The organism is Microbispora sp. NPDC004025, from assembly GCF_053604425.1.
Genome location: NZ_JBSGHN010000006.1, coordinates 1 through 55975 on the forward strand (window position 1 = coordinate 1; position 55975 = coordinate 55975).

A 55975-nucleotide genomic window follows, 5' to 3' on the forward strand; every position below is an offset into this window, starting at 1 on the left:
TCTCTCCCCAGCTCCCGTGAGGCCCCGGGGCCGGGCCGCGCACACGCGCGACCCGGCCCTTCGCCATGTCCTCACCCCCACGCCGCCACCACGTCGCCGGCGTTCCAGGCCAGGCCGACGCCCTCCGCGTCGGGCCGGATTCCGGACAGCGACACCACCGCGAGGCCGCCCGTTTCCGGGTCGAAGCCCGGCACCTGAGTGGCATCGCGGCGCAAGGCGGCCAGATCGTGGCCGTCGAACGGAGTGCCGAGCCACTTGACGGAGCCCGCGAAGCGTGGTGATTTGATTACTGAACGTGAGTGGACTGGGGGAGGTGGGTATGCGCCGGTCGTTCAAATTCCTGCTGCGCCCCACCAGCAAGCAGGCCGCCTCGCTCGCCGCCTGCCTTGAGGATCACCGGCAGCTCTACAACGCCGCCCTTGAGCACCGGCGGACGGCCTACCGCAAGGCTGGTGTGACGGTCCGCTACGGTGACCAGTCTGGGGAGTTGAAGCACATTCGTGCTGATGACCCCGCCGGTCAGGGCCGGTGGTCGTTTTCCTCTCAGCAGGCCACCTTGCGCCGGTTGGACAAGGCGTTCGTGGCGTTCTTCAAGCGGGTCCTCGAGGGCCGTACGCCGGGGTTCCCGCGTTTCAAGGGGCGCGGCTGGTTCGACACGGTGGAGTGGCCCAGGGACGGCGACGGCTGCCGGTGGGACTGTCAGCCCGAACACCCATCGGCCACGTTCGTCCGTTTGCAGGGCATTGGGCACGTGCGGGTGCACCAGCACCGCCCGGTCCAGGGCCGGGTGAAGACGATCAGTATCAAGCGGGAGGGTGCCCGCTGGTATGTGGTGTTGTCGTGTGATGAGGTGCTCGCCGAGTCCCTGCCCGTGACGGGCGCGGCCGTGGGCCTGGACATGGGCGTGGCCTCGCTCGTCACCACCAGCGCCGGTGGCGCCCTGGCCAACCCGCGGCACCTGGCCGCGTCCGCTGGCCGTCTTACGGCGGCCCAGCAGGCTCTGGCTCGTAAGAAGCGCGGGTCCAAGCGGCGGCGCAAGGCCGTCGTGCAGGTGGCGGCGCTGCATGCCAAGGTCCGCCGTCAACGTCTTGATACCGCGCACAAGGCGGCGCTCACCCTGGTCCGCGACTATGACGTGATCGTGCATGAGGACCTGCGGATCGCCAACATGACCCGCTCGGCCTCGGGCACGGTCGAACGACCCGGGCGGAACGTCGCGGCCAAGGCCGGGCTGAACCGGAGCATCCTGGACACGGGTTGGGGGGTGTTCCTGCGTGTGCTCGCGCACAAGGCTGAAAGCGCCGGTCGCGAGCTGATCGCGGTTGATCCCCGCAACACCTCCCGCACCTGCGCCCGTTGCGGGTACTGCGCACGGGAGAACCGCCTCACTCAAGCCAAGTTCGCCTGTACGGCGTGCGGGCACACCGCGCACGCCGACGTGAACGCGGCCAAGAACATTCTCAGGGCAGGGCTTGCCCTTCGCGACGCTGCGCGAGCGGCTTAGCGAGAAGCCGTCCCTTTAGGGAGCGGAGGAGTCACCATGTGCAGATCGCTGGACCTGGACCCTGCCGGCGTCCCCTGATCGCCATAGCGGAGCCGGCGCCCGTCCGGCTCACCCGGTCGAGACGCTTGGTCAAGGCGGCCAGCTCTCTACGCCGACCGATGAAAGGAATCGCGCCCACCGTGCCCCTTATGTAGATGACATCTACGTAGATGCAATCTACAAGTTCACACGGGACGCGATCCGCTCGCGCGACGTTGAGCCTCCGCGTCTATTTCGACCAGTTGGAGTTGCTGACCCAGCTTCGCGGTTCGACGGGGCTTCCCACTGGCCGGCAGGGGGCCGCAGAGCAGGCCCGGGGCGCTACGAGGTGCGGCGGGGTGGGAGCAGGGCGTTGACGCGGTCGGAGTCGGGCCAGACGTAGGGAAGGTCGTCGGGATCGCCGGGGAACTTCGGGCCGTAGAAGTCCGGATCCTTGCGCAGCAGGGCCGAGCGGTGACTGAGGTGGAGGGCGGGGTCGCCGAGCCACGGCGGCAGTTCGCCCGCCTCCGCGAGGGCCGCCTGGGCGCGGGGTGCCTCGATGCCCCGGCACTCGAGCAGCTCTCTGCTCATCGTCCCGGCGCAGGTGTCGGCGCGGCCCAGGTCGCACCAGGCCGCGACGATCTCCAGGCCGTAGCGGACCAGCGCCTCCTCGTAGCCGGCCCACATGTGCGCCACCGGATGGTGCCGCCAGCCGTACCCGGGGATGGTCAGCGTCCGCAGGACCTGCAGGGCCTCGACCCGCTGCTTGCCGAGGCGGAGCGGGTCGAGGACGCGGGCGGTGGCCGCGAAGTCCGGGTACGGCAGGAACGTCTGCATGACGCCGGGGTCGTTACCCGGGTCCGCCGGAGATATCCCCGCACGCAGGGAGATCTCCGGCGGAGGAGGCGTCAGTCGAACAGCACGATCTGCCGGAGCACCTCGCCGCCGCGCAGGGCGGCGACGGCCTCGTTCAGGTCGCCGATCCTGATCCGGGAGCTGATCATGCTCTCCAGGTCGAGCTTGCCCGCCTTGTAGAGGTTCACGAAGCGCGGGAAGTCCCTGCGGACGTCGGCGTCGCCGTACAGCGAGCTGAGGATGTTCTTGCCCTCGAACAGCAGGGAGAAGGCGGTCAGCGGCACCTGGTCGTCCATGGCGCCCGCGCCGACGACGATGACGTCGCCGCCGCGCCGCGTCGCCTGCCAGGCCGTCATGATGGCGGCCGACTTGCCGACCACCTCGAAGCCGTGGTCGAAGCCCTGGCCGCCGGTCAACGTGCCGATGGCGTCCATGAGCTGGTCGGGGGTGCAGGCGTGGGTGGCGCCCACCTTCTTCGCGAGCGCGTGCTTGGACTCCAGCGGGTCGATCGCGAGGATCGTGGTCGCGCCGGAGACGCGGGCGCCCTGGATCACCGACAGGCCGACGCCGCCGCAGCCGACGACCGCCACGGTCGCGCCGGGGCGCACCTTCGCGGTGTTGAGCACCGCGCCGACGCCCGTCGTGATGCCGCAGCCGATCAGCGCCGCCGCCTCGTACGGCACGTCCGCGTCGACCTTGATCGCGCCCTGCCACGGCACGATGATCTCCTCGGCCCAGGTGCCGCAGCCGGCCATGCCGAACGCCGGGGTGTCGCCGCCGAACCGGAAGCGGGGCTCGGCGAAGCTCTTCATCATGTACGTCATGCAGAGGTTCGGCTGACCGACGTTGCAGCTCGGGCAGTCGCCGCAGGCGGGCGTCCAGTTGATGATGACGTGGTCGCCCGGCTGCACGGTGGTGACGCCGTCGCCCACCTCGACGACCTCGCCCGCACCCTCGTGACCGGGAATGATCGGGAGCGGCTGCGGAAGCATCCCGGTGAGCACCGAGAGATCGGAGTGGCAGACACCGGTGGCCCTGACCCGCACCCGGACGTCGCCCGGGCCCACCGGCGTCAGCGTGAAGTCGTCTCTGATGTCGAGCTTTTCGTCGCCGACCGCGTGCAGAAGCGCGCCGCGCATGGGGACCTCCTGGTCTTTCCGGGGGTGGAGTGCCGCGCGGTCACTCGTCGTCGAGCGACAGCGCGGCCTTGGGGCAGGACCGGACCGCGTGGCGGACCCGGTCGAGCAGTTCGGCGGGCGGCTCGGGCATCAGCACGTGGAGGTTGTCCTCGTCGTCGACCTCGAAGACCTCCGGCGCCAGGCCCATGCAGACGGCGTTGGCCTCGCACACGTCGTAATCGACCTTGATCTTCATGGCGCGTTCTCCTCCTGTGCGTCACGTCGCGCTGGAGTTCACACGCTATCGCCGAGTTTGCGGTGGTCCCAGGAGACGACGCGAACCGGCTCGACCACGTAGGCCACACGCTTGCGCGCGGTGTGCTCGACGTACTCCCGCATCCCGGGATCGTCGACGGGCCCTCCGGCCATGCGCCCCACGATGCCCAGGCCGGCCTCCAGGACGGCCGCCGGGTCGTCGATCAGCCGCGCCTTGCCGTAGACGAGCACGCCGCGCAGCTGCGCGTAGTCGTCCCCGGTCTCGATCAGGCAGCTCACCCGCGGGTCCCGCGCGATGTTGTGGGCCTTCTGCGACTTGGCGTACGTCCAGAACGTGACGTGGCCGTCGTCGAGCCCGTAGAACATCGTGACCAGATGAGGCGTGCCGTCGGGGTTGATGGTGGCGAGCTGGAGCTTGCCGGCGGCCCGCAGGAGCTCGGCGATCTCTTCATCGCTCATCGCGATGCGCGCGCGCTGATTCACGAAGCAAAGTAGAACATGTTCCATCAGGGCCGACAAGGGGCTGGCCGAACATCGTTCGGGTCGCCCGAGTAGGGTGCGCCTCATGCTGACTCCGATGCCCGACGACCTGCGCCGCGCCGCCGAGAAGGCGCGCGGTTTCATGCCGCCCGCCGAGGGCGAGGCGCTGTACGAGATCGCCTGCGCGTACGGCTCCCGCGGCCCGATCTGCGAGATCGGTACGTACTGCGGCAAGTCGGCGATCTACCTCGGTGCCGGGGCGCGGCGGGCGGGCACGGTGGTCTTCACGGTGGACCACCACAGGGGGTCGGAGGAGATCCAGCCGGGCTGGCCGCACCACGACCCCGAGCTGGTGGACCCGAGGACCGGGCGGATGGACTCGCTGCCGTTCTTCCGGGACACGATCGCCGCCGCCGGCCTGGAGGACGAGGTGGTCGCGATCGTGGGAGCCTCGGCGACGGTCGCCCGTCACTGGTCGACCCCGCTGGCCGTGCTGTTCATCGACGGCGCCCACTCGGAGGAGCCGGTGACGGCCGACTACGAGGGATGGGCGCCGCACGTGATGCGGGGCGGCGCGCTGGTCTTCCATGACATCTATCCCGACCCGGCCGAAGGCGGGCAGGCGCCGTACCGGGTCTACCTGCGCGCGCTGGAGTCGGGCGCGTTCCGCGAGGTCCGCGTGACCGGGTCCCTGCGCGTGCTGGAACGCCTCTGACGGCGTGCCCCGCCGGGCGTGCTCACTCGACGACCGCGGTGGCCTCGACCTCGACCAGATGCTCGGGCACGTCCAGCGCGGCGACGCCCACCAGCGTGGCCGGCGGCACCGGGGCGCTCCCCAGCTTCGCCGCCGCCCGCCCGATTCCCTCCAGCAGCAGGGGCATCTTGGCGGGAGTCCAGTCGACCACGTAGACGGTCAGTTTCGCCACGTCGGCGAAGGAAGCGCCGGCCCCGGCCAGAGCGGTGGCGACGTTGCGATAGCACTGCTCGACCTGGGCGGTGAGGTCGCCTTCGCCGATCGTGACCCCGTCGGCGTCCCAGGCGACCTGCCCGGCGACGAAGACCAGCTTCGACCCGGTCGCGACCGACACCTGCCGGTAGGCGTCGATCTCCGGCAGTCCTGCGGGGTTCAGCAGAGTGAGGGCCATGATGACCGCCTTCTCAGTAGTCTCTTGTGGTTACTGAAGAACTGTAGGAGAGTGGCCGCTGACAAGGAAGAACGCACTTTTCAGTGACAGGGGAACCTCATGGTGACCAAGCAGTTCAGCGGCTCGCCGGAGGAAGCGGACCTGACGCGCGCGGACTCTCTGGCGCGGGAGATCTTCTCGGACATCGCCAACAAGTGGGCGTTGCTGATCATCGAATCGATCGGTGATCGCACCCGGCGCTTCAGCGAGTTGCGCGACGAGATCGAGGGCATCAGCCACAAGATGCTCACGCAGAACCTGCGCATGCTGGAGCGCAACGGCCTGGTCGAGCGGACCGTGCACCCCACCGTGCCGCCGCGGGTCGACTACACCCTCACCGAGCCGGGCCGGGCGCTGCGGGCGGTCGTCGACGGGATGTGCGACTGGACCCACCGGTACCTCGGTGACATCGAGGCCTCCCGCGGCCGCTTCGCCGGCTGAAGGCCGCGCGCGGCCGGCTCGTCAGGCGCGGGCGCGCTCGCAGCCGCACTCGCCGGTGATGCGGGCCTGCCGGCCGCCGGCGTCGCGGAAGATCCCCGAGCCGGGGGTCGCGCGGGAGAGGGCGTCCGCGGCGAGCACCACCGCGGCGGCGGTGTAGCCCGACCGCTCGTTGGGGAAGTGCCGCTCGTTCACGAACTGCCATCCGGTCCAGTAGGAACCGTCCGCGTGGCGCAGGTGCTGCATGTCGGCGAACACCGCCAGCGCGCGCTCCCGCAGCCCGGCGGCGTCGAGCGCGAGCACCAGTTCGCACGACTCCGCGCCGGTCACCCAGGGCTGGTCGGAGACGCAGCGCGCGCCGAGGCCGGGCACGACGAAGGTGTCCCACTCCAGGTCGAGGCGCCGGGCCGCCGCCGGGCCGCGTACGGCGCCGCCGAGCACGGGGTAGTACCAGTCCATCGAGAACCGGCTCTTGTCGGCGAACGCCTCCGGGTGGCCGGCGATCACGTGGCCTAACTGGTCGGCGGCGAGCTCCCAGTCGGGCTGCGGGTCGCCCAGCCGTTCGGCGAGCAGCGCCCCGCACCGCAGGCCCTGGTGGATCGACGAGGACCCGGTGAGCAGGGCGTACTCCGCCGGACGGCCCTCGGCGTCGCGCTGCCAGAGCACCTCGCCGCGCGCGGTCTGCAGGCCGATGACGAAGTCGAGGGCCCGGGTCACCACCGGCCACATCGACCGGGCGAAGTCCTCGTCGCCGGTCACCAGCAGGTCGTGCCAGACTCCCACCGCGATGTACGCCGCGTGGTTGGACTCCCCGGCCGCCTCGGCGGGCTCGCCGTCGCGCACCTTCATCGGCCAGGAGCCGTCCGGGCGCTGGTGCCGTACGAGCCAGTCGTAGCCCTTGCGGGCTTCGGCGCGCAGCCCGGCGACGGTCAGCGCCATCAGGCACTCGATGTGGTTCCACGCGTCGATGTGGCCCTCGGGCCAGGGCACGCCGCCCTGGTCGTCCTGGATCGCGGCGATGCTCTCGGCCGTACGGACGACCTGCTCGGCGGTGATGATCCCCGGAACGTCCGGCAGCCGCCTCATGCGGGCTTCCGGACGTAGACCACCACGCTCTTGCCGATCAGGGGGTTGAGCACGGCCTCGGCCAGCCGGGTGGCGAGGGGGCGCTTCATGATGTCCCAGACGAGAAGCTCGTGGTAGGCCTTGGCCAGCGGGTGCTCGTCGTCGTTCACCCCGACGGCGCACTTGATCCACCAGTACGGCGAGTGCAGGCCGTGGGCGTAGTGGTGGCCGCCGACCTCAAGGCCGGAGGCCTTCAGCTTCGCCTGGAGCTCCGCCAACGTATAAATCCGGATATGTCCGCCGGGGGCCGTGTGGTAGTCCTCCGACAGGGCCCAGCAGATCCGCTCGGGCAGGAAGCTCGGCACCGTGATCGCGGCCCTGCCGCCCGGCTTCAGCACGCGTACGATCTCGCGCATCGCGGCCATGTCGTCGGGGATGTGCTCCAGCACCTCCGCGGCGATCACGCGGTCGAACGACGCGTCGGGGAACGGCATGTCGAGGGCGTCGCCGACCACGGTGTCGCCGGTCGCGCCCGCCGGCACCTCGCCCTCCTTGTCCATGGCCGCGAACATGACCGCCACGCTCTCCATCTCGGCGGCGTCCATGTCGAAGGCGACCACGTCGGCGCCCCGGCGCAGCACCTCGAAGGCGTGCCGGCCACCACCGGCCCCGAGGTCGAGGACACGGTCGCCCGGTCCGACGGGCAGCCGGTTGAAGTCGACGGTCAGCACTCGCTGCCTGCCTTTCGTCAGTTCTGGGGAGTCACCGCGAGGGGGTGTGGGCGGCGATGGCCTCGTGGTAGGCCTCGACCGTGCGGCGCGCGACCACCGGCCACGCGTAGCGCTCCATGACGCGCTCGTAGCCGCGCCGGCCGAACTCGGCGCGCTCCTCGGGGGAGTCGAGCAGGCGGCGCAGCACGGCGGCCAGCTCCTCGGGGTCGCCCGGCGTCACCTGTACGGCCGCGTCGCCGACCACCTCGGGCAGGGCGCCCGTGCGCGAGGCGACCAGCGGCGTGCCGCACGCCATGTGCTCGACGGCCGGCAGCGAGAACCCCTCGTACAGCGAGGGGACCACCGCGACCTCGGAGGTGGCGATCAGCTCGGCCAGCTCCTCGTCGGGGATGCCGTGCACGAACCGTACGCGGTCGTGCAGCGACAGCTCGTTGACGAGCTGCTCGGTCGGTCCGCCCGGCGTCGGCCTGCTGACCACGGTGAGGTTCACGTCCCGCTCCGTGGCGAGCTTGGCGACCGCCCGCAGCAGGGTCGCCACGCCCTTCATGGGAGAGTCGGCGCTGGCGACGGCGACGATCGAGTCGTCCCGCTTCGGCAGTTCCGGCCGGGGGTGGAAGAACCGCGTGTCGACCCCGAGCGGGATCAGCCGCATGTTGGACTGCGGCACGTCGAAGTCGCGGTGGATGTCGGCCAGCGACGACTCGCTGACCGTCAGGATCGGACTGAGCCGGGGCGCCACGATGCTCTGCATGCGCACGAAGCCGTACCAGCGGCGCATCGACAGCCGCTTCCAGCCCTTGGCCGCCTTCAGCTCGATCCGCCGGTCCACGCTGATCGGGTGGTGGATCGTGCCGACCACGGGGAGCAGCTTCTTGATGCCGAGCAGGCCGTAGCCCAGCGTCTGGTTGTCCTGGACGACGTCGAAGTCGCGCCGCCGCCTCTTCAGCTCCCGGTAGGCCCGCAGGCTGAAGGTCAGCGGCTCGGGGAATCCGGCCGTCCACATCGTGGCGACCTCGAGCGCGTCGATCCAGTCGCGGTATTCGTCGAGCTTGGGCGTGCGGAACGGGTCCTCGTCGCGGTAGAGGTCCAGGCTCGGCACCTTGTTGAGGATCACGCCGTCGTCCAGCTCCGGGTACGGCTGGCCCGAGAAGACCTCGACGTGGTGGCCCAGAGCGACGAGCTCGCGGCTTATGTGGCGCAGGTACACCCCCTGGCCGCCACAGGTGGGCTTGCTGCGGTAGGACAGCAGCGCGACTCGCAGCCTCTCCGCCAAAGGGCACCCCTTTCCAGCCGGTTTCCCGCCGTGCCCCCGTGGGGCTGCTGCCAGGAACACTACCATTTGACCTTAGATGGGGTAGGTGAGGTGGAAAGGGTCCTCGATCGACTGTCACCCTGCCCGACCTGGGGTGTTAGCTTACCCGAACGAGATTCGGTGTAACACGTTCTAGCGATGTATATGTAGGCACGGCCGGGCAGGGCGGTACATTCGCCTCTCATAGGCCAAGTTGGGCGCTACGAGGAGGATCCGTTGGCCAGGCGTGCGCTGATCACCGGCATCACCGGTCAGGACGGCTCCTATCTCGCGGAACACCTGCTGAGCGAGGGATACGAGGTCTGGGGCCTGGTCCGGGGGCAGGCCAACCCCCGCGTCCCGCGGGTGCGCCGGCTCCTGCAGGACGTGCGGCTGGTCCGCGGCGACCTGCTCGACCAGGGGTCGCTGATCTCCGCCGTGGAGAAGGTGCAGCCGGACGAGGTCTACAACCTGGGCGCGATCTCGTTCGTGCCGATGTCGTGGGAGCAGGCCGAGCTGACCGGCGAGGTGACCGGCATGGGCGTGCTCCGCGTGCTCGAGGCCATCCGCGTCTGCTCGGGCATCACCGCCTCGCGGGGCTCGGCCGCCGGGCAGATCCGCTTCTACCAGGCGTCGTCCTCCGAGATGTTCGGCCAGGTCAGGGAGACGCCGCAGACCGAGCGCACCCCCTTCCACCCCAGGTCGCCGTACGGCGTGGCCAAGGCGTACGGGCACTTCCTCACGCAGAACTACCGCGAGTCGTACGGGATGTTCGCGGTGTCGGGGATCCTGTTCAACCACGAGTCGCCCCGGCGGGGAGCCGAGTTCGTCACCCGCAAGGTCTCGCTCGGCGTCGCGCGGATCAAGCTCGGCATGGCCGCGGAGCTACGCCTGGGCAACCTGGAGGCGCGCCGCGACTGGGGCTTCGCCGGCGATTTCGTCCGCGCCATGCACATGATGCTGTCGGCCGCCGAGCCCGAGGACTACGTCATCGGCACCGGGCGCACCCACTCCGTGCGCGAGCTGGCCGAGGCGGCGTTCGCCGCCGCCGATCTGGACTGGGAGCGGTACGTCGTCTGCGACGCGGCCCTGCACCGCCCGGCGGAGGTCGACCTGCTGTGCGCGGACCCGAAGAAGGCCCGCACACAGCTCGGCTGGGAGCCGACGGTGTCGTTCGAGGAGCTCGTGGGGATGATGGTCGAGGCCGACCTGCGCCTGCTCGCCGACGGCGGCGACCCCGAGCAGGACTCCTCCTGGGCCTGACATCCCCATGAGGCGCGGGCTCAGGAGAGGTCCGTGTAGGTCACCGCGCAGGGCACGCCGTTGAGGGTGAAGTCGGTCGGCTTGTCGTTGACCCCGCTGTAGGTGCCCTGGAAGCCGACGGAGGCGCTCGCGCCCGGAGCGATGCTCTTCAGGTAAGCGGGGTTGGCGGCCTGGACGCTCGGGGGTGTCTGCGTCCAGGTCGCGCTCCAGCTGGTCGTGATCTTCTGGGTGCCGGAGAACAGGAACTGCAGGATCCAGGGGCTGAAGGGGGTGGAGCCGGTGTTGGCGATCGTCAACAGGGCGGTGAAGCCCGTGGCCCAGTCGACGCTGGCGTAGGTCACCTCGCACGCGTAACCGGGCGGGGGCGACAGGGCCGCGGCGTGAGCCGGGGCGACCGTCAGCCCGGCCAGCAGGAGACCGGCCGCTGCGACACGGGACGACGTTCGAGAAAAGCCCATAAATCCCCCTTTGGGATGCAACTCGCGATGCGGAGGGTTTTGCGGCGGGAAGGGCGGGTTCCAGCGCATCGTGTGCCGCCCAGCACCCGCCGTCAAGGTCCCTGTGCGCGCGTGAAGAGCGCGTCCACTCGGTGCGCGAACTGTCGAGGCGGCCATGCGCAAAATTGACATAAAACCTACCAAGTGTGCATGCTTTCTCCTATGCGGCAATCCGACGTGGCCGGGTCTCCTGGCGTGGTGTTCCCCGGGGCGGAGGCGTCGGCGCGGCGCGGGCACGAGCGGGCCGTGCTCGGCCTGCTGCGCGCGCACGGCCCGCTCAACCGGGGTGAGCTCAGCCGGCGGTGCGGCCTGTCGCGCACGACCCTGCACGAGGCTCTCAGCGGGCTGCTGGCCACGGGCGCGGTGATCGAGGCGGCGCCGGACGACGCGCCACGGGGCAGGGGCCGCCCCGCCGGGAAACTCGCCCTCAACCCCGCGGTGGGCCAGGCCGTCGGCATCGACTTCGCCCGCCGCGCGGTGCACGTCGCGGCCGTGGACGTGACTTACGAGGTCCTGGGCACGGCGGGGGAGGCGCACGCGCCCGGCCTGCCGTGGCCGGACCGGGTGGCGCTCGCCGAGCGGCTCGTCCGCAGGGTCGTCGGCGGCGAGCTGTGGCGCAGGACGCTCAGGGGCGTCGGCGTGGGCCTCGTGGGCCCGGTGGCCAGGGCGGCCGGCGAGCCGCCGGCAGGCGTCGAGTCACTGCTCCGGGAGCGCTTCGGCGGCCCGGTGCTGCCGGACAACAACACCAGGCTCGCGGCGCTCGCCGAGTCGACGTGGGGCGCGGCCGCCGGCGCCCAGGACGTGCTCTATCTGCGGCTGTCGTACGGGGTCGGCGGCGGGGTGGTGGCCGGAGGGACGCTGCACCGCGGTGCCGACGGGGTGTCCGGGGAGATCGGGCACATCCCGGTGGACCCGGCGGGAAGGCGCTGCGAGTGCGGCGGCACGGGCTGCCTGGAGACCGTCGCCTCGATCAGGGCGGTGCTCGACGCGTACCGTGCCCGCGGCGGCCGCGGCGACGGCCTGCCCGCGCTGGCGGCCGCCGCGGAGGCGGGCGACCCGCTCGTCCTGGGCCTGCTGCGCGATGTCGGCGTCCAGATCGGGCGGGTGCTCGCCGCGTTGTCCAACGCGATCGGGCCCAGGGTGATCGTCGTCGGCGGGGAACTGGCCGAGCTCGGCGCTCCGCTCCTGGGGCCCGTCCAGGAGGCCCTGCACGCGGGCGCGGTGCCGATCTCGCGCCACAGGCTGACCCTGCGCCGGGCGGCGCTCGGCGACGTCGCGGGCGCCCTCGGCGGCGTCGCGCTGGCGATGGGGGACTCTCCGCTGCTGTCGCGCTACGCGGCCGCGGAGCCGGAGACCGGCCCCGCGGGCCCGCGCGCCGGAGGCTACGAGGCGGTTCCGGCCGGGCGACGCCTTGCGCTGACCGGCTGACCACGCCGCCGGCGGCTGTGCGCCCCGTCAGCCGAGGGCGACGGGGAGGGTCTTGATGCCGTTGATGAAGTAGGACCTCAGCCGCTTGGCCTCGCCGGTCTGCCGGATGCCGGGCAGGCGCTGGGCCAGCACCTCGAACAGCACCCGAAGCTCCAGCTTGGCCAGGTGGTTGCCGAGGCAGAAGTGCGCTCCGCCGCCGCCGAAGCCGATCTGGGGGTTGGGGTCGCGGCCGATGTCGAACTCGTCGGGCCGCTCGAAGACGTCGGCGTCCCGGTTCGCCGACGCGTAGAAGACCACCACCTTGTCGCCCTCGGCGATCTTCTGGCCGCGGATCTCGGTGTCCGCGGTGGCCGTACGCCGGAACAGGTTGACGGGGGACACCCAGCGGACGATCTCGTCGGCGGCCGTCCTGGCGAGGGAGGGGTCGTCCACCAGGCGCTTCCACTGGTCCGGGTGCTCGAAGAGGGTCAGCATGCCGCCGGACGCCGCGTTCCTGGTGGTCTCGTTGCCCGCCACGATGAGCAGCAGGACGAACAGGTCGAACTCGTCCTCGGTCAGCGTCTGCCCGTCCTCGTCGGGCTGCAGCAGCTTGGTGACGATGTCGTCGCGGGGGTTCTGCCTGCGTGCCTCGGCCAGGGTGTGGGCGTACGAGTAGACCTCCAGGGCGGCGGCCTGCCCCTCCTCCGGGCTGGTGGCGTAGTCGGGGTCGTCGCTGCCGATCATGCGGTTGGACCACTCGAAGATCTTGTCCCGGTCCTCGACCGGCGCGCCGAGCAGCTCGCAGATCACGTACAGCGGGAGCGGCGCGGCGATGTCCCGCACGAAGTCGACCTCGGGCTTGCGCTGGACCTCGTCCATCAGCGCGTGGCAGATGTCGCGGATGTGATCCTCCAGCCGCCCGATCTGGCGCGGGGTGAAACCGCGGTTGACCAGCGAGCGGCGCCGGGTGTGGTCGGGCGGGTCCTGGTTGAGCATCATCAGGCGCTGGAGCTCGCGTTGCTCCTCGGGCATCTCGTCGAACAGCGCCAGCTTGCGGGCCGAGGAGAACAGATCGGAATGGCGGGAGACGTGGACGACGTCCGCGTGCTTGGTGATCGCCCAGAATCCGGGCCAGTCGTCCTGCCCCTCGTGCCAGTAGACGGGCGCGTCGTCCCTGAGCCGGCGGAGCTGCTCGTGCGGCACCCCGCTCCGCGCGTAACGGTCCTTGTCGACGAGGTTGATTTCCATGCATCCACCTAATCGGGTTCGGCTGCCCTTGGTAAGAGGGATGATCGCCCTGTCGGCGCGGTGCGTGCGGTCGGCGCTTGCTCGATCGAGAACCGATCTGAAACGTGTTCTATTACGCGTGCGACGGCCCGTCAAGGGACCCGGAGGTGACGGAGCGCTGCCGCCGTCCCGTCCTAGTCCTCCTGGCCGCCCCACCGGCCGGTGCCGGTGGGGCGTTCCCGCAGCCGTCTGATGGTCTCCGCCAGCTCGGCACGGGTGTGGATGCCGAGCTTGCGGTAGATGCGCGCGAGGTGGGTGTCCACGGTCCGCTTGCTGATGGACAGCTCCGTCGCGACCTGGAGGTTGCTCATGCCGCGCAGGACCAGGTCGGTGACCCGCATCTCCCCGGCCGTCAGCGGTGAGGGACCACCGGCATGCCCGCCGCGGGGCCGTCCGCCGGCACCGGTGAGGTTGCGCTCGGCGAGCGCGGCGAGTCGTACGGCGCCGCGGTCGTCGGCGAGCGCGTACGCCTCGCTGAGCGTGTCGTGGGCCCGGCGCGCCTCCCCGGCGGCCTGCAGGGCGATGCCCATGCGCACCATCGCGCGCAGGCGCTCCATGCCGGCGTCGGCCCCGTCGAGCACGGTCAGCGCCTCGGTGAGCAGGTCGAGGCGGCGATCACCCTCGGCGGTCGTGCTCATGGTGCTCAGCGCGCGGCCGATGCCGTAGGGGGCTCCCCAGGCCCGGGCCAGCTCCAGCTCCTCCTCGGCCAGGCGGCGGGCGGTCACGCGCTGGCCGAGCCGCAGGTAGGCCAGCGCCGCCTGGCCGCGCCAGCCCCCGCAGGCGGGGTTGACCACCCCGGCCGACAGCAGCTGCCGCCCGGCCTCCAGCAGGGCCCGCAGCCCCTCGTGTACGTCGCCCCTGGCGATCGAGACCCGGCCCTGGGCCTCCAGCAGTGCTCCGTGCAGGAAGGGATGCACCGGCTCGCGCGCGGCGACCTCGTCGAACAGCGCGTGCGCGACGTCGAGCTCGTCGCGCTCGAGAAGCACGCGGGCCGCGCAGGACACGGCGGCGGCCTGCAGTCCGGTGGCGTGCGACCCCCGCGCGAAGAGGATGGCCTCGCGCGCGTGCGCCAGCGACGCGCTCAGCTCCCCCCTGCGGTAGGCGACGTCCGACAGCAGCGTGACGGCGAGGGCCTGCCCGGTCATCGAGGCGTGCGCCCGCGCGTCGGCGGCCACCTGCTCCGACCAGTACGCCGCCTCGTCCACGCGGCCCGCCCACAGCAGCGCGACGACCAGCGTCGGCGGGATCGGCCCGCCCCCGTCGAGACAGCGCCGGGCCAGGGTCAGCGTGCGCTCGCGGTGCTTTCCCCTGGCCGCGCCGGACAGTGCGGCGGTGGCGAGGTAGTCCTGTGCTCCGGCGCTCGTGCCGGCGCCGAGGTGCCGCATCGCCGCGCGTGAGCCGTACGACTGGCCGGTGAGCAGTGCCTGCGCGCTGAGCCTCAGCAGCACCTCGCGGCGGTCGGGGAGCCGGCCGTCCGGGTCGTCGTCGAGACCGCGGGCGATGTCGCAGAAGGCCGACGCGGCCTCCGGGGAGTTGAGCGTCAGCAGGGTGGTGGCGAAGGGCGCCAGGGAGTCGGCCCGCTCGCCGATGCCGTCGGCGAGTGCGGTCACGGTGCGGAAGTGCCGCAGGCAGGCGGGGATGTCGAGGTGCGCCTCGACGGCGCCCAGCTCGGCGGTCACCTGGAGGATGGTCTGGTCCTTGGCCGTGGCGAGTGCCCGGTGGAGGTAGCGGGTCGCGTCCTCCCAGGCGTTCTCGGAGACCGCCTCCCGCGCGGCCTCGCGCAGCACCGACACGGCCCACGGGTCGCCGGTGGGACTGGCCGACAGCAGGTGCCGCGCCGACCGTTTGGGCGGCGAGCCGAGGCGGTGCAGCAGCGAGGCCGCCCGCCGGTGCAACTCGTCGCGCGCGCGGGGATCCATCCGCGCGAGGATCGTCGACTGGATGAGGTCGTGCGTGAACCGCTGCGGCGGGCTGCCCTCCAGCAGCCCCGCCCCCGCGAGTGCCTGTCCCGCCTCCTCGGCCGCGACCGCGCCGTACCCGGCCAGCATCGCCGCCGTCTCCAGCCCGGCGTACGGCGCGATGATGGCCAGGCTCTGCAGGAGGGTGAGGAGGGACGGATACCTGCCGCCGAGCCATTCGAGGACGGTCTCCGACAGGGCGATGGCGCCGATCCGCTGCACCCTGGGCAGTTCCGAGCGTTCCGGCAGGACGTCGGCGGCGGCCAGCCGTGCCGCCGTCTCCAGCAGGAGCAGCGGGTTGCCCTTGGTGAGGCGGTGACAGGCGCTCACGATCTCGTCGTCCACGGAGGCGCCCAGCACCGACCCGACGAGCGTGGCGGCGCATTTCCGGCAGAGCGCGGAGGGCCTCAGTGATCGCGCGTAGGGCAGCGTCATGATGTCCCGGACCGTCTCGCCGGCGCCGCGGTCGTTCGCGTCGCAGGTCAGGATCATCGCGATGGGCAGGCCGTCGAGCCGCCTGGCGATGTAGGAGCACCACTGCGCCGACTGAGGGTCGGCATGGTTGAGGTCGTCGACCGCGATGATGAGCGGCTGCCCCGCGGTCAGCGAGCGGGTGGCCCGGTAGAGGTCGTCGAGCAGCGTGGCGGGCACGCCCGGCGCGCTTCCGTCGTACGACACGGCCGCCATCGCCGGTGCGTGGACGTTGGCGTCGAGGACGGCGGCGGGGGCGCCGAGGTCGGCCCGTCCCGAGCCGCTCATCATCGGATCGAACAACTGCCGGACGATGCCGAACGCGAAGGAGCGCTCGTCGGCGTGACCCCGGGCGCTGAGGACCACCCCACCCGGCCTGCGTGCGAGCGCCGCGTGCAGCAGCCGGGTCTTCCCGATTCCCCGGGTGCCCTGAATCACCAGTACGGCCGGCCGCCCAGCGGAAAGCCCGGCCAGTACGTCGTCGACGACCTCTAGCTCCTTGTCGCGGTGCAGTAGTACCGGCCGCCCTGAGGCCATCCCTACCCCCGGACCACATGCTTATTTTTCTCGACACACGGATCATGCCGGACAGGGTCGGCCTTCTGTCAATACGTGAAATCCAGCCGAGTAAACACACTATCGCCGACAAGTAGCGGTTGATTACCGTCATGATTTCCGGTCCGATGACTGGGGTGAAACGCCCATTCGTAGCCGGAACCCGTACACCGGCGGGTATTCGGGCGGCCGAATTCCGCGGCGGGCCGGCGGCCGGTGCCGTCGGAGCCCGTGGGGCATACGTATTCCGCCGCGCGGCCGGCGCTACGCATCGCCGTACGCACCGGTCCGCATTTCCAGGTGTGCGGGCGCTGCGTACGTATATATCCGTATGGCGATTACGTCTTTACTTCTTCCCGAATTCAATGGAATTCTCCGCGTATCGGCTAATCGCCCAGTGAATGGCGGGGGCATGGAACGGCCACGGCTCAAGGCGCACTTCAGCACCGAAGTCCTCGACGACGCGAAAGTCTTCCTTCTGGCGGAAGGCCAGCACTATCTCGTACGCGGCGCGGGCTCGGGCCGCGTCCTCCCCTATCTCGACGGCCGGCACACGATGATGGACATCGTCCAGGCGCTGGCCGGCGAACTGTCACCGGCCCAGGCGGTCCTCGCCATCCGGCGCTATGAGGCCGCCGGACACCTGGTCGAGGGCCGGCCGGCCCTGACCGACCCGGTGCTCGCCTTCTGGGACGCGCAGGGCATCGACCCCACGGCCGTCGTCACGGCCCTGGAGCAGACCTCCGTCCGCGTGTTCGCGGGCACGGGCGTCGACCCCGGACCGGTCGAGGCGCTGCTGCGCGAGCACGGGCTGTGCACGGATCCGGACGGCGACGGCATGGTCGTGGCGGTGGTCGACGACTACCTGGACCCGGGCTTGGAGGAACTCAACGCCGAGTGCCTGGCGGCCGGGCGGCCCTGGGTGCTTGTCCGGCCGGCCGGCACCGTGGCCTGGCTCGGGCCGCTGTTCCAGCCGGGGGACACGGGCTGCTGGGCCTGCATGTCCCAGCGGCTCGCGGGCAACCGGCAGGTCGAGCGTTACCTGGCGGGCAAGCGGGGCGACGGGCGGCCGGGCCATCCGGTGCGCGAGGCCCTGCCGGGCGGCGTGGCCGCGGTGGGCGGGCTGCTCGCGGCCGAGCTCGTGCGGACCGTCGCCACCGGCAACCCCTCGACGCTGCAGGGCACGATGATCACGATCGACCTGCGCACGCTCACCACCGCCGAGCACCAGATGGTCCGGCTGCCGCAGTGCCCGGTGTGCGGCGATCCCTCGCTGATCGGCGAGCGCGAGCCGAAGGTGGCGCTGGCCTCGCGGACCGCCAGGCACGTGACCGACGGCGGCTATCGGGTCGAGCAGCCCTCGGCGACGTACGCCCGGCTCGAGCGGCACATCAGCCCCTATCTCGGCGCGGTCACCCGGCTGCGCCCGTGGGCCGACGAGGACAACGGCGTGACCTACAGCTTCACCGCAGGTCACAACTTCGCGATGCTCGGCGACAACATGGACCTGCTGCGCCGCAACCTGCGCGGGCAGAGCGGAGGCAAGGGCCGGACCGAGATCCAGGCCAAGGTCAGCGCGCTGTGCGAGGCGATCGAGCGCTACTCGGGCGTGTGGCGCGGCGAGGAGCCGGTGCTCAAGGCGGCCTACGCCGACATCGAGGGCGGCCTCGCGGTCCACCCGGACGACCTGCTGCTGTTCTCGGACAAGCAGTACGGCGACCGGTCGGCCTGGAACAGCGACCCCTCGCACCGGCTGCACCTGGTGCCCGAGAGGTTCCGCACCGACCTGCCGCTGGACTGGTCGCGGGCCTGGTCGCTGACCGCCGACGAGGAGCGGCTGATCCCGGCCGGGTACGCCTGGTACGGCCACCCCGACCTGGAACGCCATTTCTACTGCGTCGGCGACTCCAACGGCAGCGCCTCGGGCAACACGCTGGAGGAGGCGATCCTGCAGGGGTTCTGCGAGGTGGTGGAGCGGGACGCGGTCGCGCTGTGGTGGTACAACCGGGCCCGCAGGCCCGCCTTCGACCTCGACTCGCTCAACGAGCCGTACGTCGACACGCTGCGCGAGTTCTACGCCGAGATGGGCCGCAGCCTGTGGCTGCTCGACCTGACCACCGACCTCGGCGTGCCGGCCTTCGCCGGCGTCTCCCACCGGCTCGACCACCCGGTGCAGGACATCATCGTGGGGTTCGGCGCCCACCTCGATCCCCGGATCGCCGCGCTGCGGACGCTGACCGAGGTCAACCAGTTCCTCCCCTCCGTACGCCGCAGGGACGAGAACGGCGAGACGATCTATCACGACGACGACATCGCCACGCTCCGCTGGTGGAAGGACACCACCATCGAGAGCGACCCCTGGCTGCTGCCCGATCCCGCGCAGCGTCCCCGCACGCTCGCGGACCACCTGGTGCCGCAGGACGCCGACCTCGCGGCCGACGTCGAGACCTGCGTCGCCCGGGCCGCCGCCTGCGGGCTGGAGATGATCGTGCTCGACCAGACCCGGCCGGACCTGGAGCTCAACGTGGCCCGGGTGCTGGTTCCCGGGATGCGCCACTTCTGGCGCCGGCTCGGCCCGGGCCGCCTGTACGACGTCCCGGTGGCCCTCGGCTGGCGGACGCAGCCGGCCACGGAGGAGGAACTCAACCCCACGAGCGTCTTCTTCTGACCCGATAGGGGGAGCGATGCACACCGTTGAGGTGCGGCTGCGCCGCGACGCCGGCCTGTCGGAACCGGAGACGCCGGGGGCGGTCACTTTGACCACGCCGTTCGGCCCGGCCGCGCTGCGGGGCCTGCCCGCGGGCGTGGTCGCCGCGCTGCGCGCCCTCGCGGACGGCGGCGCGAGCGAGGAGGAGCTGTCCGGGATCGTCGCCGGGCACGACGGCGAGGGCGGGCTGCTGCGCTGGCACCTGCTGCTGCGCAAGCTGTCGGCCGGGGCGCTGCTGGAGCGGGCCGTCGTCCTGGTGCCGTCCGGCGGGAAGGTGGTGCCGTCCGGCGGGGAGGCGGCGCCGTCCGGCGGGAAGGCGACGCCGTCCGGCGGGAAGGCGACGCCGTCCGGTGGTGAGCCGGTGGCCGTGCTGCGCCCCTACGGCGGCGGCCCCCTGCGCCCGGCCGCGCCGCTCGCCGCGGACACCCGCGTGCGCCTGTCGAGGTTCGCCGTCGCGGCGCCGGAGGACGGCAGGCTCGTGGTGCGCGCGCCCCGCAGTCCCCTCGGGGTCGAGCTCGCCCCGGCCGCCGCCCCGCTGCTCGGCCTGCTCGCGGACTGGACGACCCCGGCCGCGCTCGTCTGCCCCGGCCTGCCGGCCGGGACCACGGCGGCGGTAGTCGGCCTGTTCGCCGACGCCGGGCTGCTGGTACGGCCGACGCCGGAGGGGGAGGACCCCGAGCGCGGCGCCGCACCGCTGGCCCAATGGTCGCCGGCCGACCTGTGGCTGCACACCCGCACCCGGGAACCACGCACGACCGGGCGTTACGGCGGCACCTATCCCCTGAAGGGCGTGTGGGATCCGCTGCCGGTGGCGCCGCCCGCCTTCCCCGGTGCCCGGATCGCCCTGGAGCCTCCGGACCTGGACGCGATCGCGAAGACCGATCCCGGTCTCACCGAGGTGCTGGAGGGCCGCCGCTCGATCCGCGAGCACGACGCCGCCGCCCCGATCACCCGGGACCGCCTGGGCGAGCTGCTCTACCGCACGATGCGCCAGCGGCGCACGTTCACCGGTGAGGACGGCCAGGAGCTGGCCGACCGGCCCTATCCGTCCGGAGGCGCCGTCCACGAGCTGGAGGTCTACCCCCTCGTCGTCTCCTGCGAGGGACTGGAGCCCGGGCTGTGGCACTATGCCGCCCACGCGCACGCGCTGGAACGGGTGGCCGATCCCGGCCCGGCGACCCGCACCCTGCTCGACCGGGCCAGGTCGGCGGCCATGATGACCGAGGACCCCCAGGTCCTGCTGATCGTGACGGCCCGCTTCGGCCGGGTGATGTGGAAGTACGAGACCATCGCGTACTCGCTGATCCTCAAGCACGTCGGCGTGCTGTACCAGACCTTCTACCTGGTGGCCACGGCCATGGGCCTGGCGGTCTGCGGGCTCGGCGGCGGGGACGCGGCGGAGTTCGCCGCGGCCAGCGGCCTCGACCCGCACGCGGAGGGCAGCGTGGGCGAGCTCGTGCTCGGCAGCAGGCCGGATGCCGCGGCGGGGACGCCGCCGGAATGGCCGACGGGGGTGCCGGCGTGAAGTTCCGGTACAAGGCCCTGCAGCGGATGCGGGAGCCCGACGAGCTCGACTCCCCGACCCTGCTCGCCTCTCCGCGCGGCTGGATCGCCACGTTCGTCGTGCTGATCGTGGTCGTCGCCGCGGGGGCGTGGTCGTTCGTCGGCCGGTTGCCGGTCACCGTCACCGCCAAGGGGCTGCTGACCCGCCCGGCGGGCACCGCCGAGTTGCAGAGCCCCTACACCGGGACCGTGCGGACCATGATGGTGAGCCCCGGCCTGCGGGTGACGCGTGGTCAGGCGGTGGCGGAGGTCCAGCGGGCCGACGGCACCGTGCGCACCGTGAGCAGCCCGTTCACCGGGGAGGTCGTCACCACGTCGGCGAGGGCGGGCGCGATGGTCCGCGAGGGCGACGGGCTGCTCGCCATGGAGCGGACCGACGATCCCCACGACCGCCTGGTCGCGATGCTGTTCGTGCCGGGCGACCACGCGCTCGGCATCGCCCCCGGCCGTACGGTCGACCTCGCGGTCGCCGACGCCCCGCCCGGTGTGTTCGGGCTGCTGCGCGGCACGGTGACCTCGATCAGCCCCTACCCCCTGATGGCGGAGGGCGTCGCCGGCCTCGTCGGCGGGGACCTCGCGGCCCGCGGCTACGTCACCGCCCAGCCGCCCCGCCTGGTGGTCGTCGACCTCCTCCCCGACGCGGCGACCCCCTCCGGCTACTCCTGGACGACCGAGACCGGTCCCCCGACGAGGCTGCGGTCGCAGGTCACGGTGACGGGCACGGTCACGCTCAGCAGCCAGACTCCCTTCAACCTGCTCCTCGGACGCTGAGAAGGAGACGGATGAGCCAGGTCACGGCGCCCCGCGCCGACGCCCAGCCGCCCCGCGCCCCACGCGGGCGCACTCGTGCCCGAAGGGGCGGCAGGCGCGGGAGCACCCCGACCGTCATCCAGATGGAGGCCGTCGAGTGCGGGGCGGCCGCCCTCGCCATGGTCCTCGGCCACTACGGCAGATTCGTGCCGCTGGAGGAGCTGCGGGCCGCCTGCGCGGTGTCCCGCGACGGCGCGAAGGCGTCGAGCGTGATCGCCGCCGCACGCAAGTACGGGCTGGAGGCCAAGGGCTTCCAGATGGAGCTGGACGACCTGCGTGACGTCGTCAAACCGGCGATCATCTTCTGGGCGTTCCAGCACTTCATGGTCGTCGAGGGCATCCGCACCCGGTTCGGCAGGCAGGCGGTGGCGGTCAACGACCCCGCGAGCGGACCTCGCCTGCTCGACTGGGACGAGTTCGACTCGGGGTTCACCGGCATCGTGCTGACCTTCGAGCCCGGGCCCGGGTTCCGGCCCGGCGGCCGCCCCACCCGGGTCGCCGAGGCGCTGCTGTCGCGCCGCATGTCCTCCGGCCGGGCGCTGCCGCTGGTACTGCTGGCGAGCCTGCTGCTGGTCGTGCCCGGGATCGTCGCGCCGGCCTTCAGCCGGGTGTTCATCGACAGCATCCTCACCGGCCGCAATCCCGGCTTCATCCTGCCGCTGCTGCTGGCGATGTCGATGACCGCCCTGGCGATGTTCGTGCTGACCTCGGTTCAGCGGCACTATCTGCTGCGGATGGAGATACGGATGGGGCTGGTCAGCTCCGCCCGTTTCTTCCGGCATCTGCTGCGCCTGCCGGTGGAGTTCTTCCTGCAACGCAGGCCCGCCGAGGTCGCCAGGCGGGTGTCGGCCAACGACTCGGTCGCCGAGATCCTGTCCAGGGATCTGGCGATCACCGTCGTCAACCTCGTCCTGGTGCTCTTCTACGCGGTCGTCCTGATCCGGTACGACCTGCTGCTCGGCCTCATCGGCGTGGGCATGGCGCTGCTCAACATCGTGGTCCTGCGGCAGGTGTCGAGGGCCAGGACCGACGCGGTCGCCGCCCTGAGGGCCGACCTCGGCAACCTCACCTCGGCCACCTTCAACACGCTGCAGCTCGTGGAGACCGTCAAGGCCACCGGCGCCGAGCCCGGCGCGTTCCAGAGATGGGCGGGTTTCCTGGCCAAGGCCGTGACCGCCCGGCAGCGGCTGGGCGTGCCCAGCGCGGTCATCACGGTCGTGCCGCCGCTGCTCGCCGGGGTCAACAGCGGGCTCATCCTGCTCGTCGGCGGCCTGCGGGTGGTGGACGGCGCGGTCAGCGTCGGCCTGCTGGTGGCCTTCCAGAGCCTGCTCGGCTCGCTGTCGCGGCCGGTCACCCAGCTCACCAACCTCGGCGGGCGCCTCCAGGACATCTCGGCCGACATCACGCGCCTGTACGACGTGGAACGCCACCCCCGCGCGCCCGTCTTCGACCGCGAGGACAGGCCCCTGGGCAGCCGCCTCGACGGGTCGATCACCTTCGAGGAGGTGACGTTCGGCTACAACCCGTTGGCCAAGCCCGTGATCAGGCAGGTGTCGTTCTCGGTGGTGCCCGGCCGCCGGGTGGCGATCGTGGGGAGCTCGGGAAGCGGCAAGTCGACGATCGGCAAACTCGCGGCGGGGCTGTACGGGCCGGCGTCGGGCCGGGTGCTGCTCGACGGGCGTGACCGCCAGGAGATCTCGCGGACCGAGCTGGCGGCCTCGATCGCGTACGTGGACCAGGACATCTCGCTGTTCGAGGGCACGGTGCGCGACAACCTCACGCTGTGGAGCGACGACGTCTCCGACGAGGTCGTCACCGCCGCGCTGCACGACGCGGCCATCTTCGACGTGATCTCCGCCCGCCCCGGCGGGCTCAACAGCGGGGTGCGCGAGGGCGGGCGCAACTTCAGCGGCGGACAGCGCCAGCGGATGGAGCTGGCCAGGGCGCTGGCCGCGCAGCCGACCCTGCTCGTCCTCGACGAGGCCACCAGCGCGCTGGACCCGGAGACCGAGCGGGTGATCGCCGACAACCTGCGCCGCCGGGGATGCGCCTGCCTGATCATCGCTCATCGGCTGTCGACCGTGCGGGACGCCGACGAGATCCTCGTGCTGCACGAGGGCGAGGTGGTGGAGCGCGGCGTGCACGAGGACCTGGTGCGACTCGGCGGGCACTACGCGCGGCTGATCGAGAACGCCCGGACGGGCGGCGAGGGAGCGGACCAGTGAGCGTCTCGACCGTGGCGGAATCCCCGGCGTTCTCGTCGTTCTTCACCGACGCGGCCACGCCCGTGGACTACTCGGCCGACCGGCTGCTCGTGCTCGCCGACCTGCGCGAGGTGCTGCTGGTCGAGCACGGCGCGGTCGACCTGTTCGCCGTACGCCTGGAGAACGGCAGGCCGGTCGGCAGATGGAACTACCTGTGCCGGGTGCGGCAGGGCGCTTTGCTGCTCGGCTCGCCCCGGGGACCCAGGCACAGCATCGTCGGGCGGCCGGTGCTCGGCACCCGCGTGTCGCGCCTGCCGCTCGCCCGGCTGGAGGGCCTGTCGGCGCGGCGCGTCCACGGCCCGTCCGAGTCGGGCAAGGCGGTCCGCGCGCTGCCCACCCGCGACTACGGCCTGGCGGTGCGCGAGTTCGTGCGGGGCCTGGACGCCGGGGTGGTGGCGCTCGCCACGTCGATTCGCGACACGCTGCCCCCGCGCGACTTCGTCCCGCTGGTGCCGCACGAGCCCGTCGTCGTCCGCGAGGGCGAGGCCGTCCGTTCGGTCGACGGCGTCCAGTGGATCACCGTCGAGGACGGCGTGATCGAGATGCCCGAGGGCGTCGCCGGTCAGCTCAGCGCGGGCAGCGAGGTCTGCGTCACCGAGCGGGACTGGCTCGTGGCGCTCGGCCCGGCCCGGCTGCGCGCCCGGTCGACCCTCGACCTGCTCGGCGAGGGCGTGCTGTGGCACCGGTGGGTCGAGTACACCACCCGCTTCCTCTACATGATCGACCGGCGGGTCGAACGCCGGAACTCCGCCGAGCTGAAGGTGCTGACGAGCCGGGCCGAGCGGGGCGGGGACGTGCTGCGCGCCACCGCCCGCGGGTTCGACACGCTGGTGCGCGACACCGAGGCGCGGGTCCGCCTCGCCGACGTGGCGGGGGATCCGCCCGCACTGGCCGCCGCACGCCTGGTGGCCTCGCACGCCGGCTTCTCGGTGACCGCGCCCCCGCCGGGAGGGACGCACGGCGGCCGGATCGACCCGCTCCAGGCCATCGCGCTCGCCTCCGGCGTGCGCACCCGCAGGATCAGGCTGGACGACCGCTGGTGGCGGCGGGACATCGGGCCGATGGTGGGCTACCGCGCCGCCGACGGGGCGCCGGTGGCGCTGCTGCCCATCGGGTCGCGCTACGTCATGGCCGCGCCGGGGGAGGACCGCGTCATCCCGGTCACGGCGGAGGCGGCCGGCACTCTGACCCGGCACGCCGACGTGCTGTACGAGCCGCTGCCGCCCACAGTCACCGGCGTGGGCGGGCTGCTGCGGTTCGGGCTCGCCAAGAACCGCAAGGACCTGTGGACGCTGCTCAGCCTGGGCACGCTGGTGGCCTTCATCGGCCTGCTGGTGCCCGCCATGACCGGCCTCGTGCTCGGCACGTACGTGGCCAGGGCCGAGCGCGAGATGATCGTGCAGGGCGCGCTGCTGGTGATCGCGGGCTCGCTCGTGGCGGCCGCGCTGTCGGTGGTGCAGAACTTCGCCGCGCTGCGTATCGAGGGCAGGTCGTCGGCCCGGCTGCAGGCGGGCGCGTGGATGCGGCTGCTGTCGCTGCCGGCGACGTTCTTCACCGGCTTCTCCACCGCCGAGCTGGGCACCACGGTCCTCGGCGTCAGCGCGGTGCAGGAGACGTTGTCCGGCGTCATGACGACGGCGGCCCTCGGCCTGTTCGCCGGCCTGGCCAACCTCGCGCTCGTCTACTTCTACGACGTGGGGCTGGCGCTGATCGCGACGGCGCTCGTGCTGGCCGGAGTGCTCGTGTGCGCGGTCGCCGGCGGTTTCGAGGTGCGCCTGCAGCGCCGGCTCTACACCCACGAGCAGCGGCTGTCGTCACGGGTCTTCCAGCTTCTGACGGCGGTGCCGAAGCTGCGGGTGGCGGCGGCCGAGGACCGGGCCTTCGGGGTCTGGTCGTCGGAGTTCCTCAGGGCGCGCAGCGTCGGCGTGTCCGCTCGACGGGTGCAGAACTTCGTCACGACCTTCAACGCCGGTTTCCCGCTGGTCGCATCGGTCGTCGTCTTCGCCGTGGTGGCCGGGCCGATGCTCGGGCAGGTGCCGGTTCCCGCGTTCCTGGCGTTCTTCGCCGCGTTCAACCTGCTGCTGGCCTCGGTGCTGCAGTTCACCGGCGCGGCGATCACGGCGATGAACGTGGTGCCCATGCTGGAGCGGCTGCGGCCGATCCTGGCGGCCGAGCCGGAGGAGCACACGGGCAAGGCCGATCCGGGCGAGCTGTCGGGCCGGATCGAGCTGTCGCGGGTGTCGTTCCGGTACGGCGAGGACGGGCCGCTCGTCCTGGACGAGGTGGACGTGTCGATCGAGCCCGGTGAGTTCGTCGCGATCGTCGGCCCGACCGGCAGCGGCAAGTCGACGATCCTGCGGCTGCTGCTGGGCTTCGAGTCGCCGAGCTCGGGAACCGTGCTGTACGACGGCCAGGACCTGCACGAGCTGGACATCGGCGCGGTGCGCCGCCAGTGCGGGGTGGTCCTGCAGAACAGCGCGCTGCTGGCCGGCGACATCAAGACCAACATCATCGGCAGCACCGATCACACGGTCGACGACGCGTGGGACGCCGCCGGCATGGCGGGCATCGCCGACGACATCGCGAGCATGCCGATGGGCATGCACACGGTGTTGTCGGAGGGCACCAACACGCTGTCGGGCGGGCAGCGGCAGCGCATCATGATCGCGCGCGCTCTCGTCTCGCACCCTCGCATCGTGCTCTTCGACGAGGCGACCAGCGCGCTGGACAACCCCACCCAGAAGATCGTCACGGAGAGCACCCGCCAGCTCAACGCCACCCGGGTCGTGATCGCCCACCGGCTCTCGACGATCAGGGACGCCGACAGGATCGTGGTGCTCGATCGCGGGCGCGTCGTCCAGCAGGGCAGGTACCACGAGCTGCTGGAGGACGCCGGCGGGTTGTTCGCCCGGCTGGCCCGCCGGCAGATCTGACGGTCGCCGAACGTGCGCCGCCGGCGGACCGGGGTCCGCCGGCGGTGTCCTGTGCCCAGTAGAGGTGCTCAGTAGCGGGGCCCGGTAGGGGTGCTCAGTAGCGGGGCTTGCGGCTCATCGCGATGGCGACGATGAGGAACACCACGCCGAGCCCGCCGTACACGAAGGCGTGGGTGGTGGCGGGCGGCTTCACGCTGGCGTTGGCGACGGCCAGCCCGAGGCCCACGAGGGCGCTGATGTAGCAGAAGATCGCCAGGAAGATCTTCCAGAAGGGGCTCATGACGTACTCCGTTCGGATTCGGCGGGACCACCCGGTGCGGTCCCGGCGACGACGAGGCCGAGCAGCATGACCCAGGCGTCGGGGTCGGCGCGGAAACGCCGCCACCGGTCGGCCGCCAGGGCGAGCTCGGGCAGGGACAGGGCCCCGGAGGCGACCAGCGGCGCCAGCCGCTCCGGCCCCATGTGGGGGGCGAACGCCTCGGTGGGGCGGTCGTCGTTGGTGGTGGCGAACGGCCGCAGCACCACATCGCGGAAGCCCGCGCGGCGCAGGATCCGGGTGAGCTTGCGGCCGATCAGCCGGTCGCCTCCGGCCTGGCGCTGCGCCCCGGCCATGCGCCCGTGGACGCCGGCCAGTTCCGGGTACATCGGGTCGGCCAGGCCCCACAGCATGCTGTCCACCTCGATGACGACCAGCCGTCCGCCCGGACGCAGCACCCGCAGGGCCTCGGCCACCACCGCCGCGGGGTCGGCCACGTGCTGCAGGACGTACCGGAGCAGGACGGTGCCGACCGCGCCGTCCGCCAGCGGCAGCCGCACGGCGTCGCAGCCCATCAGGGGGACCCGGGCGTCCGCCGCGTGCGCCAGCAGCGCGGTGTCGATGTCGGCGGCCACGATGGGCAGGTCCGGCAGCGCGGCCCGCAGTCGCCGGGTGACGGCGCCCGAGCCCGCGCCGAGCTCCAGCAGCGGCGCGGGGACGCCGACGTCGCGCAGGACCCGCAGCTCCTCGTCGAAGGAGAGCTCCGCCTGGGCCTCCAGCCGCGCCAGCTCGCCGGACAGGCCCCCGGCGGTCGTCGTGGCCGGGTCGTAGGAGCCGGCGCTCACCCCGCTCGCCCCGCTCATCGGGGCCTCGGGACCATCAGCATGCCGTGCCGGGGGCGCAGCGTCACGAGGGCCTCGGGCTCGACGGGGAAGCCGGGGACGAGCTCCGGGCGCACGCCGCGCAGCAGCACGGCGAGCACGAGGGTGGCCTCGACCATCGCGAAGTGGCGTCCCACGCACACCCGCGGGCCGCCGCCGAAGGGGAGGTACTGGTGCCCCGCGTGGGTGTGCTCGGCCGTGAACCGGTCCGGTGCGTACGTCTCCGGGTCGTGCCAGTACCGCGGATCCCGGTGGAGTACGTACGGGCTGACGCACACGAGCGTGCCGGGCGGTATCGGGTAGCCGCCGACGACGTCGGCCTCGACCGAGCGCCGGGAGATGAGCCACACGGGCGGGTAGAGCCGCATGGCCTCCTTGATCGCCCGCTGGCAGGCCGCCAGCCGGGGCAGGTCGGCCGCGGTGGCGGTCCGGTCTCCGCCCAGCACCTCGTCCACCTCCGCGCGGACCGCCCGCGCGGCGTCGGGGTGACGGTCGAGGAGATAGAGCGTCCAGGTCAGGGCCTTGGCCGTGGTCTCGTGCCCGGCCATGACGATCGTCAGCACCTGGTCGCGCAGGTCGGTCGCGGTCATCGCGTGCCCCGAGGCCAGCATCGCGCCGAGCAGGTCGTCGCCCTCCTGGCCGGTGGCCCGCCGGGCGGCCACGATCGCCCGCGTGACACCGTCGAGGAACGCCTTTGCCCGGCGGAACCCCTCCCTGCCGCCGCCCTCGGACGAGGGATCGAAGTGGCCGATGAAGCGGTTGACCTCGTCCACCGCTCGCCCGAAGCCGTCCCCGACGCCCGCGATGTCGGCGCCGAGCATGGCCCGTGCGAGGACGGTGAGCGTGAGGGCGGTCAGGTCGTGGTCGACCCGGACCGCCGTGCCCTCCTCGCCGGCCCGCCGCCACCGCTCGGTCAGGGCGGCCGCGGCGTCGGTCATGATCTGGTCGAACCGCTCGACCTCGGCCGGGCGGAAGGCCGGGGCGATCATCTTGCGCTGCCGGGCCCACTCCTCGCCGCCGCTGGTCAGCAGGCCGTTGCCGAGCAGAGGACGCAGCATGTCGTCGTCGGGCGTGCGGTCCTTGGTGTAGTTGGCGCCGTTGTCCTTCAGCACGTGCCGGGCCAGGTCGGGCCGGTGCAGCATGTAGACCGGCCCGGTCTCCGTCTCGTGCCTGGTCACGTCGCCGTAGGCGGCCATCTCGGTGACGAAGCGCAGCGGGGCCTCGCGCATCGCGCGCAGACTCTGGGCGCCCTGCGGCCCCGGCGGAAGGGATACGTATCGATTATGCGTACCGGCCATGCCCACCCCCATTTTCGGTAATACGTATTCTCCGGGGAATTGCGCATGCGATTCGCGGTCAATACGTACCGGGTGATATTTCCTGATCGGAGCATAGTCTCCGTCGTGCACGGCCTCAATACTTATGTCCCGGCGCGAAAATTAAGTCTGTGCGGGACTTCCCGGTCGTGTAAGACTCCATTTTGAAAGCGGCGGGACACATCGCCGCGAAAAAGCCGGGAGGCTGGTTATGTCTTTGGACCCGAGGCAGCGCGCGGAATTCGTGAACGCGTACACCCGCGTTCTGATCACGGCGTGGTCGAGTGAGGAATACTCGGCGCGGCTGGACTCCGACCCCCGCTCGGCCCTGGCCGAGTCCGGTCTGGAGCTGCCCGCGGGAGCCGAGGTCGTGCTCGTCCGCAACATCCCCGAAGGTCACCACGACAGCAACATCGACGTACAGGTCGCGCTGTGGGAGCGGGGTCTCGAGACGGGCCGCTTCGAGCTGCACATCCCCGAGACGCCGCAGGTCGACATGGCCGAGCTGAACGAGGGCGACCTCGACTCCATCGCGGCCGGCGTGTCCTCGCCCGACTCGATCGACATCAACTGCTGCTGCTGCCCCTGCTGCTGCTGCACCTGACATCCACGACCCACTCGGAGGACCAGGCCATGTCCACGGTCGCCGACCAGGCGAATCCCGTCCACGTGCGCTCCCTGCGCAAGCGGTACGGTCCGGTGAACGCGGTCGAGGAGGTGGACCTCGACGTGCGGAGCGGCGAGGTGTTCGCCCTCCTCGGGCCGAACGGCGCCGGTAAGACCACCACGGTGGAGATCCTGGTGGGCGTTCGCCGGCGGACCTCCGGCGACGTGCGCGTCCTCGGCCGCGACCCGGCCGAGGACGCGCCCGAGTGGCGCGCCAGGATCGGCGTCGTCCCCCAGACGACGGGGGCGTACACCGACCTGACCGTACGCGAGGTGGTCGAGCACTTCGCGTCGTTCTATTCCGCGCCGCTGCCGGTGGCCGAGGTGATCGACATGGTCGGCCTCGGCAAGCAGGCGCGCAAGCAGGCGCAGACGCTGTCCGGCGGCCAGGCGCGGCGGCTCGACGTCGCGGTCGGCGTCGTCGGAGACCCTGATCTGATCTTCCTGGACGAGCCGACGACGGGGCTCGACCCCGTCGCCCGCCGGGAGGCGTGGGACCTCGTCCGCTACTTCACCGGCCGGGGCAAGACCACCGTGCTGACCACTCACTACCTGGACGAGGTCGAGGCGCTGGCGCAGCGCGCCGCCGTCATCGTCAACGGCCGGGTCGTCGAGTCGGGCCCGGTGACGGAGCTGGGCGGCCGGCGCGCGACGCCCGCGGCGGTGAGCTTCGCCAGGACGGACGGGCTCGGTGCGGGCCTGCCCGCGCTGCCGGACGACGCCGTGGTGGAGGAGGCGGAGGGCCTGGTCGTCGTGCGTACGCACCATCCCACCGAGGCCATGGCCGCGCTGCTGCCCTGGGCGGCCGCCTGCGGCGTCCGCGAACTGCCGGACCTGCGCATCCACCGGCCGTCGCTGGAGGAGATCTACCTGGACCTCATCCGGAGCAACCAGGAAGGCGGTGTCGTGTGATGAGCGCTCCCAACGCGGCCCTCACCCAAGAAGGCGGCGCGGTGGTGCTCGATCCCGTCCGCTCCGCCGTGTGGCGGGCGGCCGTCTCGCGGTCGTCGGTCGAGCTCAAGTCGTTCTTCCGCAACCGGCAGTCGCTGGTCTTCACCCTGCTGCTGCCCGTCGTGCTGCTGGTCGTCCTCGGCTCCATCTTTTCGGGGACCGTGCCCGGCACCCACACCGACTTCAAGCAGATGTTCATCGCGGGCATCATCGCCTGCGGCGTGATGAGCGTCAGCTTCAACGGGCTCGCCATCAGCATCGCGATCGAGCGCGACACCGGGATGATCCGCAGGCTGGCCTCCAGCCCGATGCCGAAGTCCGCCTACTTCGTCGGCAAGGTGGCGAGGGTGGCCGTGACCGGCACCCTGGAGACGCTGCTGCTGCTGGCCGTCGGCGTGCTGGCGTTCGGGCTGCCGCTGCCCTCGACCGCCGCCCGCTGGGAGACGCTCGTGTGGGTGCTGCTGCTCGGGGCCGTGGCCTGCACGCTGCTGGCCGTGGCCTTCAGCTCGGTCATCCCCAACGCCCGCTCGGCGTCGGCCATCGTCACGCTGCCGTTCCTGGTGCTGCAGTTCATCTCGGGGGTGTTCTTCCCCTACAGCCAGCTGCCGTCGTGGATGCAGACGGTCGCGGCGCTGTTCCCGCTCAAGTGGATGACCCAGGGGTTGCGCTCGGTGTTCCTGCCGGGCGACTTCGCTCGTGTCGAGCCCGCGGGCGTGTGGGAGCTCGACCGGGTCGCGCTGGTGCTGGCCGCGTGGTGCCTGGCCGGGCTCGCGCTGAGCTTCCTGACCTTCCGCTGGCGTGGGCCGAACGTCCGCTGACCGCCCCTCGGATCAGGAGAGCCGGATCCGGAACTCGCCCAGCCGCCGCGGCACGAGCACGGGCGCCCAGGCCGGCGGGTCTCCGTCCGCGCGGATCGCGGGGAAGCGCCCGGCCAGGCCGCGCAGCAGCAGCGCGCCCGCCTGCCGGACGAGGGGCGCGCCCAGACAGAAATGGGTGCCGGCGCCGAAGGCGAGGTGGGGATTGGGAGACCGGGTCAGCACCAGGTCGCCGGGGCGGTCGAAGACGTCCGGGTCCCGGTTGGCCGCCGCGACCACCGCGAGCACCCGCGCCCCGGCGGGGATCACCGCGTCCCCGAAGGACACCTCGGCGGTCGTCACCCTCGCCGTGAAGGGAATCGGGGCCTCCAGCCGCAGCAGCTCGTCGACCGCCGTACGGGCCAGGTCGTCGCCGCCGTCGCGCAGGGCGGCCAGCGCCTCGGGACGGGGCAGCAGCCAGAACAGCGCGTTGCCCACCATCTCGGCCAGCGGGCGCCAGCCGCCGACGACGGCCAGCGAGAGGATGCCCAGCATCTCCGGCCGGGTCAGCCGCTCGTCCGCGGCCAGCCGCGCGATCGACCCGCCGGGCTCGCGCGCCACGTGCGCGTCGAGGAAACGGGTCAGCTCGCCCATGGCCGCGCGGCCCTCCCGCGCGGCCTGGGGCCCCGCCAGCGGGTCGAGGTTGACCGAGGCCCGCCGCGCCAGGTCCGCGAAGGCCGCCTCGTCCTCGCGCGGCAGCAGCAGCGTCCGGGCCAGCACGCCGGTCGCGAACGGCTCGCCGAGGTCCCGGGTGACCTCGGCCGCGCCCGCGAGCCGGTCGAGCAGGCCGTCGACGACGGCGGCGATGTCGCCGTCGAGCTCGCGCACCGCGGCGGGTCCGAGCAGAGCCATGCCGGGGGCGCGCAGCCGGTTGTGGTCAGGGGGGTCGGTGGTCAGCATCGAGGCGGGCAGGTCGTCGTCCCGCACCCGCTCGCGCTGGCCCAGGGCCGCCGAGAACCGGGGATCCTTGAGCGCGCTCGCGCAGTGCTCGTGGGCCGTCAGCAGCCACATCCGGGACGTCACGTCGAAGTGGACCGGGTCGTTGGCCCGCAGCCAGTCGTACGCGGGGTACGGGTCGGACCTGCCGGCCGGCGAGAACGGATGGGCCAGACCGGCGGGAAGCCGGCGGAGAGCTGTCATCGGCGGTCCCTCGGGGCTGAGGACACAAGATCACGGCATCGCCACGCTACTACAGGGCGGCCGTCATCGGGATCAATGCGAGCAACTGCTGACCGATCGGGCATACGGGAGGCTGCGATGCGGGTCGATGTAGTGGTCGTCGGCGCGGGGGTGAGCGGGCTGGCCGCGGCGCGGCGATTGAGTGACGCCGGGCTGGCCGTCGCCGTGGTCGAGGCCAGGGACCGCGTCGGAGGACGGGTGCGCACGCACCGGCCGGGCGACGGCGAGCCGGCCCTCGAGCTCGGCGCCCAGGTGGTCCACGGCGACCGCAATCCGGCCTGGGACGTGCTGGAACCGGACGCGGCCGAGCCGGTCAGCCCGGGCCGGGCGCTCGTCGCGACGGCGGGCCGGGTGCTGCCGCTCGGCGTGCTCGCCCGGCTGGGCGACCCGCCGTGGGCCGTGGAGCAGAGCCTGCTGGAAGGCCTGCCGGACGGGCAGGGGGAGGACGTGCCCGCGGCCGGGCGGCTCACCCGCGACGACCAGGCCGAGTGGCTGCGGCAGAACTGGGCGGCCGACCCGGAGTCGCTCAGCACGGCGGGCATGGCGGCGGGACGCCGCGCCGACGACGTCGGCGAGGGCCGCTTCGCCGTCCGCGGAGGCTTCGACCGGCTGCCCGGCACACTGGCCCGCGGGCTCGACGTGCACTGCGCAAGCCCGGTCAGGAGCATCACCTGGTCGCGCGGCCGGGTGGAGGCACGCCTCGACGGAGGCGCGGTGACGGCCGCGGCGGCCGTGGTGACCGTGCCCCCGCCCGTCGTCGCCGGCGGGGCTCTCGCGATCGCGGACCTGCCGGCCCGCAAGTGCGCGGCGGCCGAGTCGCTGCGCCTCGGCGACGCGTGGTGCGGGGTGCTCACGCTCTCCCGGCCCGCCCCGGAGTCGGCCGTCGTGTTCGACGCCGAGGGCGGCCTGGGATTCGTGACCTCCGTCGCAGGCAGCACACGGGTCCTGGTGGTGGCCAAGGCCGGAGCCGCCGCGCGGGCCCGCGCGGCGGCGCGCGAGGGACCTCCTCCGCTGGGCCGGGTGCTGCCCTGGGCCGGGGACGCGCGGCCCGAGCATCTCGAGGCGGCCGACTGGGGCGCGGACGCCTGGGCGACGGGGGCGTTCACCTATCCCCGCGTCGGCGCCCTGTGGGCGCGGGCGGCGTGGGCGGAACCGGTGAGCGGAACGGTGTTCTTCGCGGGCGAGGCCACGGCGGCCGGCGTCCCGATGGTGCAGGCGGCGATGGCCAGTGGAAGGCGCGCGGCCGGAGAGGTCCTGGAGGCGGTAGGGCGATGAGCGTTGCGGTGCACACGGGCTGGTATCTGCTGGCGTTCGAGGAGGAGCTGGCCGAGGGACTGACGCCCCTGCGGCTGGGCGGGCGCAGGCTGCTCGCCGTACGGGACGGGTCGGGTGTCCGCGTGTTCGACGGGCTGTGCCCGCACCGGGGGGCGGCGCTCGGTCACGGCGGCAAGCTGGACGGCGACTGCGTCATCTGCCCCTTCCACGGCAAGCGGGTGGCGCTCGGGGACACGGCCAGGCGCTGGTCGGTCGCCGAGTACGACGTCGAGCGGGCGGGCGCGGCGGTGTTCGTGCGGCTGTCCGCCGACGACGACCGGGGCTTCCAGCGGACCATCAAGGAGGTGGCGGACGGCAACCTGGTCGTGGGCGCGGTGATCCAGCCGGTGGCGGTCCCCTCGGAGTACGTGGTGGAGAACGCCTTCGACGCGGAGCACTTCCACCAGGTCCACCTCGTGCCGCGCGTGATCGGCATGCGCGTCGCGCCCGGCCCCGACGGCGAGCTGGCGATCGAGGGGGAGTTTCGCACCAAGGCCCCGCCGTGGGAGCGGGAGCGCCGCCTCGACTTCGCCTCCCGGTTCTATGCCCGGGCCTTCAGCCCCAGCCTCGTGGTGACGGAACTGGGCACCGCGGACGCGCCGTACACGATCATCACGGGCGCCGTGCCGACCCCCGAGGGCTGCGTCGGGCGCGTCGCCATCGCGCTGCCGCCGGAGCGGGCCGGGGCGCTCGACGCGCTGGTCCACGGCGCGCGGTACGCCTTCGAGCAGGACCGCGTCGTCTGGGACCATCTCGATCCCGGCGCGCCGCAGCGGTACGACGCCGGCGACCGGCCCGTGCTAGCCTTCCGCCGGTTCTGCGCCACCTTCGGCGCCGTCGCGCCCCCCGGAGCCTCCGCCACGACCGGGACGGGAGGAGCGGCGTGATGCGGGTGCACGCGAGCGGCGGCGGCCCGGCGGTGCTGTGGATCCACGGCTACACGATGGACTCCTCCACCTGGCGCGACCTGTGGGCGCTGCTGCCCGGCAGACGGCATGTCGGCGTGGACCTGCCCGGTCACGGCGGGTCGGGTCCGATGCCGCCGGGGACGACGCTGCCGGGCCTGGCCGCCGAGCTCGCGGCCGTCGCGCGGGCGGAGGGGGCGCACGACGTCGTCGCCCTGTCCTTCGGGTCGCTGGCCGGGATCCAGCTCGCCATCGACGCCCCCGACGTCGTACGACGTCTCGTGGTCGGCGCGCCCACCATCGCCGGCGCCCCCAGCGAGGCGGGGACGGCCCCACGCTACCGCGAGCTGATGGCCCTGCGGCGGATCGGCGCCGACGGCGCCACTCTGGCGGACGTGTGGATGTCCTCGCCGCCCGACATCTTCCGGGGCACCCAGGCGCATCCCCGGCTGCGGGCGAGCCTGCGGTCGGTAATCGCCAGGCACGGCTGGGACGAGCTGCGCACGGGCGCGATGGCGGCCTTCCACCGGCACACGCACACCGACCAGGCGCTCGGCGCGATCCGGGCCGACACGCTGGTCCTCGTGGGCGACGCCGAGATGCCGACGTTCGCGGCCAACGCCGAGCGGCTGGGCGCGGTCGTGCCCCGGTGCCGGGTGGCGCGGATGTCCGACGCGGGACACCTGTGCATGATCGAGCGCCCGGAGGCCGCCGCGCGGCTCATCCGGCCCCACCTGGAAAGGAGCCGAGACGGTGCCGAGGCGTGAGACGTACGCGCAGGGCGCGCCCTGCTGGGTGGACTACATGGCGGCCGACCCCGAGGGCGCCCGCGACTTCTACGCGGGCCTGTTCCGCTGGACGTTCGACGAGCCCGAGGAGTACGGCTACCGCCTGGCGCGGCGGGGCGGGGAGGTCGTCGGCGGGTTCGGCCGGGTGCCGCAGGGGCGGGGGATGACGGCCGCCTGGAACACCTACCTGGCGGCGAAGGACGCCGAGGCGGTGGCCGGGCGGGTGGCGGCCCTGGGCGGCACCGTGGTGTTCGGACCGCTCGGCGCCGGCGCGAACGGGCGGTTCCTGTTCGCGGTCGATCCGGCGGGCGCGTCGGTCGGTTTCTGGCAGGGCCACTGGGCGGAGGGCATCGTGCTGGTCGACGAGTCCGGCGCGACCTGCGGCCACGAGCTGTGGACGGCCGACCCCGCCGCCGCCCGCGTCTTCTACGCCGGGCTCTTCGGCCAGGAGACGCCGCCCGGGCGGGATGTGCGGGGGATGCCGCCCGGGCAGGAGGTGCGCGGGACGCCGCACGGGGCGTCGCCGCAGTGGGTGTCCTACTTCCTCGTGGACGACGTGCCCTCGGCGGCATCGGCCGCCGAACGGGCGGGCGGCAGCGTGGCCGGGCAGGGGCACGACGGCCGCGAGGCGGTGCTGCGCGACCCCTGGGGCGCGCTGTTCGGCGTCAGGGACGGCCGCCCACGCTGAGGGACGGCCGCCCCAGGCTGAGGGACGGCCGGCCCCGCTCAGGGACGGCCGGCCCCGCTCCGCGGGCGGAACCAGATGAAGAAGGCGGCCACGAGGAGCGCCCCCACGACCACGACGACCGCGCCCACGGTCTTGTCGATCATCAGTGACACGACGACCGCGATCGCGTACACCAGCGGCACGATGAGGCGGATGTTGCGCAGTCCCATGACGGCTCCCCGAGGGAAAAGAATTCGGCGAACGCATCATCGGGCATTTCCGGTGGGCCGTCCAGCGTGATTCCGGTTGTTACGCATCCGGATCGCGGGGACGTACGTATGCGTATTTCCGCCGTCGTCAGATATGCAGGCCGGGCCGCAGCACGAGCAGATAGAACGCGACCACCGCGGCATAGGCGAGAAACGCCCACACGGGCAGCCGCCAGTCGGTTTCCGCCCTCTCCCGTCGTTCGTACGGCCGGCCCGCATTGGGCGTCATGAATCCGACCAGCGCCATTCCCGGCCCCCAGCAGCCGAGTATGCCGTAGAAGACCACCTCGAAATCGCCGCCGAGAGCGGCGGGAACCAGCAGCACCAGGCCCAGGAAGTAGGGGACCCACAGGCGGGTCACGGCCGCCTTGCGGTCGCGCGGGGTGTCCAGCGGCACGCTCGCGGGCAGCGAGTCGAGGTACATCCGGCTGAGCGGCCGGGTGACCAGATAGAGCAGAGCCATCCCGGCCGCGGCGACGAGGAACTGGACGGCGACGGGCACGTGGTAGAGCCGGGCCAGGACGCCGGTGTCGCCCGGTGCGAGCAACGGCATGACCACCAGGTAGCCCAGGAACGCGGCGACGCCGGTCATCGCCAGCCACATCAGCAGCAGCCGGGGATAGGAGGGCCCGCGGCGGCGGTACAGCGCCCAGCAGACGAGCCCGGTGACGAGGCTGCCGACCGGGCCCGCGGCGGCCACCAGAGCCTCCTGCGCCCGTTCCGCCGAGGGCACGTGCACCTCGACGAACTGGCCGATGGCAGGATGGAACCCGAGTGCGCGGGCGGCCAGCGCGTGCGACCCTTCGTGCAGGAACACCTCGACCAGTTGTGCCGTGGCGTACGACAGGGCGAGCGGCCCCCAGGCGGCGCGGAGGGAGGCGGTGCGCGGTGCGGCGGCGTCCCGCCGGGCCGCCGGGATCTCGGGGGTGCGCGTCACCCTGTCATGGAAGCAGAACCCGGGCACCCGGTCCAGGCGCTTTCCCGTGATTGGAATTTTATTCCAATAAGGCTGGAACTTGTTCTAGTGCTATGTCCGTCTGACTCCGCTGTCTTACCTGCGGTTATCGACGTCGTGTCACCGGGCGGATGCGAAGTCTCACCGGCGGGTAAAGGGAACTAGAAACCCGCCAGGAGGCGCTCGGCGGCGATCTCGATGCGGTGCTGGATCTGTTCGTAGGTGCGCCGTCCACGCAGCATCTCCAGCAACTCCTGCACCCAGACGCCGGCCAGGGAGCCGGTGAGCGCGAGCTGGTCGTCCGCGGGGATGTCCACCGTGCGGCCGTCGGTGGCGACGCGGAGCAGCAGGCTGGCCATCCGGTCGCCGAACGGCGCCTCCACCTCGGCCATGATCAGGGAGCGGATGAGTGCGTCGGCGAGTTCCGGCTCGCGCATCAGGCCCCGCGTGGCCCGCATCAGCACGTCGACGGCGCGGCCGGCGGGGTGCGCGGCGGTCGGCGGACGCCTTTCCATGCTGGATTCCAGTAGGTCGATCTCCTCGCCGACCACCGCCACGACCAGGTCCATCTTCGAGGGGAAGTAGCGGTAGAGCGTTCCCAGGGCGACGCCGGCGCGCTCGGCGACCGTGCGCATCTGCATCGCCTCGACGCCTCCGCGGGAGGCGAGGGCGGCCGCGGCCTGGACGATGCGCCGGCGCCGTTGGTGCTGGCTCCGGGTGCGGACCCCGGGAGTCGCCGGGGCCGGATGGCCGCCCGCGCCGGAGGCGCCTTCGGGGAGCGGTGGCGGAGCGTCGGCGAGTGCATGCGAAGTGCGCATAGGAACACGTTATCTGATTTCCGCTCCTTCCGGATGGTTACTCGCCAGTCACAAAAAGCGCTGACGGGTATATGACCGTTGTGTTTCCCCCGCGTGTCGCCGCCGGTTCCCCGGTCGCCCTATGGACAGATATTAGAATCCGTTCTAGTTTCCGGTTTGGGGTGGTGTCTCGCCCCGCACATCCGTGGAACACGCGGGAGGTCCGGTGGACTTCGATCTCGACGAGACCCATGCGGAGTTGCGCGCCCTGGCCGCGTCGGTGCTGGACCGGGAGGCGGACCAGGCCAGGCTCGAGGCGCACGAGCGCGGCGGCCGGCCGTACGACGCGGGGGCGTGGAAGGCGCTGGCGCAGGCGGGCCTGCTCGGCGCGTGCCTGCCGCCCGAGGCGGGGGGAGCCGGGCTCGGCCCGCTCGCGGCGGCGGTGATCCTGCGGGAGGCGGGAGCCCGCGTCGCGCCGGTCCCCGCGCTGCCCGGCCTGATCGCCGCGCTGACCGTCGCCGGGCATGGTTCCGACGCCCAGCGGCGGGCGCTCGCGCCGTTCGCCGAGGGGGAGGAGGCGCTGACCGTCGCCTTCCGCGCGGCGGGGGCGGGCCCGGGCGACCCGCCGGCGGTGATCGCCGAGGAGGGAAGGCTCACCGGACGGCCCGGGATCGTCCCGTACGCCGCCGAGGCGTCGGCCATCCTCGTGCCCGCCCGGTCCGGCGGCGGCTTCGGGCTGTACCTGGTCCGGCCCGGGGACGCGCGACTGCTGCCGGTCACGTCGCCGGCCGGGGAGCCCGTGGCCGCGGTCGTCCTGGAGGACACGCCGGGCGAGATGGTGGGGGAGGCGGGCGAGGCGGCGGATGCTGCGGGTGGCGCGGCCGTCGCCGCGTTGCGGCTGAACACCCTGGCGGCCGTGACCGCGACCGCCTCCGGAGTCCTGGCCGGCGCGCTCGCGCTCACCAAGGGCCACATCGCCACGCGCAGGCAGTTCGGCCGGGTGCTCGCCGAGTTCCAGGCCGTGACCATGCAGATCGCCGACGTCTACATCGCCTCACGCGCGCTCGACGTGGCGATGTGGACGGGAGTGTGGCGGCTGACCGAGGGGCTGCCCGCGGAGCGGGACCTGGCCGTCGCCGCCCGCAACGCCGCCGGGGACGCCGTGCGGGCGCTCTACACCTGCCAGCACCTGCACGGCGGCATCGGCCTCGACCTGACCTATCCGCTGCACCGCTACTTCGGCCTGGGCACGCACCTCGCCCACCTGCTGGGCGGGGAGCAGGCCCAGCTCGACCTGATCGGAGCCCTGGTCTGATGTTCATCGACCTGACGGCGGAGCAGCGGCGGCTCCGCGACGAGCTGCGGGACTACTTCGCGACCTGCCTGACCGGCGAGCAGCGCGCCGAGATCGCCCGGGACCCGTTCGGCGAGGCGTACATGGCGCACTGCCGCAGGCTGGGCCGTGACGGCAAGCTCGGCCTGGGGTGGCCCGAGGAGTACGGCGGGGGCGGCTACGGCCCGGTCGAGCAGCAGATCTTCGCCAACGAGGTGACCCGGGCCGAGGTGCCCTATCCGTTGATCACGCTGCAGACGGTCGGTCCGACGATCATGCAGTACGGCACGGACGCCCAGAAGGAGTTCTTCCTGCCGCGCATCCTGGCCGGAGAGTGCCACTTCGCCGTCGGCTACAGCGAGCCGGAGGCGGGCACCGACCTGGCCTCGCTGCGGACGACGGCGGTGCCGGACGGCGACCACTACGTGGTGAACGGGCAGAAGGTGTTCACCTCGGGCGCGCACCACGCCGACTACGTCTGGCTGGCCGCGCGCACCGATCCGGCGGCGAAGAAGCACCGCGGCATCACCATGATGATCGTCGACTGTGCGGACCCCGGGTTCTCCTGGACGCCGATCATCACGATGGACGGCCGCCACCACACCAACGCGACGTACTACTCGGACGTACGCGTCCCGCTCGACATGGTCGTCGGCGAGGTGAACAAGGGCTGGGACCTGATCGTCAGCCAGCTCAACCACGAGCGCGTGACGCTCGGGCCGGCCGGCAACATCGGGCACACCCTCGACCGTTTCACCCGCTGGGCGAAGACCGGCCGGGGCCGCGACGGCGCGCCGCTGTGGGAGCACCCCGGCGTACGGCGGGCCGTCGCCGAGGTGTACGTCTACTTCCGCACGAACGAGCTGCTGAACTGGCAGGTCGCGGCATCGATGGACCTCGGCTGGCTGGGCGCGCCCGACGCGTCGGCCACCAAGATCTACGCCTCCGAGCGGGTGCAGGAGGTCGGCCGCATCGTCGGCGACACGCTGGCCCGCTTCGGCGACCCGTACGACGAAGAGACCCGGGACCTGGCCGAACGGGTGGACCGGGGCGTCAAGGGCGCGCTCGTGCTCACCTTCGGCGGCGGGGTCAACGAGGTGCAGCGCGAGCTGATCGCGATGCTCGGCCTCGGCCTGCCCAAGCCTCCCCGCTGACGCGTTCCCCCTGCGGGCGAGTGACGATCACTGCACGAAGTAGAAGACGGCCAGCGCGATGACCAAGCAGATCAGGATGCCGACGACCTCCCACAGCCAGTCGTAGTGCCGGTCGCCCTTGGCGCGCCGGCCCTTGCTCGCGCCGCTGCCGTCGCCGGACGGCTTGCCGGCGTGCCTGCGGCCCGTACGCCGGGGGGCGGGGGGCAGCGGAGCGGAGACCGCCGCGGCGACCGGGTGGACCAGGATGTCCGCCTCCGTCCCGAACGTGTGGGCGGCGCGCTCGTCGTCCCGTTCCGACGGCGGCTCGTCCGGAACCTCGAAAGCCGGCGGGAAGGCCGGCGGGAACACCGGGGCCTCCTCGGCGGCAGGAGCCGGGCCGACCGGTCCCGGCTGCGCGGGGGCCTCTGCGGGCGCGGTGAACTCGGCAGGCGCGGTGAACTCGGCAGCCGCGGTGGGCTCGCAAGCCGCATTGTCCTCGACAGGCGCGACAGGCGCGACAGGCGCGACAGGCTCCACAGGCGCCAGGGGCGGCTCGGCAGGCGCGGTGGGCTCGGCCTGCCGCGGCGTGCCGGCGGTCTCGGCCGTGCGGAACGCGTCGAAGGGCTCGGCGAAGCGGAGCGTGTCGAACAACGCGTCGAGCGGGTCCGCCGGGCGGGCTGCGGCGGTGCCGCCGAAGGCGTCGAACGGCTCCGCCGGACCCGGCGTCTGTCCGAAGGCATCGAAAGGTTCCGCCGGACGCGGCGTGTTTCCGAGAGCGTCGAACGGTTCCGCCGGACGCGGCGCGGATCCTGGAGCGTCGAACGGCTCCCCGGGGCGCGGCACGGTGCCGAAGGCGTCGAACGGTTCCGCCGGACGCGGCGCGCTGCCGAAGGCGTCGAACGGCTCCGCGGGGCGAAGTGGTGTGTCAGCGGTGGGGAAGGGGTCCGCGGGGCGGGGCGAGGCGCCGAAGGCCTCGAACGGGTCCGCGCGATGGGGAGTCTCGGGGACGCCGAAGGCCTCGAACGGGTCCGCGCGGTGCGGGGCCTCGGAGACGCCGAACGGGTCGGACGGGCCGGCCTGACGGAAGGCGTCGAACGTGTCCGCAGCGGTGTCCGCAGCGGTGTCCGCGGCAGCCGGAGCAGGCGGGGTGGCAGACGGTGTGGCAGACGGTGTGGCAGGAGGCGCGGCGGGCGGTGTGGCCGGCGGTGTGGCGGACGCGGTCCAGGCGGGCTCCTGCGCGGACCCCTGCGGCTCCACGGGGGCGGCCAGGGCCGCCTGCCGCTCCGCCGGCGAGGGCCGGCCGGGGCGTCTCCTGCGCAGACGCCCCTCGCCCAGCGAGTTGAGCAGCGCGCCACGCAACCGGGGCATGGGCTCGGTCGTCGCCTCGTGCTTGGCCTTACGCCGGGAGCCCTGCGGCTGCGCGATGGCGTCGGTCTTGACCACGCACGTGTTGGTGACCTGGTCGGGATCGCTCAGCGGCAGCGGCCAGGTCGGCGTGGTCGGCCACAGCCTCTTGGTGACCAGCCCGGAGGACTGTTCCGGACCCGCCGCGGCACTGCCCGGCTCCTCGTACGGCAGCGCCGTCAGCACCCGGTCGCGCACGGACGCGGCCGGCCGGTGCCAGGGGAGCCGGGCCAGCACGTCGCCGACGGGGGAGACGCCGATGGCGTCGTAGACCTCCGCGACCGACGCGGGCACGAACGGCGCCGACCTGGCGGCGGTGACCGCCGTCTCCAGGGTCTGGGCGAAGCGGCGCGTCGCCGCCGCGATCAGCTCCTCGGCGGTGTCGACCGCGACATCGAGAACGAGTGACAGCTCGGGCGCGGTGAGGCCGCACACCTCCGACAGGAGCAGGACCTCGCGCTGGTGCGGCCGGATGTCCCGGAACACCCGCTCGATCAACGCGGTGGCGGGATCGGCGACCGAGTCGACCGCCGGCAGCGCGTAACTGACGTCCCGGCGGTAGATCTCCCGGCGCGCCAGCGCGTACAACGCGGCGCGCGAGGGCGGCTCGGCGGTCGGAGCGGTGGTGAAGACGGCCACCACGGCGTCGGCGGCCGACGTGGTCTGGCCGAGCTGGTCGTGGCAGTACGCGAACAACCCCGTGGCGTGACGCTCGTAGAGCTCGGCGATCAGCTCGCTTCTGGAGCGCTGACCGGTGAGCGGTGGAGTCACGACCGGCTCCTCTGAGTTTCGTGCTGGTCCGTATCGGAGGGACGCGGCGGGGGGATGGGAGAGGCGTGAGAGTAATCATGCCAACACATCGCCGCGCCACGCATCAGGAGATGCCCTATTGATAGATATCTAGGCCCGGATATCGGAGGTTCCCGCCGTAGGCTGGCCGCCGGGCGTTCTGTCCGGAACGGGTGGCGTTTGATATCCGGGGGGCTCACCGGGAAGAGCGAGTGGGCCTCCTGATGTTGGGTTGATCGCACACTCTTTCGAAGGGCGAGATGGCGTGATCACGTTCGAAGGCGTCACCAAGCGCTACCGGGACGGAACGGTGGCCGTAGACGACCTCAGCCTGGAGGTGCCCACGGGTGCGATCACCGTGTTCGTGGGCCCCTCCGGCTGCGGCAAGACCACGTCGCTGCGGATGATCAACCGCATGATCGACGCCACCTCCGGCCGCATCGCCCTGGACGGCCGGGACGTGCGCGAGATCGACCCGCCCACGCTCCGGCGCGGCATCGGGTACGTGATCCAGCAGGCGGGTCTCTTCCCGCACCGGAAGATCGTGGACAACGTGGCGACCGTGCCGTACCTGCTGGGCTGGAGCAAACAGAAGGCGCGCGCCCGGGCGATGGAGCTGCTGGAGCTGGTCGGCCTCGACCCGGGACTGGCCGGCCGATATCCCTTCCAGCTCTCCGGCGGCCAGCAGCAGCGGGTCGGCGTGGCCCGGGCGCTCGCGGCCGATCCCCCGGTGCTGCTCATGGACGAGCCGTTCAGCGCCGTCGACCCGATCGTGCGGGCCAGTCTGCAGGACGAGTTGCTGCGGCTGCAGTCGGAGCTGCGCAAGACGATCGTGTTCGTCACCCACGACATCGACGAGGCGGTCAAGCTCGGCGACACCGTGGCCGTCCTGCGCGTCGGCGGGCGGCTGGCCCAGATGGCCGGCCCGGCCACGCTGCTCACCGAGCCCGCCGACGACTTCGTCCGCGAGTTCCTCGGCCGCGACCGCGGCATCCGGCGGCTATCGTTCATCTCGGCCAAGGAGGTGCGGCTGAGCCAGGCGCCGTCCGATCTGGCGACCGACGAGTCCGGCAGGCCGCTCGGCTGGCGGACCGCCGACGGGCTCGCGGCGTACGGGACCTTCGACCCGGAGACCGACTCGCTGCGGGCGGCGCTCGACGCGGCCCTGCTGTCGGCGAACGGCGTCGCGGTCGCCGTGGACGAGGAGGGCCGCGTGCGCGGTGTGGCGGGGCGTGACGCGATCGACGAACTGCTCGCCGAGTACGCGCCGCCCGCCGCGTCGTCCCCGCCGGCCGCGTCCCCGCCGTCCCCGCCGGCCGCGTCCCCGCCGGCCGCGTCCCCGCCGCCCGCGGACGCCGGGCCGGCCGAGGAGGCGCCCGCGTGACTCAGGAGCCTCTGGTCCGGTGGGACTGGATCGCGCGCAACTGGGCCAACGGAGGCCCCACCGCGATCAGCGCCCTGCTGGAGAACCACGTCGTGATGGCCTTCCTGCCCGTGCTGTTCGGGCTGGTCGTGGCCCTGCCGCTGGGCCTGGCCTGCGTACGGTGGCGCTGGCTGTACCAGCCGACGGCCGCGCTGATGAACGTCACCTACTCGCTGCCGTCCCTGGTGCTGTTCTCGATCTTCCTGTCGGTCACCGGGCTCACCAGGTCGACCGTCGTCATCCCGCTGACGTTCTTCGCGCTCGCGGTCCTGATCCCCGCGGTCGTGGACGGCCTGGCCTCGGTGCCCGACCCCGTACGGCAGTCGGCGGTGGCGATGGGGTTCCGGCCCGCGCGCCGGCTGCTCCGGGTCGAGCTGCCGGTCGCCGTGCCGGTGGTCCTGGCCGGGCTGCGGGTCGCCACCGTGTCCAGCATCAGCCTGGTCAGCGTGGGCGCGCTGATCGGCCAGGGCGGGCTGGGCAACCTGTTCATCGACGGCTGGCAGCGGCAGTTCTACACGCCCATCGTGGTCGGGATCGTGCTCATCGTCCTGCTCGCCGTGCTCGCCGACGGGCTGCTCGTGCTCGCCCAGCGGCTGCTGACCCCCTGGTCCCGGGCGAGGAGGGCGGCGTGAACTTCCTGGCCGACTTCTTCGGCGACGCGTCGCGCTGGTCCGGGCCCGACGGCATCCCCGTCCGGCTGCTGGAGCACCTGGAGTTCTCGGCGGCGGCCTTCCTCGTCGCGGCCCTGATCGCCGTGCCGCTCGGCATGCTCATCGGACACACGGGCCGCGGCGCGCTGGTCGTCGTGGTCGCGGCGAACGCCGCCCGGGCGCTGCCGACGCTCGGGCTGCTCGTGCTCGTGGTGCTGCTGGCGGGCGTGGGGACCGTGCTTCCGGTGCTGATCCCGCTGATCGTGCTGGCGATCCCGCCCATCCTGGTGAACACGTACGAGGGCGTGCGGGGGGTGGACGCCGACCTGCGCGACGCCGCGTACGGCATGGGCCTGCGCGGGCGGCAGGTGCTGTTCCGGACGCTGACCCCGGTCGCGCTGCCGCTGATCCTGCTGGGCCTGCGCCTGGCGGCCATCCAGGTCGTCTCGACCGCCACCGTCGCGGCGTTCGTCGGCCTGGGCGGGCTCGGCCGCTTCATCATCGACGGCCTGGCGACCAAGACCTATGCGAGCGTCATCGGGGGAGCGGTCCTGGTGGCCGCCCTCGCCCTGGCCGTCCAGTTCGCCTTCCTCCTCCTGGACCGGGTGGTCGTCTCGCCCGGAGTCCGCCAGGTCCGCTAATCTCCCTATTATCCCCTGACAATGAAGGGTTTATCTGGCATGAGGCGTATCTTCGGCGTCGCGGCGGTCGCGCTGACCGCGGCGCTCACGTTATCGGCCTGCGGGGGCTCCGACCCGCTGTCCAGCACGGCGACCGCCGCTCCCTCGGCCTCCGGCTCGGGCGGCGCCGCCCCCGTGAAGGTCGTCGTCGGCTCCTTCGACTTCCCCGAGAGCGTCCTGCTCGCCTCGATGTACGCCCAGGCCCTCCAGGCCAAGGGGGTCACCGTCGAGGAGAAGCCGAACATCGGCAGCCGCGAGGTGGTCTACGACCAGGTCAAGAGCGGCGGGCTGACCGTGCTGCCCGAGTACGTCGGGTCGCTGCTGGCCTTCGTCGACAAGTCGAGCACGGCCAAGACCAAGGACGAGATCGTCGCCGGTCTCAAGGCCAAGCTGCCGCCGGAGCTGGAGCTGCTGGAGCCGGCCGCGGCCGAGGACAACAACTCCCTCACCGTCACCAAGGCCACGGCCGACAAGTACAAGCTGACGACCATCGAGGACCTGGCCAAGGTGGCGAAGGACTTCGTGGTCGGCGGGCCGCCGGAGTTCAAGCAGCGGCAGGAGGAGAACTTCAAGAGCGTCTACGGCCTGGAGTTCAAGCAGTGGAAGCCCACCGGGGCGACCACCGCCGACGCGATCAAGAGCGGCACGGTCCAGGTGGGCAACGTGTTCACCACCGACCCCAAGATCGTGCTGAACGACCTCGTGCCGCTGCAGGACAACAAGAACGCCTTCGGCTCCGAGAACATCACGCCCCTCGTCTTCAAGGCCGGGGTGGACGAAACCGTGACCTCCACGCTCAACGCGGTCTCCGCCAAGCTGGACACCCAGACGCTGGTCGGCCTCATGAAGCGGATCGCCGTCGACAAGGACGACCCGCCCGTGGTCGCCAAGGACTGGCTCACCCAGAACGGCCTGGTGTGACCTGAGCCGGGGGCCCGGGATGCCGCATCCCGGGCCCCCGGCCGCGTTCACCACCTGAGCGGAAGCGTGGCGATGAAGTCGTCGAGCCGCCGGGAGATGATCTGGTGGTCGTGGGCCGAGGGGTGCCAGTCGCAGCCGCCGTAGTCCAGGTCCGTGTTGTCGTAGTACCAGAAGCGGACCCGGTCGTCGCCCCGCTCGTTGCGGTCCTGGACGATCTGCCGCGCCGCGTCCGCGAACGCCGTGGTGTTGGACATGTAGGTGGCGCTGACCACGATGATCGCGCGCTTGCCGTACCGGGCGCGCAGCTTGTCGATGAAGCCGTGGTAGGCGGCCGTGTAGGCGGCGACCAGGGATTCCGGTGTCCACGGCTCGCCCGGGTTGATCGCGGTGGAGAAGTCGTTGATGCCGAGGCCGATCACGATCAGTTGCGGGTGCCAGGTGCCCGGGTTCTTCCACACGTCGCCGGGCACGCCGATGAGGGCGCGGTCGTAGTAGGTGCGGTAGTCGGTGCCGGGCTCGATCCCGTTGTAGTTGCGCACCATGCCGCGGCCGGAGAAGGCGTTGATCTGGTAGTCGGCGCCGAGGCCGCGGGCGGTGAGGGCGCCGAAGCTGACGTCGGCGTTGGTGTTCCTGTCGACCTGGCCCGGGGCGGGGCAGTCGCGGGTGGCGGACATGTTGCCGTAGCCGGCGGTGTAGGAGTCGCCGATGAACTCGATCTGCCGGCGGCGATCGGCCGGTCCGGGCAGGATGGCGCCGCCGGGGACCGCGACGAATCCGTCGAACCGGCCGGCGGACCACGGGCTCTCCGTGCGCTTGACGAGCCGCACGCCGTGTACGCCGTGACTCAGGTTCCTGACCCAGTAGGTGGTGCGGCCGGGGGTCACCAGCGTGGCGACCGTGACGCCGTCGACCTGGACGTCGTAGTCGTTGACCGCGTCGTCGATCGCGATCCCGACCCCGGTGCCGCGGAAGCGGCCCTCGAAGTAGACGCCCGGCCAGCTGTACCGCATCGAGCCGCCGGCCACCTCGACCCGGCCGGCGGTGTGCGTCTTCGCCGGCACGGCCGGCGCCGGTTTCGGCGCCGCCGTCGCCCCGGGCGCGGTGGCCGCGTCGGCGGCCCCCGGTAACAGCGTGGCGGTCACCGCCAGCGCGGCCAGCGCCGCTTTCACCTGTGTGTGTCGCACGGTCTCTCCTTCTGCCTGCCGGTGAAGGGGGCCGCGGGCCTTCTCGTCCGGCCGGGCGCCGAGCAACCGGCGATGAACGTTTCAGGGGCGCGAGTACGGCGGCGGCGTGCCGGAGGAGGCCGCGGCGCGGCGGCACGACCGGCCGCGGAGCCGTGGATCTTCGGCCGGGGCACGGATGACGTGGGGGTCAACGCCCGCCCTTCGCAGGTGATCCGACGAGGTCGGCGGCGAGTCCGCGAACGCTGCCGGGCCGGCGCCGAATGCAGAGTGATCGCCCCCACCCCGATCGTCAAGACCGCACTCGCCGGCCCACCGGTTCGCCGCTCGGCGCGCCTCGGTCAGCCGGAGAGGGCGAGCTCCACCACTTGGGCGACGGCGCCGTCGGCGCAGGCGCCGACCACGACGTCCGCGGCGGCCCGGACGTCCGGGTGACCGTCGCCGACCGCGACCCCGAGCCCGGCCGCCGCGATCATGTCGATGTCGTTGGGGTTGTCCCCGACCGCGGCGATCTGCTCCAGCGGCACGCCCCGGGAGGCGGCGAGCGCGCGCAGCGCCGAGCCCTTGGTCGCGTCCTCCGGCAGCACCTCCAGGTAGGTGGCTTCGGATCGGACCGTCACGGTGCCGGGGATCGTCAGCTCGGGGAGCGGGTCGCCGATCAGCATGCACTTGGTGATCTCACCGGCGGGCAGGGCCTTCCAGTCACCCGGGTCGCGCAGGGCGATGCCGTCGCGCCGGGCGTAGTCCCGCAACTGCGGCACGTCGTGCACGGCCAGGGCCTCTCCGCCGCAGAACGCCACCGGATACACGCCCTCCGGGAGGTCGCCGAACATCTCCAGCAGCGTCCGCCACGCGCCCGGCGGCAGGTGGCGGGAGCGCAGCACCGCTCCCGTGCCGAGGTCCACCGTACGGGCGCCGTTGTAGAGGATCGCCGCCCCGTCGAGCCCCAGTTCGTCGTAGAACGGCCGGGCCGACAGCTCCATCCGCCCGGTGGCGATGACCACCTCCCCGCCCGCGGCGAGGAAGCGGCGCAGCGCGTCCCTGCTGGCGGGCACCATGGCGAGGTCGCGTCCCACGAGCGTGCCGTCCAGGTCGGTCACGATCCAGCGGATCACGAAGCCGCTCCCGTGGTGACCGCGGCCGCGATGTCCGGGAAGACCTCGGCCATCACCGACCCGGCGAGGTCGAACCCGCCGACGCAGGCGACGTAGCCGCCGGGGGTGAAGACGCTGCCGGACAACGGGAGGAACACCCCGCCCGCCCGCTCGACCAGGAGCGACCCGGCCGCGACGTCCCAGGCGTTGATGTTCGTGCCGTGCGCGATGTCGGACCAGCCCGCGGCGACGTGCGCGAGCTTCAGCGCGGCGCTGCCGGGACGGCGGGTGGTGGCGAAGGCGTGCTGGACGCGGGCGAACCGGCGCAGCGCCTCCTCGCCTTCCGTCGTGAGGTCGCGCGGGGTGGGATAGCTCGACAGGAGCACGGCCTCCCGGTCGGTGCGGGCCCCGGAGCTGCGCAGCGGCACGCCGTTGCAGAAGGCCCCGCCGAGCGAGGCGGAGTACTCGTCGTCACGCACCGGGTCGTAGACGACGCCCGCCACCACCTCGTCGCCCACGGCGGCGGCGATCGAGGTGCAGAAGAACGGCAGCCCGGCCGCGAAGTTCGCGGTGCCGTCGATGGGGTCGACGTACCAGCGGACCTCGCCCTCGCCGCGTACGCCGCCCTCCTCGCCGACCACCACGCTTCCGGGGCACAGGCGGTCGATGACCTCCCGGATGCGTGCCTCGGCCGCCTTGTCGTGCTCGGTCACCGGGTCGTGGAAGTCGCGCTTGGTGGTGATCTCGGGCCGGGAGCGGAAGGCGTGGCGGAGCATGTCGCCGACCGATCTGGCCGCCCTGACCGCGATGGCGGCCAGCTCACGTGAGGTGTTCAGGTCCATGTCTCCTCCAGAAGGGTCAGCAGGCCGCGCGGGTCCTCCACGGTCGCCTGGGGGCTCTGGCGCACGCGATAGGGGATCTCGTCGGTGCTGCCGGAGACCATCAGGACGGTCGCCCCGACTCCGGCCCGGGCGCCGCACACCACGTCGCGGTCGTAGTTGTCGCCGACGTACCAGACCTGCGCGGGGTCGGTGCCCAGGGCCCGGCAGGCGATCCAGATCATCTCGGGGTTGGGCTTGCGCACGCCGACCTCGTCGCTGTAGACCTGCACGGCCACCTGGCGGTCGAGTCCGGCCAGGGTCATGAAGTCGCGATGGACGGCGCCGCACAGGGCGTTGCTGACGACCGCCGGAGTGACGCCGTGCGCCCAGCAGGCGGCCAGCAGCTCCTCCATCCCCGGCCGGATCTTGCGCCCGCTGCGCAGCTCGCCCATCCGGCGGCACAGGGGGGTCGCCTCGGCGGTCACCAGGGTGCGGGCCTGCTCGGGCCAGTCGCCCGCGACGTAGCCGGCCCAGAACTCGCGATGCGTCATCTCCTCGGGCGCGAAGCGCCGGGAGGTGGAGTCCTTCCAGTACGTGTCGGCGCGCGCGCCCGCCCGGATGTCGGTCTCGACCTCCTCCGCCGTGAGCCCGTGGAAGCCGGCGCGCACGAGCATGGCGTGTACCTCGGCGGCCAGTTCGGTCGCCCAGGACGGGCGGCGGGTGGTCTCCACGATCACGCCGCCGAAGTCCAGCAGCAACGCCACGGGCCTGATCACGCCACCGCCCCCATTCCGTCCCAGGCGGCCAGCCGCGCGCCGTCCGCGCCGAACAGGTGCATACGCTCGGTCCAGCAGGTCACCACGTCGCCGGGGGCCGCCTCGACCGGGGCGTAGGACACGGCGTACAGCTCGGTGCCGAGCACGCGCAGCCGTACGGTCCAGGACGACCCGGCGGGCAGCACGGCCTCGACGACGGCCTCCTCGCACCAGGTGGCGCCGGGCGGCCGTCCCAGGCGCAGTGCCTCGGGCCGGATGCCGACGGCGGTGGGGGAACCGTCCGGCAGGCGGGACTCGGCGAAGCGCAGCAGCGACCCGGCCAGGCCCGCGGGGGACGGCCCGATGTCGACGATCGCCATGGGCGGGCTGCCGACGAACTCGGCGACGAAGCGGTTGGCGGGCCGGTCGTACATGTCCATCGGCGCGGCCACCTGCTGCAGCTCACCCTCGTTCATCACCGCGACATCGGTGGCCATGGTCAGGGCCTCCAGCTGGTCGTGGGTGACGAAGACGATCGTCGCGCCCGACTCCTCGTGGATGCGCTTGAGCTCGGCCCGCATCTCGAGGCGCAGGCGGGCGTCGAGGTTCGACAAGGGCTCGTCGAGCAGCAGCACCGACGGGTTGACGGCGAGCATGCGGGCGAGCGCGACGCGCTGCTGCTGGCCTCCGGACAACTGGGAGGGGTAGCGATCCATGGCGGCGTCGACGTGCACCATCTTGAGGGCGGCCTCGGCCCTGGCCCTGCGCTCGGGGGCGGGCACCTTGCGCATGCGCAGGCCGAACTCCACGTTGTCGCGCACGGACAGGTGGGGCCACAGCGCGTAGTTCTGGAAGACCAGGCCCATGCCGCGCTTCTCCGGCGGGACGTACAGGCCGCGCTCGACCGAATCGAGCACGCGGTCGCCGACGGCGATGGTGCCGGCCGTGGGCTGCTCCAGACCGGCGATCATGCGCAGGGTCGTGGTCTTGCCGCAGCCGGAGGGCCCGAGCAGGCACATGAACGCGCCGTCGGGGACGATGAGGTCGAGGTTCTTCACGGCGTGCTCGCCGCCGCCATAGCTCTTGGCGACTCCGGTCAGCGTGATCGCTGGCATCTATCCTCCTAAGCCGGACGCCAGGCTGCTCTTGGTCAGCCGCTGGGTCAGGTACGTCATGGTGAAGGAGACCAACGCGATGACCAGGACGACCGCGTTGGCGAGTTGGGTGTATCCGTAGTCCACGAGGCCGATCGACAGCGTCGTGAGCAGTTCGGTGCCGGTCGTGGTGAGCATGACCACGATGCTGAGCTCCTTGAGCCCGGAGATGAACGGCAGCACGATCCCGGTCACGAGCGCGCCCTTCTGGATCGGGAAGATGATCCGCCGCATCCGCTGGAACCAGGGCGCCCCGGCGATCTGCGCGGCCTCCTCCGGCTCGCGGCCGAGCTGGGTCATCGCCGCGATGCCCGAACGCGAGCTGTACGGCAGGTGGGTCACCGCCATCACCAGGATCAGCAGGAACGTCGTGCCGTACAGCGCGGGGATCGGGCCGCGGGCCACGGCGAACAGCGACAGCGACGCGGCGGCGAACGCGATGCCGGGCACGAGGTAGGGCAGGAAGGAGACCTGGCGGAGGAAGAAGGCGACGCGCGGCGCCGTCCCGCGCACGACGACGTATCCCACCAGCAGTCCGGCGACGGCGCAGATCACCGAGGCCAGGCCGACGATGCGCAGGGAGTTCCACGCCGCCGCCCACAGCTCGGAGCCGCGGAAGACGCCGTGCGGGAACCCGACCGCCCCGGGCAGCCGCTCGGCGAACCAGTAGTCGAGGGTGAGGGTCGACAGGTCCAGCGGCGTACGGGTGACCGTGGACAGCAGCAGCGTGAACACCGGGACCAGCACGCTCACCGCGAAGACGACCAGGCCGAGCGCGAACGCCGGCCAGCGCAGGCGGCGCAGGTCGCTCAGCCGGTCCATGCTGCCCTTGCCGCCCACGGTGACGAAGCGGCGGTGCTCGCGGGTCATCCGGGTGTCGGCGAGCACGATCAGCACCCCGACGATCACGATGACCGTGGCGAGCACCGAGGCGACGCCGGTGCTGCGGTCGCGGATCGACTGGAACAACCCCGTCGACAGCACCCGGAAGTCGGCGGGCAGCCCCAGCACGTACGGCGTGCCGAACGTGCCGAGCACCCGGCCGACCACGAGCAGCACGGCCGACGACAGCGCGGGGAGCATGAGCGGGATCACGATGCGGCGCACGACCGTGCGCTGCGGCGCGCCCAGGATGCGCGCCGAGTCGACGAGCTGCGCGTCGATGCGCCGCAGCGCGTTGCCGACCAGGAGCAGCACGAACGGGTAGTAGTGCAGCCCGAGGGTGACGATGATCGGCAGCGCGCCGTACGCCAGCCAGTCGGGTGTGCGCACGCCCTGTGCCTGGAGGAACCCGACCTGGCCGCCGGCGCGCTCGTTCTTGAACAGAGTCAGCCACGCCAGGGAGAAGGTCCACGACGGCAGCATGTACGGGATCACCAGCGCGCCCGCCAACCATTTGCGCCCCGGCACGTTGGTGCGGGTCACCAGCCACGCCATCCCGCCGCCGAGGACGAGGGCGAACAGCACGGTGCCCAGCGCCACCATCAGCGTGTTGAGCAGCGGCTGCCAGAACAGCAGCCCGCTGATCTGGGAGCGGAAGACCCGCCAGAGGTAGTAGCCGGTCCACTCGCCGACCGCCTGCCCGGCGTGCACGTCGTCGCCGTACTGCAGGCGGAAGGCGTCGGACAGCACGGCGACCAGCGGCGCCACGACGAGGTAGCCGAGCACGACGACGAGGATCAGCCCGAGCGCGGCGGTCGGGTCGTGGCGCAGGACGCGCAGCCGATACAGCAGCCTGCGCGATCTGGGTGGTCGTTGCGGCGTCTCCGCCTTGGTCACAACAGCCATGGGGGGTTACTTCCTTCGAGGTCGGGGACCGCCGGGGTGCGGGGCCCCGCTTTCTGCGTCGCGGGGACGTCGGGAAGGGGCGGGGAATCGGGTGTGCGGGCCGGGGACGCGGAAACGGGGTTCCGCCGGGTGGGACGCGGCTCAGTGGCTGCGTTTGAGCATGGCGTCGGCGAGCGCGTCGGCGGCCTCACCGAGCCGCCGGCCCACCGCGTCGAGGCGGGCCAGCAACTCGCGCTCGCGCAGCGTCTCCATCCGCAGCGGGCCGCTGAAGAGTTCGGCGAGCCGGGCCTGGCAGAGCTGCCGCAGGCGGTTGCAGCACTTGCGGGTGGCGAGCACGGCGACGGTCACCGAGCCGGGGTCGTCGAGCATCTTCAGCACGGCGGCGTCCAGCTCGGCCAGGCCGTCGGTGACCGCCTGCAGCGGCTCGACCGCGAAGCCGAGGTCCTCCGGCCCGAACAGGTCGGTCTCGCGTACGTAGTCGCGCAGGTGGTCGAGGACGTCGTCGATGGACCGGGAGAGCCGGAACAGGTCCTCTCTGTCGATCGGGGTGGCGAGCACCCGGAGCAGGGTCTCCACGAGCTCGGCCCGGGCCGCGTCCCCCTCGTGCTCCACCTCGGCCATCCGGGCCCGCGCGGCCGGCCGGTCCGTCTCGCCGGTGGCGGTGGCGCGGGCGAGCCCGGCGCCGTCCCGCGCGACGGCGATCTGCCCGCGGACCAGGTCGACCACGCGCCGTGCCGACCGCCCCCGCAGGTCGTCCCAGGCGCGCGCGAACCGGCGGCCGCGCCCGCGTGCGCCGGTCACGCCAGCCTGAGCGTCAGCCCCGCGAGGCAGCCCAGCACCAGCGACGACGGCAGTGTGACCAGCCACGCCGTTCCCATGTTCACCACTGCCTGCCATCGCACCCTCCGTGCTCCTTCGCTCGCCGCCACGCCGACGACGCCGGCCGTTATGGACTGGGTCATGCTCACCGGGCTGCCGAGGGCCGAGCTGCCGAGCACGGCGCCGGTTGCCGCCGTCTCCGCCGAGACGACGTGCAGCGGCCGGGTGATGACCAGGCCGCGGCCGAGCCGGGCGCCTACCCGGGGGAGACCCGCCAGCGCCCCGGCGAGGAAGAGCGCCGCGAGGACCGCCATCCACACCGGCGGGACGTCGACAGGGCCGACCCCGCCCAGTCCGCCGCGGCCCACGCCGATCGCCACGCTCGCGACCGCGATCATCTTCTGGCCGTCGTTCACCGCGTACGCGAGGCACTGGGCCGCGTACGCCAGCAGGTGGGCGGCGCCCACGAGCCGGGACATCCGCTGGTAGGACGGCACCCGGCGGGACGCCGTCCCGAGCAGGTAGCCGAGGACCAGCCCGGCCAGCGGCGCTCCGGCCCCGACCGCCAGGACGGCGGCCACCCCCCGCCACGCCACCGGCAGCCCCGCGCCGAGCCCGGCGCCGGTGATACCGCCGATCACGGCGAGCGTGAGGCTCGTGGGCAGGCCGCGGCCGGTCAGGACCGCGACCACCGTCACGGCCACCGCCACTCCGGCCAGAAAGGCCGCCGCCCCCTGCCCGGTGTCCAGCCCGGCAAGCCGTTCGGTGAACGTCCGCGCGACCGTGACGCCCAGCACGTACGGCCCGGCGAACAGGGCCGCGGTGAGCAGGACGGCGGCCGTCCAGCCCGGTGAGCGGGGGAAACGCAGCCCGAGCCCGATCAGGGTCGCCCCGTCGTTGGCCCCGCTGATCAACGTGAAGAGCACGGCCGCCGCGGCGAACGCGAGCGTCCACCCCATCAGAGGTAGGGCCGCTGGTCACGCTTGGCCTCGTCGTAGCGTTCGCGCGCGGTGCGCGCCTCGGCGAGCCCGGACACCTCGGCCACCGGCACGTCCCACCACGCCTCGGCGCCCGGCGCGGGGCCGGGGACCGTCTCGACGTAGACCACGGTCGTACGGGGGGACGCGACGGCCTTGGCGAGCGCGCCCCGCAGGGTCTGCGGATCGGCCGCCGTCAGCACGTCGGCGCCGAGGCTGGCCGCGTTGGCGGCGAGGTCCACCGGCAGCCGCGCTCCGTCGAGCCGCCCGTCAGGGCCGCGCCTCCGGTAGGCGGTGCCGAGCCGCAGCGCGCCGACCGACTCGCTCAGCGCGCCGATCGAGGCGAAGCCCTGGTTGTCCACCAGCACGATGACGAGCTTGACGCCCTCCTGCACGGCGGTGGCGATCTCCTGGGCCATCATCAGGTAGGACCCGTCGCCGACGAGCACGAACACCTCGCGCTCCGGGGCGGCGAGCTTCACCCCCAGGCCCCCGGCGATCTCGTAGCCCATGCAGGAGTAGCCGTACTCGACGTGATACTGCCCGGGGTCGGAGGCGCGCCAGAGCCGGTGCAGGTCGC

Annotated in this window: 52 protein-coding genes (1 of these 52 cut by a window edge); 23 read left to right on the forward strand and 29 right to left on the reverse strand. The window is 72.5% G+C overall.

Features of this window, described 5'->3' with window-relative positions; all coding sequences use genetic code 11:
• Positions 1-71: 71 nt before the first annotated feature.
• On the reverse strand, positions 72-215 hold the full coding sequence (locus ACWEQG_RS17420) for a hypothetical protein (RefSeq protein WP_452285793.1): 144 nt from the start codon (positions 213-215) through the stop codon (positions 72-74).
• A 104-nt stretch (positions 216-319) separates the two neighbouring features.
• Here ACWEQG_RS17420 and ACWEQG_RS17425 point away from each other — a divergent pair, with 104 nt between their 5' ends.
• Entirely contained in the window at positions 320-1504 is a 1185-nt protein-coding gene (locus tag ACWEQG_RS17425) for an RNA-guided endonuclease InsQ/TnpB family protein (RefSeq protein WP_452285795.1), read from the forward strand.
• A gap of 360 nt (positions 1505-1864) precedes the next feature.
• On the opposite strand, the gene ACWEQG_RS17430 is transcribed toward ACWEQG_RS17425, so the two are convergent.
• From ACWEQG_RS17430 to ACWEQG_RS17445, 4 genes are all read right to left on the reverse strand, one after another.
• Positions 1865-2359: an MSMEG_6728 family protein gene (locus ACWEQG_RS17430; RefSeq protein ID WP_452285797.1), complete on the reverse strand. Its 495-nt coding sequence runs from the start codon at positions 2357-2359 to the stop codon at positions 1865-1867.
• A 71-nt stretch (positions 2360-2430) separates the two neighbouring features.
• Positions 2431-3516: a Zn-dependent alcohol dehydrogenase gene (locus tag ACWEQG_RS17435; protein WP_363469851.1), complete on the reverse strand. Its 1086-nt coding sequence runs from the start codon at positions 3514-3516 to the stop codon at positions 2431-2433.
• A 40-nt stretch (positions 3517-3556) separates the two neighbouring features.
• The gene (locus tag ACWEQG_RS17440) at positions 3557-3751 is read right to left on the reverse strand and encodes a ferredoxin (RefSeq protein WP_169984313.1); all 195 of its coding nucleotides are present in this window, start codon (positions 3749-3751) and stop codon (positions 3557-3559) included.
• 38 nt (positions 3752-3789) lie between these two features.
• A complete protein-coding gene (locus ACWEQG_RS17445) occupies positions 3790-4254 on the reverse strand; it encodes a pyridoxamine 5'-phosphate oxidase family protein (protein WP_452285799.1) in 465 nt (154 codons plus the stop codon).
• A gap of 82 nt (positions 4255-4336) precedes the next feature.
• On the opposite strand from ACWEQG_RS17445, the gene ACWEQG_RS17450 reads away from it, so the two are divergent.
• Positions 4337-4966 (forward strand): class I SAM-dependent methyltransferase, encoded by a 630-nt coding sequence (locus tag ACWEQG_RS17450; protein WP_363469845.1) that lies wholly within the window; start codon positions 4337-4339, stop codon positions 4964-4966.
• Between the two features lie 22 nt (positions 4967-4988).
• On the opposite strand, the gene ACWEQG_RS17455 is transcribed toward ACWEQG_RS17450, so the two are convergent.
• Positions 4989-5396: a RidA family protein gene (locus ACWEQG_RS17455; protein ID WP_452285801.1), complete on the reverse strand. Its 408-nt coding sequence runs from the start codon at positions 5394-5396 to the stop codon at positions 4989-4991.
• Between the two features lie 99 nt (positions 5397-5495).
• Between ACWEQG_RS17455 and ACWEQG_RS17460 the strand changes: the two genes are divergently transcribed.
• Positions 5496-5876 (forward strand): winged helix-turn-helix transcriptional regulator, encoded by a 381-nt coding sequence (locus ACWEQG_RS17460; protein WP_363469839.1) that lies wholly within the window; start codon positions 5496-5498, stop codon positions 5874-5876.
• A gap of 21 nt (positions 5877-5897) precedes the next feature.
• Here the strand turns inward: ACWEQG_RS17460 and ACWEQG_RS17465 are convergent, their stop codons facing one another.
• The 3 genes from ACWEQG_RS17465 to ACWEQG_RS17475 are packed head-to-tail and all read right to left on the reverse strand — an operon-like array spanning position 5898 to position 8942.
• Entirely contained in the window at positions 5898-6959 is a 1062-nt protein-coding gene (locus ACWEQG_RS17465) for a prenyltransferase (RefSeq protein ID WP_452285803.1), read from the reverse strand.
• Positions 6956-7669, reverse strand: coding sequence for a class I SAM-dependent methyltransferase (locus tag ACWEQG_RS17470; protein ID WP_363469834.1), 714 nt, complete (start codon positions 7667-7669; stop codon positions 6956-6958). Before ACWEQG_RS17470 ends, ACWEQG_RS17465 begins: the two co-directional genes overlap by 4 nt.
• 31 nt (positions 7670-7700) lie before the next feature.
• Complete coding sequence (locus tag ACWEQG_RS17475) at positions 7701-8942, reverse strand: glycosyltransferase family 4 protein (protein WP_452285805.1); 1242 nt, start codon at positions 8940-8942, stop codon at positions 7701-7703.
• 255 nt (positions 8943-9197) lie between these two features.
• On the opposite strand from ACWEQG_RS17475, the gene ACWEQG_RS17480 reads away from it, so the two are divergent.
• Positions 9198-10223 carry a GDP-mannose 4,6-dehydratase gene (locus tag ACWEQG_RS17480; RefSeq protein ID WP_363469829.1) on the forward strand — a complete coding sequence of 342 codons (1026 nt, stop codon included), beginning with the start codon at positions 9198-9200 and terminating at the stop codon, positions 10221-10223.
• A gap of 20 nt (positions 10224-10243) precedes the next feature.
• Here ACWEQG_RS17480 and ACWEQG_RS17485 read toward each other — a convergent pair whose 3' ends face one another.
• Complete coding sequence (locus ACWEQG_RS17485) at positions 10244-10681, reverse strand: cellulose binding domain-containing protein (RefSeq protein ID WP_452285807.1); 438 nt, start codon at positions 10679-10681, stop codon at positions 10244-10246.
• Positions 10682-10882: 201 nt separating this feature from the next.
• Here ACWEQG_RS17485 and ACWEQG_RS17490 point away from each other — a divergent pair, with 201 nt between their 5' ends.
• Positions 10883-12148, forward strand: a complete 1266-nt coding sequence (locus ACWEQG_RS17490) for an ROK family protein (protein WP_452285809.1) — start codon at positions 10883-10885, stop codon at positions 12146-12148.
• A gap of 27 nt (positions 12149-12175) precedes the next feature.
• Here the strand turns inward: ACWEQG_RS17490 and ACWEQG_RS17495 are convergent, their stop codons facing one another.
• Positions 12176-13375, reverse strand: coding sequence for a cytochrome P450 (locus ACWEQG_RS17495; protein WP_452285811.1), 1200 nt, complete (start codon positions 13373-13375; stop codon positions 12176-12178).
• A 173-nt stretch (positions 13376-13548) separates the two neighbouring features.
• Positions 13549-16380, reverse strand: coding sequence for a helix-turn-helix transcriptional regulator (locus ACWEQG_RS17500; RefSeq protein ID WP_452285813.1), 2832 nt, complete (start codon positions 16378-16380; stop codon positions 13549-13551).
• A 430-nt stretch (positions 16381-16810) separates the two neighbouring features.
• Between ACWEQG_RS17500 and ACWEQG_RS17505 the strand changes: the two genes are divergently transcribed.
• The 5 genes from ACWEQG_RS17505 to ACWEQG_RS17525 are packed head-to-tail and all read left to right on the forward strand — an operon-like array spanning position 16811 to position 26675.
• Complete coding sequence (locus ACWEQG_RS17505; protein ID WP_452285815.1) at positions 16811-19066, forward strand: TOMM precursor leader peptide-binding protein; 2256 nt, start codon at positions 16811-16813, stop codon at positions 19064-19066.
• 16 nt (positions 19067-19082) lie between these two features.
• Complete coding sequence (locus tag ACWEQG_RS17510) at positions 19083-20630, forward strand: SagB family peptide dehydrogenase (RefSeq protein ID WP_452285817.1); 1548 nt, start codon at positions 19083-19085, stop codon at positions 20628-20630.
• Positions 20627-21439 carry a DUF2118 domain-containing protein gene (locus tag ACWEQG_RS17515; RefSeq protein WP_363469315.1) on the forward strand — a complete coding sequence of 271 codons (813 nt, stop codon included), beginning with the start codon at positions 20627-20629 and terminating at the stop codon, positions 21437-21439. Before ACWEQG_RS17510 ends, ACWEQG_RS17515 begins: the two co-directional genes overlap by 4 nt.
• An 11-nt stretch (positions 21440-21450) precedes the next feature.
• The gene (locus tag ACWEQG_RS17520; RefSeq protein ID WP_452285819.1) at positions 21451-23703 is read left to right on the forward strand and encodes an NHLP family bacteriocin export ABC transporter peptidase/permease/ATPase subunit; all 2253 of its coding nucleotides are present in this window, start codon (positions 21451-21453) and stop codon (positions 23701-23703) included.
• The gene (locus ACWEQG_RS17525) at positions 23700-26675 is read left to right on the forward strand and encodes an NHLP bacteriocin export ABC transporter permease/ATPase subunit (RefSeq protein ID WP_452285821.1); all 2976 of its coding nucleotides are present in this window, start codon (positions 23700-23702) and stop codon (positions 26673-26675) included. Before ACWEQG_RS17520 ends, ACWEQG_RS17525 begins: the two co-directional genes overlap by 4 nt.
• A 94-nt stretch (positions 26676-26769) precedes the next feature.
• Here ACWEQG_RS17525 and ACWEQG_RS17530 read toward each other — a convergent pair whose 3' ends face one another.
• Genes ACWEQG_RS17530 through ACWEQG_RS17540 form a run of 3 tightly spaced genes read right to left on the reverse strand, consistent with a single transcriptional unit; the run spans position 26770 to position 29041 of the window.
• A complete protein-coding gene (locus ACWEQG_RS17530; RefSeq protein ID WP_363469321.1) occupies positions 26770-26955 on the reverse strand; it encodes a hypothetical protein in 186 nt (61 codons plus the stop codon).
• Positions 26952-27794 carry a methyltransferase domain-containing protein gene (locus tag ACWEQG_RS17535; RefSeq protein ID WP_452285823.1) on the reverse strand — a complete coding sequence of 281 codons (843 nt, stop codon included), beginning with the start codon at positions 27792-27794 and terminating at the stop codon, positions 26952-26954. The genes ACWEQG_RS17530 and ACWEQG_RS17535 overlap by 4 nt, the downstream gene beginning before the upstream one ends.
• Positions 27791-29041, reverse strand: coding sequence for a cytochrome P450 (locus tag ACWEQG_RS17540; protein ID WP_452285825.1), 1251 nt, complete (start codon positions 29039-29041; stop codon positions 27791-27793). Before ACWEQG_RS17540 ends, ACWEQG_RS17535 begins: the two co-directional genes overlap by 4 nt.
• Positions 29042-29339: 298 nt before the next feature.
• Here ACWEQG_RS17540 and ACWEQG_RS17545 point away from each other — a divergent pair, with 298 nt between their 5' ends.
• From ACWEQG_RS17545 to ACWEQG_RS17555, 3 genes are read left to right on the forward strand one after another with little or no spacing between them, the layout of a single operon-like run.
• Positions 29340-29732, forward strand: coding sequence for a hypothetical protein (locus ACWEQG_RS17545; RefSeq protein WP_346224481.1), 393 nt, complete (start codon positions 29340-29342; stop codon positions 29730-29732).
• Positions 29733-29761: 29 nt separating this feature from the next.
• Positions 29762-30706, forward strand: coding sequence for an ABC transporter ATP-binding protein (locus ACWEQG_RS17550; protein WP_452285827.1), 945 nt, complete (start codon positions 29762-29764; stop codon positions 30704-30706).
• Entirely contained in the window at positions 30706-31563 is an 858-nt protein-coding gene (locus tag ACWEQG_RS17555; protein WP_363469329.1) for an ABC transporter permease, read from the forward strand. Before ACWEQG_RS17550 ends, ACWEQG_RS17555 begins: the two co-directional genes overlap by 1 nt.
• Positions 31564-31575: 12 nt before the next feature.
• Here the strand turns inward: ACWEQG_RS17555 and ACWEQG_RS17560 are convergent, their stop codons facing one another.
• Positions 31576-32739 (reverse strand): cytochrome P450, encoded by a 1164-nt coding sequence (locus tag ACWEQG_RS17560; RefSeq protein WP_452285830.1) that lies wholly within the window; start codon positions 32737-32739, stop codon positions 31576-31578.
• Between the two features lie 75 nt (positions 32740-32814).
• On the opposite strand from ACWEQG_RS17560, the gene ACWEQG_RS17565 reads away from it, so the two are divergent.
• Genes ACWEQG_RS17565 through ACWEQG_RS17580 form a run of 4 tightly spaced genes read left to right on the forward strand, consistent with a single transcriptional unit; the run spans position 32815 to position 36473 of the window.
• Positions 32815-34053, forward strand: coding sequence for a flavin monoamine oxidase family protein (locus tag ACWEQG_RS17565; protein ID WP_452285832.1), 1239 nt, complete (start codon positions 32815-32817; stop codon positions 34051-34053).
• A complete protein-coding gene (locus ACWEQG_RS17570) occupies positions 34050-34979 on the forward strand; it encodes a Rieske 2Fe-2S domain-containing protein (RefSeq protein ID WP_452285834.1) in 930 nt (309 codons plus the stop codon). The genes ACWEQG_RS17565 and ACWEQG_RS17570 overlap by 4 nt, the downstream gene beginning before the upstream one ends.
• On the forward strand, positions 34979-35764 hold the full coding sequence (locus ACWEQG_RS17575; protein WP_452285836.1) for an alpha/beta fold hydrolase: 786 nt from the start codon (positions 34979-34981) through the stop codon (positions 35762-35764). The genes ACWEQG_RS17570 and ACWEQG_RS17575 overlap by 1 nt, the downstream gene beginning before the upstream one ends.
• Positions 35751-36473 (forward strand): VOC family protein, encoded by a 723-nt coding sequence (locus ACWEQG_RS17580; RefSeq protein ID WP_452285838.1) that lies wholly within the window; start codon positions 35751-35753, stop codon positions 36471-36473. The genes ACWEQG_RS17575 and ACWEQG_RS17580 overlap by 14 nt, the downstream gene beginning before the upstream one ends.
• Positions 36474-36511: 38 nt before the next feature.
• Here ACWEQG_RS17580 and ACWEQG_RS17585 read toward each other — a convergent pair whose 3' ends face one another.
• From ACWEQG_RS17585 to ACWEQG_RS17595, 3 genes are all read right to left on the reverse strand, one after another.
• Positions 36512-36682, reverse strand: coding sequence for a hypothetical protein (locus tag ACWEQG_RS17585; protein WP_346224490.1), 171 nt, complete (start codon positions 36680-36682; stop codon positions 36512-36514).
• Positions 36683-36809: 127 nt separating this feature from the next.
• The gene (locus tag ACWEQG_RS17590; protein ID WP_452285840.1) at positions 36810-37658 is read right to left on the reverse strand and encodes a hypothetical protein; all 849 of its coding nucleotides are present in this window, start codon (positions 37656-37658) and stop codon (positions 36810-36812) included.
• A gap of 179 nt (positions 37659-37837) precedes the next feature.
• A complete protein-coding gene (locus tag ACWEQG_RS17595; RefSeq protein WP_452285842.1) occupies positions 37838-38494 on the reverse strand; it encodes a TetR family transcriptional regulator in 657 nt (218 codons plus the stop codon).
• 205 nt (positions 38495-38699) lie between these two features.
• Here ACWEQG_RS17595 and ACWEQG_RS17600 point away from each other — a divergent pair, with 205 nt between their 5' ends.
• Positions 38700-39788, forward strand: coding sequence for an acyl-CoA dehydrogenase family protein (locus ACWEQG_RS17600; RefSeq protein WP_452285844.1), 1089 nt, complete (start codon positions 38700-38702; stop codon positions 39786-39788).
• The gene (locus ACWEQG_RS17605) at positions 39788-40960 is read left to right on the forward strand and encodes an acyl-CoA dehydrogenase family protein (protein WP_452285846.1); all 1173 of its coding nucleotides are present in this window, start codon (positions 39788-39790) and stop codon (positions 40958-40960) included. Before ACWEQG_RS17600 ends, ACWEQG_RS17605 begins: the two co-directional genes overlap by 1 nt.
• 27 nt (positions 40961-40987) lie before the next feature.
• On the opposite strand, the gene ACWEQG_RS17610 is transcribed toward ACWEQG_RS17605, so the two are convergent.
• Positions 40988-43114 (reverse strand): hypothetical protein, encoded by a 2127-nt coding sequence (locus ACWEQG_RS17610; protein WP_452285848.1) that lies wholly within the window; start codon positions 43112-43114, stop codon positions 40988-40990.
• A gap of 283 nt (positions 43115-43397) precedes the next feature.
• Here ACWEQG_RS17610 and ACWEQG_RS17615 point away from each other — a divergent pair, with 283 nt between their 5' ends.
• From ACWEQG_RS17615 to ACWEQG_RS17630, 4 genes are read left to right on the forward strand one after another with little or no spacing between them, the layout of a single operon-like run.
• Positions 43398-44516, forward strand: a complete 1119-nt coding sequence (locus ACWEQG_RS17615) for an ABC transporter ATP-binding protein (protein WP_452285850.1) — start codon at positions 43398-43400, stop codon at positions 44514-44516.
• Positions 44513-45187, forward strand: coding sequence for an ABC transporter permease (locus ACWEQG_RS17620; RefSeq protein WP_346224497.1), 675 nt, complete (start codon positions 44513-44515; stop codon positions 45185-45187). The genes ACWEQG_RS17615 and ACWEQG_RS17620 overlap by 4 nt, the downstream gene beginning before the upstream one ends.
• Positions 45184-45846: an ABC transporter permease gene (locus ACWEQG_RS17625; protein WP_346224498.1), complete on the forward strand. Its 663-nt coding sequence runs from the start codon at positions 45184-45186 to the stop codon at positions 45844-45846. Before ACWEQG_RS17620 ends, ACWEQG_RS17625 begins: the two co-directional genes overlap by 4 nt.
• Before the next feature lie 39 nt (positions 45847-45885).
• Positions 45886-46806 (forward strand): ABC transporter substrate-binding protein, encoded by a 921-nt coding sequence (locus ACWEQG_RS17630; protein ID WP_452285852.1) that lies wholly within the window; start codon positions 45886-45888, stop codon positions 46804-46806.
• Between the two features lie 47 nt (positions 46807-46853).
• Here the strand turns inward: ACWEQG_RS17630 and ACWEQG_RS17635 are convergent, their stop codons facing one another.
• The 9 genes from ACWEQG_RS17635 to iolD form a co-directional block, all read right to left on the reverse strand.
• Positions 46854-47990, reverse strand: a complete 1137-nt coding sequence (locus ACWEQG_RS17635) for an SGNH/GDSL hydrolase family protein (RefSeq protein ID WP_452285854.1) — start codon at positions 47988-47990, stop codon at positions 46854-46856.
• Positions 47991-48328: 338 nt separating this feature from the next.
• Positions 48329-49102 carry a Cof-type HAD-IIB family hydrolase gene (locus ACWEQG_RS17640; RefSeq protein WP_346224501.1) on the reverse strand — a complete coding sequence of 258 codons (774 nt, stop codon included), beginning with the start codon at positions 49100-49102 and terminating at the stop codon, positions 48329-48331.
• Positions 49099-49923 (reverse strand): inositol monophosphatase family protein, encoded by an 825-nt coding sequence (locus ACWEQG_RS17645; protein ID WP_346224502.1) that lies wholly within the window; start codon positions 49921-49923, stop codon positions 49099-49101. Before ACWEQG_RS17645 ends, ACWEQG_RS17640 begins: the two co-directional genes overlap by 4 nt.
• Positions 49914-50678: an HAD family hydrolase gene (locus ACWEQG_RS17650; RefSeq protein WP_452285855.1), complete on the reverse strand. Its 765-nt coding sequence runs from the start codon at positions 50676-50678 to the stop codon at positions 49914-49916. The genes ACWEQG_RS17645 and ACWEQG_RS17650 overlap by 10 nt, the downstream gene beginning before the upstream one ends.
• On the reverse strand, positions 50675-51772 hold the full coding sequence (locus ACWEQG_RS17655; RefSeq protein WP_346224504.1) for an ABC transporter ATP-binding protein: 1098 nt from the start codon (positions 51770-51772) through the stop codon (positions 50675-50677). Before ACWEQG_RS17655 ends, ACWEQG_RS17650 begins: the two co-directional genes overlap by 4 nt.
• Positions 51773-53599, reverse strand: a complete 1827-nt coding sequence (locus tag ACWEQG_RS17660) for an ABC transporter permease (RefSeq protein ID WP_452285857.1) — start codon at positions 53597-53599, stop codon at positions 51773-51775. It lies immediately after the preceding gene.
• A 141-nt stretch (positions 53600-53740) separates the two neighbouring features.
• Positions 53741-54400, reverse strand: a complete 660-nt coding sequence (locus ACWEQG_RS17665; protein ID WP_346224506.1) for a DUF47 domain-containing protein — start codon at positions 54398-54400, stop codon at positions 53741-53743.
• The gene (locus ACWEQG_RS17670; RefSeq protein ID WP_346224507.1) at positions 54397-55377 is read right to left on the reverse strand and encodes an inorganic phosphate transporter; all 981 of its coding nucleotides are present in this window, start codon (positions 55375-55377) and stop codon (positions 54397-54399) included. Before ACWEQG_RS17670 ends, ACWEQG_RS17665 begins: the two co-directional genes overlap by 4 nt.
• On the reverse strand, positions 55377-55975 hold the final stretch of the coding sequence (gene iolD / locus ACWEQG_RS17675; protein ID WP_452285859.1) for a 3D-(3,5/4)-trihydroxycyclohexane-1,2-dione acylhydrolase (decyclizing). Its footprint extends 1264 nt past the window's final position; 599 of the gene's 1863 nt are visible here — the last part of the coding sequence; the start codon falls outside the window, past its right edge — the gene reads right to left on this strand; it ends in the stop codon at positions 55377-55379. The genes ACWEQG_RS17670 and iolD overlap by 1 nt, the downstream gene beginning before the upstream one ends.

What these genes read in the sequence shown, in the direction of transcription:
- ACWEQG_RS17455 (WP_452285801.1), bottom strand. Translation starts at nt 5,396, where the DNA reads ATGGCCCTCACTCTGCTGAACCCCGCAGGACTGCCGGAGATCGACGCC.
- ACWEQG_RS17585 (WP_346224490.1), bottom strand. Translation starts at nt 36,682, where the DNA reads ATGGGACTGCGCAACATCCGCCTCATCGTGCCGCTGGTGTACGCGATC.
- ACWEQG_RS17540 (WP_452285825.1), bottom strand. Translation starts at nt 29,041, where the DNA reads ATGCGCGAGGCCCCGCTGCGCTTCGTCACCGAGATGGCCGCCTACGGC.
- ACWEQG_RS17565 (WP_452285832.1), top strand. Translation starts at nt 32,815, where the DNA reads ATGCGAGCAACTGCTGACCGATCGGGCATACGGGAGGCTGCGATGCGG.
- ACWEQG_RS17430 (WP_452285797.1), bottom strand. Translation starts at nt 2,359, where the DNA reads ATGCAGACGTTCCTGCCGTACCCGGACTTCGCGGCCACCGCCCGCGTC.
- ACWEQG_RS17425 (WP_452285795.1), top strand. Translation starts at nt 320, where the DNA reads ATGCGCCGGTCGTTCAAATTCCTGCTGCGCCCCACCAGCAAGCAGGCC.
- ACWEQG_RS17435 (WP_363469851.1), bottom strand. Translation starts at nt 3,516, where the DNA reads ATGCGCGGCGCGCTTCTGCACGCGGTCGGCGACGAAAAGCTCGACATC.
- ACWEQG_RS17505 (WP_452285815.1), top strand. Translation starts at nt 16,811, where the DNA reads ATGGAACGGCCACGGCTCAAGGCGCACTTCAGCACCGAAGTCCTCGAC.
- ACWEQG_RS17510 (WP_452285817.1), top strand. Translation starts at nt 19,083, where the DNA reads ATGCACACCGTTGAGGTGCGGCTGCGCCGCGACGCCGGCCTGTCGGAA.
- ACWEQG_RS17660 (WP_452285857.1), bottom strand. Translation starts at nt 53,599, where the DNA reads ATGGCTGTTGTGACCAAGGCGGAGACGCCGCAACGACCACCCAGATCG.
- ACWEQG_RS17465 (WP_452285803.1), bottom strand. Translation starts at nt 6,959, where the DNA reads ATGAGGCGGCTGCCGGACGTTCCGGGGATCATCACCGCCGAGCAGGTC.
- ACWEQG_RS17450 (WP_363469845.1), top strand. Translation starts at nt 4,337, where the DNA reads ATGCTGACTCCGATGCCCGACGACCTGCGCCGCGCCGCCGAGAAGGCG.
- ACWEQG_RS17520 (WP_452285819.1), top strand. Translation starts at nt 21,451, where the DNA reads ATGAGCCAGGTCACGGCGCCCCGCGCCGACGCCCAGCCGCCCCGCGCC.
- ACWEQG_RS17575 (WP_452285836.1), top strand. Translation starts at nt 34,979, where the DNA reads ATGCGGGTGCACGCGAGCGGCGGCGGCCCGGCGGTGCTGTGGATCCAC.
- ACWEQG_RS17530 (WP_363469321.1), bottom strand. Translation starts at nt 26,955, where the DNA reads ATGAGCCCCTTCTGGAAGATCTTCCTGGCGATCTTCTGCTACATCAGC.
- ACWEQG_RS17645 (WP_346224502.1), bottom strand. Translation starts at nt 49,923, where the DNA reads ATGGACCTGAACACCTCACGTGAGCTGGCCGCCATCGCGGTCAGGGCG.
- ACWEQG_RS17595 (WP_452285842.1), bottom strand. Translation starts at nt 38,494, where the DNA reads ATGCGCACTTCGCATGCACTCGCCGACGCTCCGCCACCGCTCCCCGAA.
- ACWEQG_RS17655 (WP_346224504.1), bottom strand. Translation starts at nt 51,772, where the DNA reads ATGCCAGCGATCACGCTGACCGGAGTCGCCAAGAGCTATGGCGGCGGC.
- ACWEQG_RS17570 (WP_452285834.1), top strand. Translation starts at nt 34,050, where the DNA reads ATGAGCGTTGCGGTGCACACGGGCTGGTATCTGCTGGCGTTCGAGGAG.
- ACWEQG_RS17560 (WP_452285830.1), bottom strand. Translation starts at nt 32,739, where the DNA reads ATGACAGCTCTCCGCCGGCTTCCCGCCGGTCTGGCCCATCCGTTCTCG.
- ACWEQG_RS17670 (WP_346224507.1), bottom strand. Translation starts at nt 55,377, where the DNA reads ATGGGGTGGACGCTCGCGTTCGCCGCGGCGGCCGTGCTCTTCACGTTG.
- ACWEQG_RS17555 (WP_363469329.1), top strand. Translation starts at nt 30,706, where the DNA reads ATGAGCGCTCCCAACGCGGCCCTCACCCAAGAAGGCGGCGCGGTGGTG.
- ACWEQG_RS17535 (WP_452285823.1), bottom strand. Translation starts at nt 27,794, where the DNA reads ATGAGCGGGGCGAGCGGGGTGAGCGCCGGCTCCTACGACCCGGCCACG.
- ACWEQG_RS17545 (WP_346224481.1), top strand. Translation starts at nt 29,340, where the DNA reads ATGTCTTTGGACCCGAGGCAGCGCGCGGAATTCGTGAACGCGTACACC.
- ACWEQG_RS17485 (WP_452285807.1), bottom strand. Translation starts at nt 10,681, where the DNA reads ATGGGCTTTTCTCGAACGTCGTCCCGTGTCGCAGCGGCCGGTCTCCTG.
- ACWEQG_RS17605 (WP_452285846.1), top strand. Translation starts at nt 39,788, where the DNA reads ATGTTCATCGACCTGACGGCGGAGCAGCGGCGGCTCCGCGACGAGCTG.
- ACWEQG_RS17490 (WP_452285809.1), top strand. Translation starts at nt 10,883, where the DNA reads ATGCGGCAATCCGACGTGGCCGGGTCTCCTGGCGTGGTGTTCCCCGGG.
- ACWEQG_RS17495 (WP_452285811.1), bottom strand. Translation starts at nt 13,375, where the DNA reads ATGGAAATCAACCTCGTCGACAAGGACCGTTACGCGCGGAGCGGGGTG.
- ACWEQG_RS17500 (WP_452285813.1), bottom strand. Translation starts at nt 16,380, where the DNA reads ATGGCCTCAGGGCGGCCGGTACTACTGCACCGCGACAAGGAGCTAGAG.
- ACWEQG_RS17440 (WP_169984313.1), bottom strand. Translation starts at nt 3,751, where the DNA reads ATGAAGATCAAGGTCGATTACGACGTGTGCGAGGCCAACGCCGTCTGC.
- ACWEQG_RS17550 (WP_452285827.1), top strand. Translation starts at nt 29,762, where the DNA reads ATGTCCACGGTCGCCGACCAGGCGAATCCCGTCCACGTGCGCTCCCTG.
- ACWEQG_RS17460 (WP_363469839.1), top strand. Translation starts at nt 5,496, where the DNA reads ATGGTGACCAAGCAGTTCAGCGGCTCGCCGGAGGAAGCGGACCTGACG.
- ACWEQG_RS17630 (WP_452285852.1), top strand. Translation starts at nt 45,886, where the DNA reads ATGAGGCGTATCTTCGGCGTCGCGGCGGTCGCGCTGACCGCGGCGCTC.